This window comes from Streptomyces sp. RFCAC02 (assembly GCF_004193175.1).
Classification (GTDB): domain Bacteria; phylum Actinomycetota; class Actinomycetes; order Streptomycetales; family Streptomycetaceae; genus Streptomyces.
Genome location: NZ_SAUH01000001.1, coordinates 4,810,003 through 4,867,673, shown reverse-complemented (window position 1 = coordinate 4,867,673; position 57,671 = coordinate 4,810,003). Strand labels below are relative to the sequence as shown.

Annotated in this window: 33 protein-coding genes, 1 tRNA gene, 3 rRNA genes and 1 pseudogene (1 of these 38 running past the window's edge); 10 read left to right on the top strand and 28 right to left on the bottom strand. The window is 71.2% G+C overall.

The window, feature by feature from the left end:
• Window positions 1-58 precede the first annotated feature (58 nt).
• Window positions 59-4,744 carry an ATP-dependent helicase gene (locus tag EMA09_RS22515; RefSeq protein ID WP_129842796.1) on the top strand — a complete coding sequence of 1,562 codons (4,686 nt, stop codon included), beginning with the start codon at window positions 59-61 and terminating at the stop codon, window positions 4,742-4,744.
• A gap of 72 nt (window positions 4,745-4,816) precedes the next feature.
• Here the strand turns inward: EMA09_RS22515 and EMA09_RS22510 are convergent, their stop codons facing one another.
• From EMA09_RS22510 to EMA09_RS22475, 8 genes are all read right to left on the bottom strand, one after another.
• Window positions 4,817-5,230 (bottom strand): helix-turn-helix transcriptional regulator, encoded by a 414-nt coding sequence (locus tag EMA09_RS22510; protein ID WP_129842795.1) that lies wholly within the window; start codon window positions 5,228-5,230, stop codon window positions 4,817-4,819.
• A gap of 95 nt (window positions 5,231-5,325) precedes the next feature.
• Entirely contained in the window at window positions 5,326-5,904 is a 579-nt protein-coding gene (locus EMA09_RS22505; protein ID WP_129842794.1) for a nicotinamide-nucleotide amidohydrolase family protein, read from the bottom strand.
• Window positions 5,894-6,541 (bottom strand): CDP-diacylglycerol--glycerol-3-phosphate 3-phosphatidyltransferase, encoded by a 648-nt coding sequence (gene pgsA / locus EMA09_RS22500; protein WP_206305983.1) that lies wholly within the window; start codon window positions 6,539-6,541, stop codon window positions 5,894-5,896. The genes EMA09_RS22505 and pgsA overlap by 11 nt, the downstream gene beginning before the upstream one ends.
• 5 nt (window positions 6,542-6,546) lie before the next feature.
• A complete protein-coding gene (locus EMA09_RS22495) occupies window positions 6,547-8,103 on the bottom strand; it encodes a radical SAM protein (RefSeq protein ID WP_129842792.1) in 1,557 nt (518 codons plus the stop codon).
• Window positions 8,104-8,154: 51 nt separating this feature from the next.
• Window positions 8,155-8,988, bottom strand: a complete 834-nt coding sequence (locus tag EMA09_RS22490; protein ID WP_129842791.1) for a helix-turn-helix domain-containing protein — start codon at window positions 8,986-8,988, stop codon at window positions 8,155-8,157.
• Between the two features lie 319 nt (window positions 8,989-9,307).
• The gene (locus EMA09_RS22485; protein WP_129842790.1) at window positions 9,308-12,034 is read right to left on the bottom strand and encodes a DNA translocase FtsK; all 2,727 of its coding nucleotides are present in this window, start codon (window positions 12,032-12,034) and stop codon (window positions 9,308-9,310) included.
• 94 nt (window positions 12,035-12,128) lie between these two features.
• Window positions 12,129-12,803, bottom strand: a complete 675-nt coding sequence (locus EMA09_RS22480; RefSeq protein ID WP_129842789.1) for a response regulator — start codon at window positions 12,801-12,803, stop codon at window positions 12,129-12,131.
• Window positions 12,804-13,188: 385 nt separating this feature from the next.
• A complete protein-coding gene (locus EMA09_RS22475) occupies window positions 13,189-18,597 on the bottom strand; it encodes a HAMP domain-containing protein (protein ID WP_129844197.1) in 5,409 nt (1,802 codons plus the stop codon).
• A gap of 356 nt (window positions 18,598-18,953) precedes the next feature.
• On the opposite strand from EMA09_RS22475, the gene EMA09_RS22470 reads away from it, so the two are divergent.
• Window positions 18,954-21,563 (top strand): SpoIIE family protein phosphatase, encoded by a 2,610-nt coding sequence (locus tag EMA09_RS22470; protein WP_129842788.1) that lies wholly within the window; start codon window positions 18,954-18,956, stop codon window positions 21,561-21,563.
• 139 nt (window positions 21,564-21,702) lie between these two features.
• On the opposite strand, the gene EMA09_RS22465 is transcribed toward EMA09_RS22470, so the two are convergent.
• From EMA09_RS22465 to thyX, 7 genes and pseudogenes are all read right to left on the bottom strand, one after another.
• Window positions 21,703-21,775 (bottom strand) — tRNA-Thr (locus EMA09_RS22465).
• 5 nt (window positions 21,776-21,780) lie between these two features.
• Window positions 21,781-21,897: ribosomal RNA gene (gene rrf, locus EMA09_RS22460) — 5S ribosomal RNA — on the bottom strand.
• Window positions 21,898-21,955: 58 nt separating this feature from the next.
• A 23S ribosomal RNA gene (locus EMA09_RS22455) occupies window positions 21,956-25,052 on the bottom strand.
• A gap of 292 nt (window positions 25,053-25,344) precedes the next feature.
• Window positions 25,345-26,874 (bottom strand): 16S ribosomal RNA (locus EMA09_RS22450).
• Together the 16S, 23S and 5S rRNA genes with 1 tRNA gene alongside form the textbook arrangement of a ribosomal RNA operon.
• Window positions 26,875-27,149: 275 nt before the next feature.
• On the bottom strand, window positions 27,150-28,835 hold the full coding sequence (locus EMA09_RS22445; protein ID WP_129842787.1) for a ribonuclease J: 1,686 nt from the start codon (window positions 28,833-28,835) through the stop codon (window positions 27,150-27,152).
• A gap of 181 nt (window positions 28,836-29,016) precedes the next feature.
• Window positions 29,017-29,864 (bottom strand): annotated as a pseudogene (gene dapA / locus EMA09_RS22440) (4-hydroxy-tetrahydrodipicolinate synthase).
• A gap of 235 nt (window positions 29,865-30,099) precedes the next feature.
• Window positions 30,100-30,792: an FAD-dependent thymidylate synthase gene (gene thyX / locus EMA09_RS22435; protein ID WP_240796710.1), complete on the bottom strand. Its 693-nt coding sequence runs from the start codon at window positions 30,790-30,792 to the stop codon at window positions 30,100-30,102.
• A 198-nt stretch (window positions 30,793-30,990) separates the two neighbouring features.
• Between thyX and EMA09_RS22430 the strand changes: the two genes are divergently transcribed.
• A complete protein-coding gene (locus tag EMA09_RS22430) occupies window positions 30,991-31,215 on the top strand; it encodes a hypothetical protein (protein WP_129842785.1) in 225 nt (74 codons plus the stop codon).
• A 68-nt stretch (window positions 31,216-31,283) separates the two neighbouring features.
• Window positions 31,284-31,829, top strand: a complete 546-nt coding sequence (locus EMA09_RS22425) for a hypothetical protein (protein WP_129842784.1) — start codon at window positions 31,284-31,286, stop codon at window positions 31,827-31,829.
• Here the strand turns inward: EMA09_RS22425 and EMA09_RS22420 are convergent.
• The 6 genes from EMA09_RS22420 to eccD all read right to left on the bottom strand — a co-directional run bounded on the left by EMA09_RS22420 (window position 31,798) and on the right by eccD (window position 38,926).
• A complete protein-coding gene (locus EMA09_RS22420; protein WP_129842783.1) occupies window positions 31,798-32,301 on the bottom strand; it encodes a hypothetical protein in 504 nt (167 codons plus the stop codon). The two genes, EMA09_RS22425 and EMA09_RS22420, sit on opposite strands and share 32 nt — an antisense overlap.
• Window positions 32,302-32,303: 2 nt before the next feature.
• Window positions 32,304-33,059 (bottom strand): 4-hydroxy-tetrahydrodipicolinate reductase, encoded by a 756-nt coding sequence (dapB, locus tag EMA09_RS22415; protein WP_129842782.1) that lies wholly within the window; start codon window positions 33,057-33,059, stop codon window positions 32,304-32,306.
• A 26-nt stretch (window positions 33,060-33,085) separates the two neighbouring features.
• A complete protein-coding gene (locus EMA09_RS22410; protein WP_129842781.1) occupies window positions 33,086-34,459 on the bottom strand; it encodes a pitrilysin family protein in 1,374 nt (457 codons plus the stop codon).
• A complete protein-coding gene (locus EMA09_RS22405) occupies window positions 34,456-36,684 on the bottom strand; it encodes a polyribonucleotide nucleotidyltransferase (RefSeq protein WP_129842780.1) in 2,229 nt (742 codons plus the stop codon). Before EMA09_RS22405 ends, EMA09_RS22410 begins: the two co-directional genes overlap by 4 nt.
• A gap of 323 nt (window positions 36,685-37,007) precedes the next feature.
• Window positions 37,008-37,298, bottom strand: coding sequence for a 30S ribosomal protein S15 (gene rpsO / locus EMA09_RS22400; RefSeq protein ID WP_129842779.1), 291 nt, complete (start codon window positions 37,296-37,298; stop codon window positions 37,008-37,010).
• Window positions 37,299-37,492: 194 nt separating this feature from the next.
• A complete protein-coding gene (eccD, locus tag EMA09_RS22395; protein ID WP_129842778.1) occupies window positions 37,493-38,926 on the bottom strand; it encodes a type VII secretion integral membrane protein EccD in 1,434 nt (477 codons plus the stop codon).
• A gap of 150 nt (window positions 38,927-39,076) precedes the next feature.
• Here eccD and eccCa point away from each other — a divergent pair, with 150 nt between their 5' ends.
• Complete coding sequence (gene eccCa / locus EMA09_RS22390) at window positions 39,077-43,039, top strand: type VII secretion protein EccCa (RefSeq protein WP_129842777.1); 3,963 nt, start codon at window positions 39,077-39,079, stop codon at window positions 43,037-43,039.
• 82 nt (window positions 43,040-43,121) lie between these two features.
• Here the strand turns inward: eccCa and EMA09_RS22385 are convergent, their stop codons facing one another.
• The 3 genes from EMA09_RS22385 to EMA09_RS22375 form a co-directional block, all read right to left on the bottom strand.
• Entirely contained in the window at window positions 43,122-43,421 is a 300-nt protein-coding gene (locus EMA09_RS22385; protein WP_129842776.1) for a WXG100 family type VII secretion target, read from the bottom strand.
• Between the two features lie 50 nt (window positions 43,422-43,471).
• Window positions 43,472-43,828 (bottom strand): hypothetical protein, encoded by a 357-nt coding sequence (locus EMA09_RS22380; RefSeq protein ID WP_129842775.1) that lies wholly within the window; start codon window positions 43,826-43,828, stop codon window positions 43,472-43,474.
• Window positions 43,829-44,013: 185 nt separating this feature from the next.
• Window positions 44,014-44,424 (bottom strand): hypothetical protein, encoded by a 411-nt coding sequence (locus EMA09_RS22375; protein ID WP_129842774.1) that lies wholly within the window; start codon window positions 44,422-44,424, stop codon window positions 44,014-44,016.
• A 218-nt stretch (window positions 44,425-44,642) separates the two neighbouring features.
• On the opposite strand from EMA09_RS22375, the gene EMA09_RS22370 reads away from it, so the two are divergent.
• Window positions 44,643-44,918, top strand: coding sequence for a hypothetical protein (locus EMA09_RS22370; protein WP_129842773.1), 276 nt, complete (start codon window positions 44,643-44,645; stop codon window positions 44,916-44,918).
• A gap of 4 nt (window positions 44,919-44,922) precedes the next feature.
• Here the strand turns inward: EMA09_RS22370 and EMA09_RS22365 are convergent, their stop codons facing one another.
• Both EMA09_RS22365 and EMA09_RS22360 read right to left on the bottom strand, forming a co-directional pair.
• The gene (locus EMA09_RS22365) at window positions 44,923-46,179 is read right to left on the bottom strand and encodes a S8 family serine peptidase (RefSeq protein WP_129842772.1); all 1,257 of its coding nucleotides are present in this window, start codon (window positions 46,177-46,179) and stop codon (window positions 44,923-44,925) included.
• A gap of 1,383 nt (window positions 46,180-47,562) precedes the next feature.
• Window positions 47,563-48,789: a S8 family serine peptidase gene (locus EMA09_RS22360; RefSeq protein ID WP_168220783.1), complete on the bottom strand. Its 1,227-nt coding sequence runs from the start codon at window positions 48,787-48,789 to the stop codon at window positions 47,563-47,565.
• 1,620 nt (window positions 48,790-50,409) lie between these two features.
• On the opposite strand from EMA09_RS22360, the gene EMA09_RS22355 reads away from it, so the two are divergent.
• Entirely contained in the window at window positions 50,410-50,673 is a 264-nt protein-coding gene (locus EMA09_RS22355; protein WP_129842770.1) for a DUF397 domain-containing protein, read from the top strand.
• A gap of 14 nt (window positions 50,674-50,687) precedes the next feature.
• Here the strand turns inward: EMA09_RS22355 and mycP are convergent, their stop codons facing one another.
• The gene (gene mycP, locus EMA09_RS22350; protein ID WP_129842769.1) at window positions 50,688-51,890 is read right to left on the bottom strand and encodes a type VII secretion-associated serine protease mycosin; all 1,203 of its coding nucleotides are present in this window, start codon (window positions 51,888-51,890) and stop codon (window positions 50,688-50,690) included.
• A gap of 1 nt (window position 51,891) precedes the next feature.
• Window positions 51,892-53,367, bottom strand: coding sequence for a type VII secretion protein EccB (gene eccB / locus EMA09_RS22345; RefSeq protein WP_129842768.1), 1,476 nt, complete (start codon window positions 53,365-53,367; stop codon window positions 51,892-51,894).
• A 178-nt stretch (window positions 53,368-53,545) separates the two neighbouring features.
• On the opposite strand from eccB, the gene eccE reads away from it, so the two are divergent.
• From eccE to EMA09_RS22330, 3 genes are all read left to right on the top strand, one after another.
• A complete protein-coding gene (gene eccE, locus EMA09_RS22340) occupies window positions 53,546-54,793 on the top strand; it encodes a type VII secretion protein EccE (protein WP_240796521.1) in 1,248 nt (415 codons plus the stop codon).
• Window positions 54,793-55,482 carry a hypothetical protein gene (locus tag EMA09_RS22335; RefSeq protein WP_346655849.1) on the top strand — a complete coding sequence of 230 codons (690 nt, stop codon included), beginning with the start codon at window positions 54,793-54,795 and terminating at the stop codon, window positions 55,480-55,482. The genes eccE and EMA09_RS22335 overlap by 1 nt, the downstream gene beginning before the upstream one ends.
• Before the next feature lie 271 nt (window positions 55,483-55,753).
• A protein-coding gene (locus tag EMA09_RS22330; RefSeq protein WP_240796519.1) for an SCO5717 family growth-regulating ATPase crosses the window boundary here: on the top strand, window positions 55,754-57,671 show its 5' portion. It continues 947 nt past the right edge of the window; the window shows 1,918 of its 2,865 coding nt (coding positions 1-1,918); the start codon lies at window positions 55,754-55,756; the stop codon falls past the right edge of the window.

Genomic DNA, 57,671 nt, shown 5'->3' with positions numbered 1-57,671 from the left:
CGCGGTGACCCCGGAGGGCGCCGATGCCGTTGTCAGTGCCCGGGTGCACGATGGCCCCATGCACGAACACCCGGCACCCGGCCCCGCGCCCACCTCGGCGCTGCACGGCTTCTCGGCCCCCACGCGTGCCTGGTTCACCCGTGCCTTCCCCGCCCCCACGCCCGCCCAGGAGGGCGCCTGGCGGGCGATCGCCGAGGAGTCCGACGCCCTGGTCGTCGCCCCGACCGGGTCGGGCAAGACCCTCGCCGCTTTCCTGTCCGCCCTGGACCGCCTGGCCTCCGTCCCGCCGCCGGCCGAGCCCCACCGGCGCTGCCGCGTGCTGTACGTCTCGCCGCTCAAGGCCCTCGCCGTCGACGTCGAGCGCAACCTCCGCGGCCCGCTCGCCGGCATCCGCCAGGAAGCGGTCCGCCTCGGCCTGCCCGAGCCCGACATCCGCGTCGGGATCAGGAGCGGCGACACCCCGGCGGCCGACCGCCGTGCGCTCGTCCGCCGTCCCCCCGACATCCTGATCACGACCCCCGAGTCGCTGTTCCTCATGCTGACCTCGGCCGCCAGGGAGGCCATCGCCGGCGTCGAGACGGTCATCCTCGACGAGGTCCACGCCGTCGCCGGCACCAAGCGCGGCGCCCACCTCGCCCTCTCCCTGGAGCGCCTCGACCTGCTGCTGCCCCGCCCGGCGCGCCGCGTCGGCCTGTCGGCGACCGTCCGCCCGGTGGACGAGGTGGCGCGCTTCCTCTCCCCGCGCCGCCGGGTCACGACCGTGCAGCCCCCGTCGGGGAAGGTCTTCGACCTCTCCGTCGAGGTGCCGGTGCCGGACATGGGCGAACTGGGCGGCTCCCCCGTCCCCGACGCGCCGGGCAGCGGCGCGCAGCCGTCGATCTGGCCCTCGGTGGAGGAGCGGATCGTGGACCTGGTGCAGGCGCACCGCTCGACCATCGTCTTCGCGAACTCGCGCCGCCTCGCCGAGCGCCTGTGCAACCGCCTCAACGAGATCGCGCTCGAGCGCGCGACCGGCGAGCCGCTGCCCGAGCACCACGCGCCCGCCGACCTGATGGGCGGCTCGGGCGCGGCGCGCGGCGCCCCCGACGTGATCGCGCGCGCCCACCACGGCTCCGTCTCCAAGGAGCAGCGCGCCCGGATCGAGGAGGACCTCAAGGCCGGGCGGCTGCCGGCCGTGGTGGCGACCTCCAGCCTGGAGCTGGGGATCGACATGGGCGCCGTCGACCTGGTCGTGCAGGTGGAGTCACCGCCGTCGGTCGCCTCCGGGCTCCAGCGCGTGGGGCGCGCGGGCCACCAGGTGGGGGCCGTGTCCTCGGGGGTGGTCCTCCCGAAGTACCGCGGCGACCTCGTGCAGGCGGCCGTCGTCACCGAGCGCATGCGCGCCGGGCTGATCGAGGCGCTGCGCGTCCCGGCCAATCCCCTGGACGTCCTGGCGCAGCAGATCGTCGCCATGACGGCCATGGACACCTGGGACGTGGACGAGCTGCTGACGGTCGTGCGGGGCGCGGCCCCGTTCGCCGCGCTCCCCGAGTCCGCCTACCACGCGGTGCTCGACATGCTGGCCGGCCGCTACCCGTCCGACGCCTTCGCCGAGCTGCGGCCCCGGCTCGTGTGGGACCGGGTGGCGCACACGGTCACCGGCCGGCCCGGCGCCCAGCGGCTCGCCGTCACCTCCGGCGGCACGATCCCGGACCGCGGCCTGTTCGGCGTGTTCCTGGCCGGTGCCGACCCGCGCAAGGGCGGCGGCCGGGTCGGCGAGCTGGACGAGGAGATGGTGTACGAGTCGCGCGTCGGCGACGTCTTCACGCTCGGCACGACGTCCTGGCGCATCGAGGACATCACCCGCGACCGGGTCCTCGTCTCGCCCGCGCCCGGGGTGCCGGCGCGGCTGCCGTTCTGGAAGGGCGACCAGCTCGGCCGCCCGCTGGAGCTGGGCCGGGCGCTCGGCGCCTTCCTGCGCGAGGTCGGCGCGCTGCCCGCGGCAGCCGCCCGCGAGCGGCTCGCCGGCGCCGGGCTCGACACCTGGGCCGTGGACAACGTCCTCGCCCACCTGGACGAGCAGCGCCGCGCCTGCGGCCACCTGCCGGACGACCGCACGATCGTCGTCGAACGGTTCCGCGACGAGCTGGGCGACTGGCGTGTCGTCGTCCACTCGCCGTTCGGGGCACAGGTGCACGCCCCCTGGGCGCTGGCGCTCGGCGCGCGCCTGACCGAGCGGTACGGCCTGGACGCCCAGGTCCTCCACGCGGACGACGGGATCGTGCTGCGGCTGCCCGACACCGACCCGCTCGCCGACGACCCGGGGGCCGGCACGGGCCCGGCGGACGCGGTGCTCGACGACGGCCGTCCCCCGGTGGGCGCGGCCGACGTCGTCTTCGACCGGGGGGACGTCGAGCAGCTCGTCACCGACCAGGTGGGCGGCTCGGCACTGTTCGCGTCCCGCTTCCGCGAGTGCGCCGCCCGCGCGCTGCTCCTCCCCCGCCGCACCCCGGGCCGCCGCACCCCGCTGTGGCAGCAGCGGCAGCGGGCCGCGCAACTGCTGTCGGTGGCGAGTGAGTTCGGCTCCTTCCCCATTGTCCTGGAGGCGGTGCGCGAGTGCCTCCAGGACGTGTTCGACGTGCCCGGTCTCGCCCGGCTCATGGGGGACATCGAGGCCCGCCGTGTCCGCCTCGTGGAGGTGACCACCCCGGAGCCGTCCCCGTTCGCCCGGTCCCTGCTGTTCGGCTATGTCGCGCAGTACCTGTACGAGGGCGACTCGCCCCTCGCCGAGCGCAGGGCAGCCGCCCTCTCCCTCGACGCGCGCCTGCTCTCCGAGCTGCTGGGCCAGGCCGAACTGCGCGAACTGCTCGACCCGGAGGTGCTGGCCGATCTGGAGCGCGAGCTGGGCCGGCTCACCGACGACCATCGTGTGAAGGACATCGAGGGCGTGGCCGACCTGCTGCGTCTCCTCGGCCCGCTGACCGACGACGAGCTGGCCGAGCGCGGCGCCGACACCGTCTGGGCCGCCGAACTGGCCGCCGCCCGCCGCGCGCTGCGCGTGCGCGTCGCCGGCGTCGACCACTGGGCCGCCATCGAGGACGCGGGCAGGCTCAGGGACGCCCTCGGCACCGCGCTGCCCGTCGGCGTGCCCGAGGCGTTCACCGAGCCCGTGCGGGACCCGCTGGGCGATCTGCTCGCGCGCTACGCCCGCACCCACGGGCCGTTCACCTCGGCTCAGGCGGCCGGCAGGTTCGGCCTCGGCACGGCGGTCGCGGACGGCGCGCTCCAGCGGCTCGCGGCCGACGGCCGGCTGGTGCGCGGGGAGTTCAGGCCCGGCGGCGTCGGCCACGAGTGGTGCGACCCGGCGGTCCTGCGCCGGCTGCGGCGCAGGTCCCTGGCGGCGCTGCGGCAGGAGCTCGAACCGGTCCCGCCCGCGGCGATGGCGGCGTTCCTCCCCAGGTGGCAGCACGTGGGCGCGCCGGGAAGTCCCCGCGGCGAGCTGCGCGGCATCGACGGACTGGTGCGCGCCGTCGAGCAGTTGCAGGGCGCGCCCGTCCCGGCGTCGGCCCTGGAGCGGCTGGTGCTGCCCTCCCGTGTCGCGGGGTACGCGCCGCCGCTGCTCGACGAGTTGACGGCTTCGGGCGAGGTCGTGTGGGCGGGGGCGGGCGCGCTGCCGGGCAAGGACGGCTGGATCTCCCTGTACCCGGCCGACTCGGCACCGCTGCTGCTGCCGCCGCCCCACCCCCTGGAACTCACCCCCGTGCACCGGGCGGTCCTCGACGCCCTCTCCGGTGGCTACGGGCTGTTCTTCCGGCAGATCGCGGAGGAGGCCGGGCGCCTCGGTTCCGCCGTGTCCGACGCGGAACTCGCCGAGGCCGTCTGGGACCTCGCGTGGTCCGGCCGCCTCACCAACGACACCCTCGGCCCGCTGCGTGCCCTCCTCGGCTCGGGCCGCACGGCCGGCGCCACCGCGCACCGGGCGCGCCGCGCGACGCCGCGCAGCCGGTACGGAGGGCTCGCCGTGGGCACGGGCCGGGCGGCACGCCCCGCCGCGGGACGCACGGGGCCACCCACCGTCGGCGGGCGCTGGTCGCTGCTGCCCGCGCGTGAGCCGGAGGCCACCGTGCGCGCGCACGCCATGGCGCAGACGCTCCTTGACCGGCATGGCGTCGTCACGCGCGGCGCGGTCGCCGCGGAGGGCGTGGAGGGCGGTTTCTCGGCCGTCTACCGGGTGCTCGCGGCCTTCGAGGAGAGTGGCCGGACCCGCCGCGGCTATGTCGTCGAGGGGCTCGGTGCCGCGCAGTTCGCCATGGACGGGGCCGTGGACCGGCTGCGGGCCGTCCACACGGCGGCCGAGCGCGACCGGCCCGGCACGGCGGCGGCCGTACTCCTCGCGGCAGCCGACCCGGCGAACGCCTACGGCGCCGCACTGCCCTGGCCGGAACCGCCGGACGCGGCGGGCCACAAGCCGGGCCGCAAGGCGGGCGCACTGGTGGTCCTGGTGGGGGGTGAGCTGGTGCTGTATGTGGAGCGGGGCGGCAAGACACTGCTGGCCTGGCCGCGCGGTGACGACCCCGAGGCACGGGAGGAGATCCTGCGGACGGCCGCCGGTGCACTGGCCCACGCGGCGGGGGCCGGGGCGCTCGGCACGCTGACCGTGGAGCGGGTCAACGGCTCACCGGTGCTGGGGGACCCCCTGTGGGTGCGGCTGCTGGAGAGCGCCGGCTTCCACGCCACTCCCCGGGGGCTGCGCCTGCGGTCATGAGGCCGGCGGTGGCGGGAGGGCAGGGGGCAGGGCGACGGCACCGCTGTACGGTCCGTCGCGGGGGTGCGCCGATCAGGCGGCGACCACGTCCACGGCCTCGGCGGACGCCTTGATCGTGACGTGCTCGTCGGGGTGACCCACCGGGGTCACCCGGGGGACGCGCACGGAATTCAGCATCGGGCGGTCACCGAGACCCCGGCCGGCCGGGGCACCCAGCGACGACACGGTGTCGCTCGCGGCGGACTGGGCCAGCTCGGCGAGCGCCAGCTCGTCGCTGACCTCCCGCATCAGCTCCGACATCCGCATGTCCAGCGCGTCGCAGATGGCGGCGAGCAGCTCCGAGGAGGCTTCCTTCTGCCCCCGCTCGACCTCCGAGAGGTACCCGAGGGAGACCCTCGCCGAGGAGGAGACTTCACGCAGCGTGCGGCCCTGACGTTGGCGCTGCCGACGCAGCACGTCACCCAGCAGGCGACGGAGCAGGATCATCGGTTGCTCCCTCCTCGGACCGTTGGCCTCGCTTGCTTCATGCCCCACCGTACCGCCTCGGACTCCCCCCGCGCGGGGAGCGATGTGTTGTTCACTCAGGGCTGCAAACATCCTTCTCCTCCGTCCTGTTCCGTATCCTGCCCCTCCCCCGCACCGCGCTCCGCCGGGTCCCGGGGAAGGATCAGCTCGTTGCGCAGCAGAGTGAGAACGGCCCGTACGCTGCCCTCCCGGACAGCGGTGCGGTCCCCGTGGAGGCTGAGCCGCTGAGCCACGACTTTCCCCGTTCCGGGACCCGAAACCGCGATGTAGACCGTTCCGGCGGGCTTGCCCTCCTGCGGCCCGGGACCCGCGACGCCCGTGGTCGCCAGCCCCCAGTCGGCGCGCAGCAGCTCCCGCACGCCCCTCGCGAGCTGCCGTGCGACCTCCGCGTCCACCGCGCCCCGGTCGGCGAGCAGCGCGCCGTCCACGCCGAGCACGTGCTGCTTGACGGCCGGCGCGTAGGCCGTCACCGAGCCGAGGAACGCCCGTGAGGCGCCGGGGACCCCCGTCAGGGCCGCGGCGACCATCCCGCCGGTCAGCGACTCGGCCACGGCCACCGTGTGCCCACGGTCCGTGAGCAGGCCGAGGACCTGTCGCGCCGTGAGCGCACCGGCACACTCCGTGCTACCCCGCACCGCCCCTCGCTTCCGCACGCTCCGCGGCCAGCCCCGCGCGCCGCAGCACGACGGCCTGCCGCACGTAGTCGAGCCCGGTCACGACCGTCAGCACGACCGCGACCGCCATCACCCACCAGCGCAGGGACGCCAGCGGCCCGGTCAGTGCCAGGATGTACATCCCGACGGCGACGCCCTGGGTCAGGGTCTTCAGCTTGCCGCCCTTGCTGGCCGCCATGACACCGTGCCGGATCACCCAGAAACGCAGTGCGGTGATCCCCAATTCCCGCACGAGGATGACGACCGTCACCCACCACGGGACGTCCCCGAGCAGTGACAGACAGATCAGGGCGCCGCCCATGATCGCCTTGTCGGCGATCGGGTCGGCGATCTTGCCGAAGTCGGTGACGATGTTGCGCCGCCGCGCCAGCTCGCCGTCGAACAGGTCGGTGATCATGGCCACGGTGAACGCCGCCCACGCGAGGGAGCGCCACGCCGGGTCGTGCCCGCCGTCCGCGAACATGAGGAGGACGAACCCCGGGACGAGGAGCAGCCGCACCATTGTGAGGATGTTGGCGATGTTCCACAGGCCGGGGGACGCGGCGGCGCCCGGCCGCGCGTCCGCCGCGCGTCCCTGCCCGGCGGCCGAGGCGGACATACCTGTCACCGGGCCGCCCCGGCGCCGGGGCCGGGACGCAGCACGGCGACCAGATCGGCGCCCAGCGCGGCGATGATCTCGGTGTCCACGAACTGCCCCACGGCCGGCTTCTCCGCGCCCGCCGGGGCGACGACGACGGTCTGCCCGTCCGTCTCGGGACCCTGGTGCGCGCCCCGCCCGACCGCCACGGCCGCCAGGCCGTCCAGCTCGCCGGGGTCCAGGTCCTCCAGCGCGTCCAGGTCCTCCGGGTCGAGGGATTCGACCATGACCCGGGAGGGCTCGCCGACACGGTCCTCGGCACGCTGCGCGATCAGCTCGTCGGCCAGCCGGGAGAGGCGCGCCAGCCGTTCGGCGACGACCTCGGGATCGTGCTTGCCGTCGTAGCCCGCGGCCTCGGTGCCCTCCTCGTCCGAGTAGCCGAAGATCCCGATGGCGTCCAGCCGCGCGGCGGTCAGGAACCGTTCCAGCTCCTCGACGTCCTCCTCGGTCTCGCCGGGGAAGCCGACGATGAAGTTGGAGCGCACACCGGCCAGCGGCGCCTTCGACCTGATGGTCTCCAGGAGGCCGAGGAACCGCTCCGTGTCGCCGAACCGCCGCATGGCCCGCAGCACGCCCGGCGCGGAGTGCTGGAAGGACAGGTCGAAGTAGGGGGCGACCTTGTCCGTCCCGGTGAGGACGTCGATGAGCCCCGGGCGCATCTCGGCGGGCTGGAGGTAGCTCACGCGGACGCGTTCCAGGCCGTCGATCGCGGCGAGTTCGGGCAGCAGCGTCTCCAGGAGGCGGATGTCGCCGAGGTCCTTGCCGTAGGAGGTGTTGTTCTCCGAGACGAGCATGACCTCGCGCACGCCCTGCCCGGCGAGCCAGCGGGCCTCGTTCAGCACGTCGGAGGGGCGCCGGGAGATGAACGAGCCGCGGAACGAGGGGATCGCGCAGAAACTGCACCGGCGGTCGCAGCCGGACGCCAGCTTGACGGAGGCGACGGGGCTGTCGTCGAGCCGCCGGCGCAGCGGCGCGCGCGGTCCTGAGGCGGGCGCGACGCCGGGCGGCAGGTCCGTTATGGCGCCGGTGTCCACCGCCGGGGCCGCGCCGTGGCCGGGCAGCGCGACGTCCGTGCCCTGGCGGTCGGCGGGGCTGATGGGCAGCAGCCTGCGCCGGTCGCGCGGGACGTGCGGAGCGTGGACGCCGCCGCCGAGGATGGTCCGCAGGCGCTCGGAGATGTCGGCGTAGTCGTCGAAGCCGAGGACGGCGTCCGCCTCGGGCAGGGCGTCGGCGAGCTCCTTGCCGTACCGCTCCGCCATGCATCCGACGGCGACCACCGCGCGGGTGCGGCCGGGGCCTTCGGGACCCGACTTCAGCGCGCCGGCCTCCAGGAGGGCGTCGACGGAGTCCTTCTTCGCGGCGTCGACGAAGCCGCAGGTGTTGACGACGGCGACCTCGGCGTCGGCCGCGTCGTCCACGAGGTCCCAGCCGTCCGCGGCCAACCGCCCGGCCAGTTCTTCGGAATCCACCTCATTACGGGCACAACCAAGAGTGACCAGGGCGACGGTACGGCGTTCGGACATGGGCTCAGCCTACTTCGTCCCCGGCCGGACGCCTCCCCCCGCCCGCGGGGCTCATCCCTCCTCCGGGTCCCCGGGGGTGTAGGTGAGGCGCTGGACCTGCCCGTCGGTGAAGTCGCTCTCGATCTCCTTGCCGTTGACGTGCAGCCGGACGGCGCCCGCGTTGCCGAGGACCAGGTCGATGCGGTCGTCGTCGGTGAAGGTCTGGGAGTCACCCTCCTGCAGGACGCCCTCGAAGATGAGTCCGCCATTGCCGTCCTTGGCGGAGATCCAGCTGGAGCCGCCCTCGACGGCCACCCGGACGGTGACCTTGTCGGCGGGCGCGGCGGCGACGGCGCTCTCGGTGGCCTCGGGCTCCTCCGACTCGTCGGACCGGGTCGGCGGGGGCGCGGACGGCGCCTGCGCCTCCTCGTTGCCCCCGGCGACGCCGCCGGGACGCCCGGGGACGGGGGAGCCGTCGGCCGAGGCGCCGCCGTCCCCGCCGCCGCCGAAGAACGTGAAGCCGACGAACGCCACGACGGCCACGATGGCCGCCACCATGGCGGCCGTCCAGTTCGGGCGCCGGGGCTCGGGCCGGATGCGCTCCGCCTCGAACAGAGGTCCGGAGGAGAGGGTCCGCGGCTCCGGTTCGTGCTGCTCGTCGAACAGCTCGATCAGCTCGGCGGGGTCGAGCCCCACCGCGCGCGCGAGGCTGCGGATATGCCCGCGCGCGTAGACATCCCCACCACAGCGACTGAAATCGTCCGCTTCAATGGCATGGACGATCGGAATACGCACCCGAGTGGACGAACTGACGTCGTCCACGGTCAGCCGTGCGTCGATACGCGCCTGCTGAAGCAGCCGACCGACCGAACGCCGGTCCTCCGCTGCGGAGTTGCCTTGGGACACGGGGGCGCCTTTCGAGCGTGAAGCCGCGTGCTGTGCATATAAGTCTAGGGGCGCAGGGAAAGAATCAGGCAACCGGACCGGTCGTATCTGTCCGCCAACAGGATGGTCCGACCGCCCTCGGACGCGGCCGCCGGCCCCGACTCGCGGCCTGCCCGCCTAGGGTCTGTCCGGCGGATCTTGGCGCGGCTCGCGGCGTCGGATGCGGTGCATCGCAAGGCGCCGGATCGCAGCTCATACCCGACCGTATTCGCGCGATACGGCAACGCAGCGAGGTGCCGTAGCCGGCGTCGCGAGACAGGCAAGATTCGCCGGACAGGCCCTAGGCGTCCGCCTGCCCCCGGATCAGCGCGAGCACACCATCGAGTTCGTCCGGCTTCACCAGTACGTCCCGCGCCTTCGATCCCTCGCTCGGCCCGACCACGCCCCGCGACTCCATCAGGTCCATCAGCCGCCCGGCCTTCGCGAACCCGACACGGAGCTTCCGCTGGAGCATCGACGTGGACCCGAACTGCGTCGACACCACCAGCTCCGCGGCCTGGCACAGCAGGTCGAGGTCGTCGCCGATCTCCTCGTCGATCTCCTTCTTCCTGCCCGAGCCGACCGTCACGTCGTCCCGGAACACCGGCGCCATCTGCTCCTTGCAGTGCGCCACGACGGCGGCGATCTCCTCCTCCGTGACGAACGCGCCCTGCATGCGCACCGGCTTGTTCGCCCCCATCGGGAGGAACAGCCCGTCACCCTTCCCGATGAGCTTCTCCGCCCCCGGCTGGTCGAGGATCACACGGCTGTCGGCCAGCGACGAGGTCGCGAACGCCAGCCGGGACGGCACGTTCGCCTTGATCAGCCCGGTCACGACGTCGACGCTCGGCCGCTGCGTCGCCAGTACGAGGTGGATGCCGGCCGCGCGCGCGAGCTGTGTGATCCGCACGATGGCGTCCTCCACGTCGCGCGGCGCCACCATCATCAGGTCCGCCAGCTCGTCCACGATGACCAGCAGATACGGGTACGGCGCCAGCTCGCGCTCGCTGCCGGGCGGCGGGGTGGCCTTCCCCGCGCGCACCGCCGCGTTGAAGTCGTCGATGTGCCGGAAGCCGTACGCCGCCAGGTCGTCGTACCGCAGGTCCATCTCGCGCACCACCCACTGCAGCGCCTCGGCGGCCCGCTTGGGGTTGGTGATGATCGGGGTGATCAGGTGCGGGATGCCCTCGTACGCGGTCAGCTCGACGCGCTTGGGGTCGATCAGGACGAGCCGCACGTCCTCCGGCGTGGAACGCATCATCACCGAGCTGATCAGGCAGTTGACGCACGACGACTTGCCGGAGCCGGTGGCGCCGGCGACGAGCATGTGCGGCATCGTCGCCAGGTTGGCCATGACGTAGCCGCCCTCGACGTCCTTACCGAGCCCGACGACCAGCGGGTGCTCGTCGCCGACCGCGTCGGCCGTACGCAGGACGTCCCCCAGGTTGACCATCTCGCGGTCGCTGTTCGGGATCTCGATGCCCACGGCGGACTTGCCCGGGATGGGGCTGATGATCCGCACGTCGGGGCTCGCGACGGCGTAGGCGATGTTCTTGGTGAGCGCGGTGATCTTCTCGACCTTCACCGCCGGCCCCAGCTCGACCTCGTAGCGGGTGACGGTCGGACCGCGGGTGAAGCCCGTGACCCGCGCGTCCACCTTGAACTCGCCGAACACCGTCGTCAGCGCCTCGACGACGGCGTCGTTCGCCGCGCTGCGGGTCCGTCCCGGACCACCGCGCGTCAGCAGATCGAGGGACGGCAGCGCGTAGGTGATGTCCCCCGCGAGCTGGAGCTGCTCGGCCCGGGCGGGCAGCCGGTCGGCGGCGGGCTCGGGCGCGCGCTTGGTCAGGTCGGGCACGGCACCGGCCGGTGCTGCGGCGGGCTCGCCGCGCCCCGCCGTGGCCTCGTCCGCCCCCTCCCCGCCGGTCGCGACGCGTTTGCTGATCTCCGCGACCAGCGGCGACGGCTGCACCCCGTGCAGGACGGCGCCGTCCAGGGCGGCGGCCGCCGCGGCGGCGACGTCCACCGGGTCGGCCGCCGCCCGCGCGGGGCGCCGGCCCCGCCGCCGTGTCCCCGCCGCCGGCACGTCCTCCTCGTGGTGACCGCCGTCGCCGGCCGGGTCACCGCCGCCGTCGGGCCGCGTCCCGCGCCCGGACCGACGCCGCACCGGGCGCGGCTCCTCGTACCGGTACGTGTCACCGGGCACCGCCTCGGCCCAGTGGCCGGCGTCATCGTCGTCCGCCGGCTCCTCGAGCAGCCCGAGGCGCACCGCGCCCTCACGCAGCCGCCGCGGGATGGCGTTCACCGGCGTCGCCGTCACGACCAGCAGCCCGAAGACCGTGAGCAGCACCAGCAGCGCCGTCGCGAGGGGCTCTCCCACGGCCAGGATGAGCGGACGGGACGCGGCCCACCCGATGTGCCCGCCGGTGTCCCGCAGGGCCTGTGCGCCCTCGGAACGGCCCGGCGCGCCCGTCGCGATGTGGACAAGCCCCAGCACGCCGATCAGCAGCGCGGACAGGCCGATGACGATCCGCCCGTTCGCCTCCTGCTGCTCCGGGTGCCGGATCAGCCGCACCGCGAGGAAGCCGAGAACAAGGGGCAGCACGAGGTCGAGCCGGCCGAGCGCGCCGGTGACCAGCATGGTGACCAGCTCGCCGACCGGACCCTGCAGGTTGGACCAGGTGCCGGCCGCGACGACCAGTGCGAGGGCGATGAGGAGGAGCGCCAGCCCGTCCTTCCGGTGGGCCGGGTCGAGGCCCTTGGCACCGCGTCCGACGCCGCGCAGCAGAGCGCCGAGGGGGTGCGCGATACCGAGCCACACGCCGCGGACGACGCGGACGGCGAGATTGCGCCGCGGCGGCGCGGGCGCCGGTTTGGCCGCCGCCTTCTTCGCGGGGGCCTTCCCGGCCGGCGCGCCCTTCGGCGCCGCCTTCTTGGCCGCGGCCTTCTTCGCGGGGGCCGGCCTGCCGCCCGCTCCCGCACCGCCGCGCCCCTGTCGGGAACCCTTGCCGGACGTACGTGAGGCCATGGGGGTGAGCGTACCGGGGTCTCACTCCGCAGGCACGGAGCACACCCCCTGACCGACCGTCACGACGGGCGCCCCGCGGGCGGGGCGCCTCGCCTCAGCGGGAGTCGACCGAGGTCGCTTCGCCGGCGCCCGGCTGCAGCGCGTCCAGCGCGCGGCGCAGCCCGGCGAGCTTGCGCTCCAGGTGCGCCGCGGTGGACACGGCGGCGCTGCCGCCGGACTCGGCGACCTCCTTGGAGAGCACCTCCGCCTGCTCCTCGACGGCCGCGAGCCGGGCGGAGAGCTCGGGCAGGAGCCCGCCCGCACGGCGCTCGGCGTCCGTGGACTGGATGCCGCTGCTCTCCAGCTCGCGCCGCAACAGTTGTGCCTGTTCCCGCAGTTGCACGTTCTTCATGTGCAGGTCGACGAACACGGACACCTTCGCCCGCAGCACCCACGGGTCGAAGGGCTTCGAGATGTAGTCCACCGCACCGGCCGCGTAGCCGCGGAAGGTGTGGTGGGGACCGTGATTGATCGCGGTCAGGAAGATGATGGGGATGTCGCGGGTGCGCTCGCGCCGCTTGATGTGCGCGGCCGTCTCGAAGCCGTCCATGCCCGGCATCTGGACGTCGAGCAGGATCACCGCGAAGTCCTCTGTGAGCAGCGCCTTGAGCGCTTCCTCCCCTGACGATGCCCGGACCAGCGTCTGATCGAGCGCCGAGAGGATCGCCTCCAGCGCCAGCAGATTCTCGGGCCGGTCATCGACCAGGAGGATCTTGGCCTTCTGCACCATGGCCCCGTCCTCCTCGCCCCTGCGGCGCGGGAGCGCCGCCGTAGTGGACGGCTTGCTCAGCCGTCCGGTCCTGTGCCGGACATGTTGACATCCTCACCGGCACCCGTGCCAGCGAGCCCGGCCAGCCATGCGTCGGTCACGCGGCACCGTCCGGCGGTCCCCCGCGTCCTCGTGGGACGCCGGGTCTCCTCCGGTCCGGCCCCCGACATCACCGTCGCCCGCCCTGCCCGCTCGTCGAGCGGCGCAGCGCACAAGGCACCCGGTGATCAGCGCATTGCGCTGCGTCACGATATCACGCGCACCGGCACCCGGCGAACCACGCCGTTCACCAGCGGAACGGCCGGGGCCCGCGGATGGTTCCGCCCCGGCCGCCCCGTGGCGGACGTCACTCGTCGGCGCCCATCCACTGACTCATGACGGTCAACAGCTGTTCGTTGTCGACCGGTTTGGTCACATAGTCGGACGCGCCGGACTCGATGGTCTTCTCCCGGTCGCCCTTCATCGCCTTCGCCGTGAGCGCGATGATCGGCAGCCCGGCGAACTGCGGCATCCGCCGGATCGCTGCGGTCGTCGCGTATCCGTCCATCTCGGGCATCATGATGTCCATCAGCACCAGGACGACGTCCTCGTTCGACTCCAGGACCTCGATGCCCTCCCGGCCGTTCTCCGCGTACAGGACCCGCAGCCCGTGCTGTTCGAGGACGCTCGTGAGCGCGAAGACATTGCGCACGTCGTCGTCGACGATCAGCACCTTGCGGCCCTTGAACTGCCGGTACAGCCGCCTCAGCCGCGCCTCGTCGGCCGGCGCGGAATCCGCCGCGCGGCCACCGGCACTCTCCGCGCGTTCCCTGACACCGGCGGCCCCGTGCTCCTGGAACCGCTCACGGTGCCGCCGGGTCAGCGACTCGGCCGCCTGCTCCGCCGCGGCGGAGGCGCGCCGGCTGCCGGAATCCGCCTCGGCGGCCGGAGCGTCCGCCCGCTCACCGGCCTCCCCGCCACCGGCGGACGGCCCCGCCTCCAGCGCGCGGCCGGGACGCCGCCCCTCGATCGCCGGCGTCCCCCCGCCGAGCTGCCCGTACCCGGGCGGCGGCAACTCCGTGGGCTGCAGCGGCAGGTAGAGCGTGAAGGTGGACCCGCGCCCCGGCTCGCTCGCCGCGTGGATCTCCCCGCCGAGCAGCCGCGCGATCTCCCGGCTGATCGACAGCCCGAGGCCCGTACCGCCGTACTTGCGGCTCGTCGTCCCGTCGGCCTGCTTGAACGCCTCGAAGATCACCCGCATCTTGCTCGCCGCGATCCCGATACCGGTGTCCGACACGGCGAACGCGACCATCGGCGCGTCCGCCGCGAGCCCCGCGCCGTTCTCCAGGAGCTGGTCCCTGAGCTCCTGCGGCACCTCGGTGGTCACCGGCCGGATCACCAGCTCCACCGAACCCGCGTCGGTGAACTTGACCGCGTTCGACAGGAGGTTGCGCAGGACCTGCAGCAGCCGCTGCTCGTCCGTGTGGAGCGTCGCCGGCAGCTCCGGCGAGACCCGCACCGAGAACTCCAGGCTCTTCTCCGCCGTCAGCGGCCGGAACGACGCCTCGATGTAGTCCACGAGCTGCACCAGCGCGATCCGCGTCGGGCTGATGTCCATCTTGCCCGCCTCGACCTTCGACAGGTCGAGGATGTCGTTGATCAGCTGCAGCAGGTCGGAGCCCGCGCCGTGGATCGTCTCGGCGAACTCCACCTGCTTCGGCGACAGATTCCCCTCGGCGTTGTCGGCGAGCAGCTTCGCCAGGATCAGCAGCGAGTTCAGCGGGGTGCGCAGCTCGTGCGACATGTTCGCCAGGAACTCGGACTTGTACCGCATCGACACGGCCAGTTGCTCGGCCCGCTCCTGCAGACCACGCCGCGCCTCCTCGATCTCCGAGTTCTTCACCTCGATGCGGCGGTTGGTCTGCGCCAGGAGGTCAGCCTTCTCCCGCAGCTCCGAGTTGGACTCCTGCAGGGCCTTGCGCTGCTCCTCCAGCTCATCCGTCTGGAGCTTGAGCTTGTCCGCGAGCTTCCGCGATCCCTGGAGCAGCAACTCCGTACGGGTGTTGACCGCGATCGTGTTGACGCTCGTCGCGATCATCTCGGCCATCTGTCCGAGGAAGTCGCGCTCGATCTGCGTGAACGGCTTGAACGAGGCCAGCTCCAGCACACCGAGCACGCGCCCCTCGAACAGCACCGGCAGCGCCACGACGAACACCGGCGGCGCCTCGCCGAGCCCGGAGGAGATCTTGAGATACCCCTCAGGCGTCGGCCCGAACGCGATCATCTTCCGCTCGTCGGCCGCCGTGCCCACCAGCGACTCGCGCGGGCGGAACGACATCGTCTGGAAGCCCGACGGGTACCCGTAGCTGCCGATCATCCGCAGCTCGTACGCGTCCGGGTCGATCTCCTCCTCCTCGGACGTGCCGACGACGTCGCCGTCCGTCTGCACCGCAAGGAAGAACGCGCCGTGCTGCGCCGTCACCGCGGGCACCAGCTCGCTCATGACGAGGCTCGCCACGTCCTTGAGGTCGCGCCGCCCCTGGAGCAGCGCCGAGATCCGCGCGAGATTGCTCTTGAGCCAGTCCGTCTCCTTGTTGGCGAGCGTCGTCTCCCGCAGGTTGATGATCATCTTGTTGACGCTCTCCTGGACGGTCAGGATCTCGCCCGCCGCGTCCATGTCGATGCGCACGTTGTGGTCACCGCGGTCGACGAACTCGGCGACCCGCGCGATGCCCCGCATCTGACGCGTCAGGTTGGCCGCCATCTCGTTCATGGAGTCCGTGAGGTCGTTCCAGGTGCCGGCCACCCCCGGCACCCGCGCCTGACCGCCGAGCCGCCCCTCCGTACCCACCTCGCGGGCGACCCTCGTCACCTGCTCGGCGAACAGCGAGAGCTGGTCCACCATCGTGTTGAGCGTCTGCTTCAGCTCGAAGATCTCACCGCGCGCGTCGATGTCCATCTTCTTGGTCAGGTCACCCTGCGCGATGGCCGTCGTGACCATCCGGATGTTGCGGACCTGCCCGGTCAGGTTGGACGCCATGCGGTTCACGGACTCGGTCAGGTCACGCCACGTCCCGGAGACGCCGGGCACCTTCGCCTGCCCGCCGAGTCGGCCCTCCGTGCCCACCTCGCGGGCCACGCGGGTCACCTCGGCGGCGAACGACGACAGCGTCGTCACCATCCGGTTCACCGTGTCGGCGAGCTGCGCGACCTCGCCGCTGGCCTCGACCGTCACCTTCTTGGACAGGTCACCGTTGGCCACCGCCGTGGCGACCTCCGAGATGTTCCGCACCTGGGTGGTGAGGTTGCGGGCCATGAGGTTCACATTGTCGGTGAGCGCCTTCCAGGTGCCCGAGACCCCGCGCACCTGCGCCTGGCCCCCGAGCTTGCCCTCCGTACCCACCTCACGGGCCACCCGCGTCACCTGGTCCGCGAACGACGAGAGCTGGTCCACCATCGTGTTCACCGTGGTGACGAGGACCAGGATCTCGCCGCGCGCGTCGACCGTGATCTTCTTCGTCAGGTCGCCCTGCGCCACGGCGGTCGTGACCTGGGCGATGTTCCGCACCTGGTCGGTCAGGTTGTTCGCCATGCTGTTGACGGACTCCGTGAGGTCACGCCACGTGCCGGCGACGCCCTCGACCTGCGCCTGACCGCCCAGGCGCCCCTCCGTACCCACCTCGACGGCGACCCGGGTCACCTGCTCGGCGAACGAGGAGAGCTGGTCCACCATCGTGTTCAGCGTCTCCTTGAGGCCGAGGATCTCGCCCCGCGCGTCCACGGTGATCCGCTGCGTCAGGTCACCCCGAGCGACCGCCGTGGCGACCTGGGCGATGTTCCGCACCTGATCGGTCAGGTTGTTCGCCATCCCGTTCACGGAGTCCGTCAGGTCACGCCACGTCCCGGCCACACCGGACACCTGTGCCTGACCGCCCAGGCGGCCCTCCGTCCCCACCTCGCGGGCCACCCGCGTCACCTGGTCGGCGAACGAGGAGAGCTGGTCCACCATCGTGTTGACGGTGGTCTTCAGCTCCAGGATCTCGCCGCGCGCGTCGACGGCGATCTTCTGCGTCAGGTCGCCCCGCGCGACCGCCGTCGTGACCTGCGCGATGTTGCGGACCTGGTCGGTCAGGTTCGACGCCATGCGGTTCACCGAGTCGGTGAGCGCCTTCCAGGTGCCGCTGACACCGACGACCTGCGCCTGGCCGCCGAGCCGCCCCTCGATGCCCACCTCGGTGGCGACCCGCGTCACCTGGTCCGCGAACGACGAGAGCTGGTCCACCATCGTGTTGACCGTGCTCTTGAGCTCCAGCATCTCGCCGGAAACGTCCACGGTGACCTTCTGCGACAGATCACCGTTCGCCACCGCCGTCGTCACCTGGGCGATGTTGCGGACCTGGCCCGTGAGGTTGCGGAACGCCGTGTTCACGGAGTCGGTGAGGTCCTTCCACGCGCCCGCGACCCCGAGGACGGACGCCTGACCGCCGAGCACACCCTCGTCGCCGATCTCCCGCGCGACCCGCGTGACCTCCGACTGGAAGGACGAGAGCTGGTCGACCATCCGGTTCACCGTGCTCTTGAGCTCCAGCATCTCGCCGGAAACATCCACCGTGACCTTCTGCGACAGATCACCGTTCGCCACCGCCGTCGTCACCTGGGCGATGTCGCGGACCTGCGCCGTCAAATTGCGGAAGGCGGTGTTGACGGAGTCCGTCAGCTCCTTCCACACCCCGGCCACGCCCTGCACACGGGCCTGCCCGCCGAGCGTCCCGTCCGTACCGATCTCGGTGGCCGTGCGCGTCACCTCGTCGGCGAACGACTGGAGGGTGAGCGTCATGTTGTTGATCGTGTCGGCGAGCTGCGCGACCTCGCCGCGCGCCCTGACCGTGATCTTCTGGGACAGGTCGCCGTTGGCCACGGCCGTGGTGACCTGCGCGATCTCACGGACCTGCTTCGTCAGGTTCCCGGCCATGGTGTTGACCGAGTCGGTGAGGTCCTTCCAGACACCCGCGACGTTCTTGACCTGCGCCTGCCCGCCGAGCACACCGTCCGTACCGACCTCACGGGCCACCCGCGTGACCTCGGACTGGAACGAGGAGAGCTGGTCCACCATGGTGTTCACGGTGTCCTTGAGCTCCAGCATCTCGCCCGCCACATGGACGGTGACCTTCCGCGAGAGGTCGCCCTCGTTGACGGCCTTGGTGACGGTCGAGATGTCCCGGACCTGGGCCGTGAGACGGGCCGCCATCGTGTTGACGGAGTCGGTGAGGCCCTTCCACGAGCCGGACATGCCCCGCACCCTGGCCTGGCCGCCGAGCTTCCCCTCGGTGCCGACCTCACGGGCCACCCGCGTGACCTCGTCGGTGAACTGCGAGAGGTGGTCGACGAGCCCGTTGACGGTACGCCCGACCCGCAGGAACTCACCGCGCAGCGGCCGGCCCGTCCCGTCCCTCGCCTCGACCCGCAGTTCCATGCGCTGTTCGAGATCGCCCTCGGCGACCGCCGTGAGGACCCGCCCGACCTCCGACATGGGCCGCACGAGGTCGTCCACGAGGTCGTTCGCGTCGTCGACGGCCCTGCCCCACGCGCCCTCGAGGACGCCCGTCTCCATGCGCTCGGTGAGCTTGCCCTCCCGGCCGACGAGCCGCCGTACGGACGAGAGCTGTCCGGTCAGGTGCAGGCCGCGGTCGGCGACCTGGTTGTAGACGGCCGCGATCTCCGCCATCGGCCCCTCACCGACGACGGTGAGGCGTTTGCGCATGTTGCCGTCCCGCATGGCCTCGAGCGCGGAGAGCAGCCGGTCGAGGGCGGCGGCGTCGACTTCGACGGTGCCGCCGGCCCGGGACCTCTTCGCCCGCGCACGGGTACCACCGTGCGCCACCGCTCCCTCAGCCACCACTGTGTCCCTCCCGCGGGATCGACCTCGGCCCCGCGATTCCCACGCCGGGCTCCTCCAGTGTTTCACTCCCGACCGACGGGGCGATAACAGTTCGGCAGCATCACACACCTCTGGTTCCCGTTCCGGGCGAAATCAGCGGATGCGCCGCCCGGTGGTGCCCCGGACGTCAGTAACCTGGCACCTGACCGCCGAAGCGGGCGGCAGCCTCTTACCGAGCACCTCTGGGGGAGCACGTGATCACCGCGCGAGCTGCGGCCACCTTCGAGCCGGTCGGCCGCTCGGTCGCCACCGCGCGCGGCTTCGTCCGGGACACCCTCCAGGGCTGGGGCCTCACCGAGCTGAGCGAGGACGCCGTCGTCCTCACGAGCGAACTCGTCACCAACGCCGTCGTCCACGCCGGCACGACCGCCGAGGTCCGCTGCCTGCGCGAGCGGGACGGCGTCCGCATCGAGGTCGTGGACCGGCATCCGGAGCGCGAGCTGCCCATCGGCGAGGTCGGCCGCGGCCGCCCTGATCTCAGCAGCGAGGGCGGCCGCGGCCTGCTGCTGTGCGCGGCGCTCGCCTCCCGTTGGGGGGTGGACTACACAGCCGTCGACAAGTGCGTGTGGTTCCGCCTGGACCAGCAGGCCGTCCCGGTGGGCACCCGCTCCGCCGGGCCGGTGCTGCCCGTGGAGTCGCTGCCCGTGGCCGACAGCCGGGTCCGCGTCGCCGTCGTCCAGGTCGACAGCGACGACGCCGTCACCTCCTGGAACGAGGACGCCAGGCAGCTCTTCGGTTACGCGCCGGAGCAGGTCGTCGGCCGGCCGCTCGGCGATGTCGTCGCCTGGCCCCAGACCCCCGGCACCGGCACCGGTATCGCCGAGGCCCTCGCCCTGTCCCGCTGGGAGGGCACCTACGGCCTGCGCGACGCCCACGGCCGCACCGTCCCGGTGTATGCCTGCCACCTCCGCGTGCGCGACAGCGACGGCGAGCCGTCCACCGTGTGCCTCATCGTCCGGGACGAGGAGCGCGCCGTGCTCCTGAGCCCGGTGCGCCTGCCCCTGCACAGCGGCGCGGCCGAGGCGCTGGAGCGGTCCGGCGACCCGCTGGACGGCCTCATCGGCGGCCCTCCGCCGGACGACCTCGACGGCCTCCTGCAGCGCACGGTCGAGCGTGCCCGCGACATGCTCGGCGGGGACGCCGCGTTCCTGCTGCTTGCGACCGACGACGAGACGGAGCTCGAGGTCCGCGCGACGACCGGCCTCCCGTCGGCCCGCCAGCGCTTCGCCCGGGTACCGGTCGAGACGAGCAACGGCCGTTACGGTTCGGCGCGCATGCCCGCCGTCCACGAGGACCTGGCGACCGTGCCGGGAGCCGTGCCGCTGCTGTCGGGCACGGGGATGCACGCGGTCGTGATCGTGCCGCTGAAGGTGGAGGGCCGGCTGACGGGTTCGCTCGGTGTGGCCTCCGAGACGCCCGGCCGCTACAGCAACGAGGAGGCCCTCCGCCTCCAGTTCGCGGCGGACCGGATCGCGCTCGCGGTGGAGTCGGCGCGGCTGACCGAGCTGGAGCGGCTGCGCCGCGGCTCCCTCGCGTTCCTGGTGGAGGCGTCCGAGCTGCTCGCCGGCACCCTCGACCGCAACCAGACGCTGGCCCTCATGGCACAGATGACGGTCCCGACCCTCGCGACCTGGTGCGCGGTCTACACGATCTCCGAATTCGGCGAACCGGTGCTGTCGTACGTCCTGCACGAGGACGAGGACCGCATCGACGGCATCAAGGCACTGCTCAAGCGCGTCGAGCCGCCGGATCCCGACGTGACGCTCGGGGTCCGCCGCTGGTCGGCACCGGCGGACGCGGCGCACAACACGGCGTTGCGCAGTTCCCTGCGCAGTCTTGCGCTGGGCGGGCTGCCGTCCGCTCCCGAACCTCCGGGCGCGAGCCTGTCCACGGCGCAGGCCGTGGGCGGTGAGACGGTGGTCCTGCCGCTGATCGCGAGGAACCGCGTCATCGGGCTGCTGGCGCTCGGCAAGCCGACGGAGGAGCGGTTCCGCCAGGACATCATGGAGCTGGCCGAGGACCTGTCGCGCCGGGCCGCCCTCGCCCTGGACAACGCCAGGCTCTACAGCGAGCGCACGGCGATCAGCCAGTCGTTGCAGCGCAGCCTCCTGCCGCCGGCGATGCCCTCGATCGCGGGCGTCGAGGTGGAGGTCATCTACCGCGCCGCCGGCGAGGGCAACGAGGTCGGCGGTGACTTCTACGACGTCTTCCCGATCCGGGAGGGCGCGTACGGGTTCGCCATCGGCGACGTGTGCGGTACCGGGCCGCAGGCCGCCGCGGTGACGGGTCTCGCGCGGCATGCGCTGCGGCTGCTCGCGCGGGAGGGGCTCGGTGGCCCGGCGGTCCTGGAGCGACTGAACGCCGCCATCCTCGAAGAGGGCGACCGCGCGCGGTTCCTGACGCTGCTCTACGGCGAGTTGTGGCCGCAGGAGGAGGGCGGCGCACTGCTCAGGATGGTGTGCGCCGGGCATCCGCTGCCGCTGCGTCTGACGCCGGACGGAACGGTGAGCCCGGCAGCCGGACCGCAGCCGCTGCTGGGCGTGATGGACGACCTGGAGCTGTACGAGCAGACGTCGAAGCTCGATCCCGGGGACGTTCTCCTGTGTGTGACCGACGGGGTGACGGAGCGTCGGGAGGGCACGCGGATGCTGGGGGACGACGGCCTCGCGGACGTGCTGAGTTCGTGCACCGGGATGACGGCCGGGGCGGTCGCGGCCCGGGTACTGCGGGCGGTGGAGCGTTTCGCGTCCGATCCGCCGTCGGACGACATGGCGATCCTGACGCTGCGCATGCCCGAACTCTGAGGGCAACGGCCGGACTTCGGCCTCCGCGTGTCGTTCTCCCGCCGGCCGGGGAGTGTTCCCGGCCGGTACGACCGTGCGGCCACGAGCATGCATGAGGGCATGAAAAAAGCTCCCACCCGGAGGTGAGAGCTTTCTGCTGAGCCCCAAAACGGAATCGAACCGTTGACCTTCTCCTTACCATGGAGACGCTCTGCCGACTGAGCTATTGGGGCAATATGTCCGGCGGTGACCTACTCTCCCACACGGTCCCCCATGCAGTACCATCGGCGCTGGAGAGCTTAGCTTCCGGGTTCGGAATGTAACCGGGCGTTTCCTCTCCGCCATGACCACCGGAACACCCATGGGTGCACCAGCCAGGCCGGCTTCGAACTTCACAGTGGACGCGAGCATCTATGGACAAGCCCTCGGCCTATTAGTACCGGTCAACTCCACCCCTCACAGGGCTTCCATCTCCGGCCTATCAACCCGCTCGTCAAACGGGGGCCTTACCCCATCAAAGTGGGTGGGAGTCCTCATCTCGAAGCAGGCTTCCCGCTTAGATGCTTTCAGCGGTTATCCCTCCCGAACGTAGCCAACCAGCCATGCCCTTGGCAGGACAACTGGCACACCAGAGGTTCGTCCGTCCCGGTCCTCTCGTACTAGGGACAGCCCTTCTCAAGACTCCAACGCGCACAGCGGATAGGGACCGAACTGTCTCACGACGTTCTAAACCCAGCTCGCGTACCGCTTTAATGGGCGAACAGCCCAACCCTTGGGACCAACTCCAGCCCCAGGATGCGACGAGCCGACATCGAGGTGCCAAACCATCCCGTCGATACGGACTCTTGGGGAAGATCAGCCTGTTATCCCCGGGGTACCTTTTATCCGATGAGCGACGGCGCTCCCACAAGCCACCGCCGGATCACTAGTCCCTGCTTTCGCACCTGCTCGACCCGCCAGTCTCACAGTCAAGCTCCCTTGTGCACTTACACTCACCACCTGATAACCAACCAGGCTGAGGGAACCTTTGGGCGCCTCCGTTACTCTTTAGGAGGCAACCGCCCCAGTTAAACTACCCACCAGACACTGTCCCCGATCCGGATCACGGACCCAGGTTAGACATCCAGCACGACCAGAGTGGTATTTCAACAACGACTCCACCCAAGCTGGCGCTCAAGCTTCACAGTCTCCCACCTATCCTACACAAGCCGAACCGAACACCAATATCAAGCTATAGTAAAGGTCCCGGGGTCTTTCCGTCCTGCTGCGCGAAACGAGCATCTTTACTCGTAATGCAATTTCACCGGGCCTATGGTTGAGACAGTCGAGAAGTCGTTACGCCATTCGTGCAGGTCGGAACTTACCCGACAAGGAATTTCGCTACCTTAGGATGGTTATAGTTACCACCGCCGTTTACTGGCGCTTAAGTTCCCAGCCTCGCCCCCGAAAGAGCTAACCGGTCCCCTTAACGTTCCAGCACCGGGCAGGCGTCAGTCCGTATACATCGCCTTACAGCTTCGCACGGACCTGTGTTTTTAGTAAACAGTCGCTTCTCGCTGGTCTCTGCGGCCACCCCCAGCTCCAACCGAAAAGGTCTTCACCAGAAGCGGCCCCCCTTCTCCCGAAGTTACGGGGGCAATTTGCCGAGTTCCTTAACCATAGTTCACCCGAACGCCTCGGTATACTCTACCTGACCACCTGAGTCGGTTTCGGGTACGGGCCACCATGAAACATCGCTAGAGGCTTTTCTCGACAGCATAGGATCATCCACTTCACCACAATCGGCTCCGCATCAGGCCTCACCCACATGTCGCACGGATTTACCTGCACGACGGGCCACACCCTTACCCCGGGACAACCACCGCCCGGGATGGACTACCTTCCTGCGTCACCCCATCACTCACCTACTACCCCCTCGGACCACCGGCTCCACCACCACACCACCCGAAGGCAACATGGGGCTTCACGGGCTTAGCATCAGGAGATTCAGCGCTGGCGCTTCACAGCGGGTACCGGAATATCAACCGGTTATCCATCGACTACGCCTGTCGGCCTCGCCTTAGGCCCCGACTTACCCTGGGCAGATCAACTTGACCCAGGAACCCTTAGTCAATCGGCGCACACGTTTCTCACGTGCGTATCGCTACTCATGCCTGCATTCTCACTCGCGTACCGTCCACGACACCCTTACAAGGCCGCTTCACCCAGCACACGACGCTCCCCTACCCATCGCTTACGCGATGACACGACTTCGGCGGTGTACTTGAGCCCCGCTACATTATCGGCGCAGAATCACTCGACCAGTGAGCTATTACGCACTCTTTCAAGGGTGGCTGCTTCTAAGCCAACCTCCTGGCTGTCTCTGCGACTCCACATCCTTTCCCACTTAGCACACGCTTAGGGGCCTTAGTCGATGCTCTGGGCTGTTTCCCTCTCGACCATGGAGCTTATCCCCCACAGTCTCACTGCCGTCCTTCACTTGCCGGCATTCGGAGTTTGGCTAAGGTCAGTAACCCGGTAAGGCCCATCACCTATCCAGTGCTCTACCTCCGACAAGAAACAAACGACGCTGCACCTAAATGCATTTCGGGGAGAACCAGCTATCACGGAGTCTGATTGGCCTTTCACCCCTAACCACAGGTCATCCCCCAGATTTTCAACTCTGGTGGGTTCGGGCCTCCACGCAGTCTTACCCACGCTTCACCCTGCCCATGGCTAGATCACCCCGCTTCGGGTCTAGGGCATGCTACTCAAACGCCCTCTTCGGACTCGCTTTCGCTACGGCTCCCCACCACAGGTTAACCTCGCAACACACCGCAAACTCGCAGGCTCATTCTTCAAAAGGCACGCAGTCACGACAGTGCATGCAAGCACACACTGCGACGCTCCCACGGCTTGTAGGCACACGGTTTCAGGTACTATTTCACTCCGCTCCCGCGGTACTTTTCACCATTCCCTCACGGTACTATCCACTATCGGTCACCAGGGAATATTTAGGCTTAACGGGTGGTCCCGCCAGATTCACACAGGATTTCTCGGGCCCCGTGCTACTTGGGAAACACACAAGGAAGCCATCATGATTTCGCCTACGGGGGTCTTACCCTCTACGCCGGGCCTTTCGCATGCCCTTCGACTACCACAATGGTTTCTCACTCCCCCAGCTGCCGGCAGACAACTGAAGTGCGCTCCCACAACCCCGCCTGCGCAACCCCTGCCGGGTATCACACACAAACGGTTTAGCCTCCTCCGGTTTCGCTCACCACTACTCCCGGAATCACGGTTGTTTTCTCTTCCTGCGGGTACTGAGATGTTTCACTTCCCCGCGTTCCCTCCACACCGCCTATACATTCAGCGGCAGGTGACAGCCCATGACGACTGCCGGGTTTCCCCATTCGGAAACCCCCGGATCACAGCTTGGTTGACAACTCCCCGGGGACTATCGTGGCCTCCCACGTCCTTCATCGGTTCCTGGTACCAAGGCATCCACCGTGCGCCCTTAACAACTTGGCCACAGATGCTCGCGTCCACTGTGCAATTCTCAACCACCAACCAGTCCGCCCCCCTCACCCTCACAGGCAAAGGAGGCCCTGGCACACCCGAAGACAACAACCGCCCAGCGGCCGTGCCCTCAGACACCCAACAGCGTGCCCAGCCGGCCAGCACCACCCACCGCGCTTTCCCCACCCACCCGAAGGAGGGCCGTACTCACACAATCAGCAGCAACCAGCCAACCGAATAGTCAATGTTCCACCCATGAGCAACCGCTCGGGACATCCGCCCGAGACCGGCTTGTGCTCCTTAGAAAGGAGGTGATCCAGCCGCACCTTCCGGTACGGCTACCTTGTTACGACTTCGTCCCAATCGCCAGTCCCACCTTCGACAGCTCCCTCCCACAAGGGGTTAGGCCACCGGCTTCGGGTGTTACCGACTTTCGTGACGTGACGGGCGGTGTGTACAAGGCCCGGGAACGTATTCACCGCAGCAATGCTGATCTGCGATTACTAGCGACTCCGACTTCATGGGGTCGAGTTGCAGACCCCAATCCGAACTGAGACCGGCTTTTTGAGATTCGCTCCACCTCACGGCATCGCAGCTCATTGTACCGGCCATTGTAGCACGTGTGCAGCCCAAGACATAAGGGGCATGATGACTTGACGTCGTCCCCACCTTCCTCCGAGTTGACCCCGGCAGTCTCCCGTGAGTCCCCAACCACCCCGAAGGATGTTGCTGGCAACACAGGACAAGGGTTGCGCTCGTTGCGGGACTTAACCCAACATCTCACGACACGAGCTGACGACAGCCATGCACCACCTGTACACCGACTCAAAGAGGGCGCCCATCTCTGGACGTTTCCGGCGTATGTCAAGCCTTGGTAAGGTTCTTCGCGTTGCGTCGAATTAAGCCACATGCTCCGCCGCTTGTGCGGGCCCCCGTCAATTCCTTTGAGTTTTAGCCTTGCGGCCGTACTCCCCAGGCGGGGCACTTAATGCGTTAGCTACGGCACGGACGACGTGGAATGCCGCCCACACCTAGTGCCCACCGTTTACAGCGTGGACTACCAGGGTATCTAATCCTGTTCGCTCCCCACGCTTTCGCTCCTCAGCGTCAGTATCGGCCCAGAGACCCGCCTTCGCCACCGGTGTTCCTCCTGATATCTGCGCATTCCACCGCTACACCAGGAATTCCAGTCTCCCCTGCCGAACTCTAGCCTGCCCGTATCGACTGCAGACCCGGGGTTAAGCCCCGGGCTTTCACAACCGACGCGACAAGCCGCCTACGAGCTCTTTACGCCCAATAATTCCGGACAACGCTTGCACCCTACGTATTACCGCGGCTGCTGGCACGTAGTTAGCCGGTGCTTCTTCTGCAGGTACCGTCACTTGCGCTTCTTCCCTGCTGAAAGAGGTTTACAACCCGAAGGCCGTCATCCCTCACGCGGCGTCGCTGCATCAGGCTTTCGCCCATTGTGCAATATTCCCCACTGCTGCCTCCCGTAGGAGTCTGGGCCGTGTCTCAGTCCCAGTGTGGCCGGTCACCCTCTCAGGCCGGCTACCCGTCGTCGCCTTGGTAGGCCACTACCCCACCAACAAGCTGATAGGCCGCGGGCCCATCCCACACCGCAAAAGCTTTCCACTCGAGGCCATGCGACCACGAGTCCTATCCGGTATTAGACCCAGTTTCCCAGGCTTATCCCAGAGTGCAGGGCAGATTACCCACGTGTTACTCACCCGTTCGCCACTAATCCCCGGCCGAAACCGGTTCATCGTTCGACTTGCATGTGTTAAGCACGCCGCCAGCGTTCGTCCTGAGCCAGGATCAAACTCTCCGTGAATGTATGAATCATCCACACGAGTCTGCCTCGCGTTAGAAATAAAACATTGGCATTGACTTTTGGCACACTGTTGAGTTCTCAAGGAACGGACGCTTCCTTCGAAACCCTCTCGGGCCTCTCCGGGCTCTTCCCTTCGGTACTGCCTCGCCTCTGGTGGCGGCCCGGCCAGTTGGCCTCGGCCGGTTCCCCGTGCGGCGATGACGTAAACGTACTGGAGCGGGGCGCCAGGATGCAAATCCTGGCGCCCCGCTCGCCGATGGGGAGGTGACCGGGCCTCAGACGTCCACGACGACAGGCATGATCATGGGCCGCCTGCGGTACGTGTCGGAGACCCACTTGCCCACCGTGCGCCGCACCAACTGCTGGAGCTGGTGCGGGTCGGAGACGCCGTCCTGGGCCGAACGGGCCAGCGTCTCCTCGATCTTGGGGACGACCGCCGCGAAGTCCGAGTCCTCGATGCCCGAGCCGCGCGAGTGGATGCTCGGTCCGCTCACGACCTTCCCGGTGCTGCTGTCCACCACGACGATCACCGAGATGAAGCCCTCGTCGCCGAGGATGCGCCGGTCCTTCAGGCTCGACTCGGTGATGTCGCCCACGGACAGCCCGTCCACGTAGACGTAGCCGGCCTGGACCTTGCCGGAGATCTTCGCCTTGCCGTCCTTCAGGTCGACGACGATGCCGTCCTCGGCGATGACGATCCGCTCGGCCGGGATGCCGGTCATGGCGCCCAGTTCGGCGTTGGCCCGCAGGTGCCGCCATTCGCCGTGCACGGGCATCAGGTTCCTGGGCCGACAGATGTTGTAGAAGTACAGCAGCTCGCCCGCCGACGCGTGGCCCGAGACATGGACCTTCGCGTTCCCCTTGTGCACCACGTTGGCGCCCCAGCGGGTCAGGCCGTTGATCACGCGGTAGACGGCGTTCTCGTTGCCCGGGATGAGGGACGAGGCCAGGATGACCGTGTCACCCTCCACGATGCGGATCTGATGGTCGCGGTTGGCCATCCTGGACAGGGCCGCCATCGGCTCGCCCTGCGACCCGGTGCAGACGAGCACCACCTCGTGGTCCGCCAGGTCGTCCAGTGCCTTCACGTCCACGACCAGGCCCGCGGGGACCCGCAGGTAGCCGAGGTCACGGGCGATGCCCATGTTGCGCACCATGGAACGGCCGACGAACGCGATACGGCGACCGTGCTCGTGCGCCGCGTCCACGATCTGCTGGATGCGGTGCACGTGGCTCGCGAAGCTGGCGACGATGATCCGCTTCTCCGCCCGCGCGAAGACCTGGCGCAGCACGCCGGAGATCTCGCGCTCCGGCGCGACGAAGCCGGGGACCTCCGCGTTCGTCGAGTCGACGAGGAGCAGGTCGATGCCCTCCTCGCCGAGCCGCGCGAATGCCCGCAGGTCCGTGAGGCGGCCGTCGAGCGGCAGCTGGTCCATCTTGAAGTCGCCGGTGTGGACCGCCATGCCGGCGGGAGTGCGGATCGCCACGGCGAGCGCGTCGGGGATCGAGTGGTTGACGGCGACGAACTCGCAGTCGAACGGTCCGATCCGCTCGCGGTGCCCCTCCTTCACCTCCAGGGTGTAGGGGCGGATGCGGTGCTCCTGGAGCTTGGCCTCGAGGAGGGCGAGGGTCAGCTTGGAACCGATGAGCGGGATGTCCGGCTTCTGGCGGAGCAGGAACGGTACGCCCCCGATGTGGTCCTCGTGCCCGTGGGTGAGGACGATGCCGTCGATGTCGTCGAGGCGATCGCTGATGGAGCTGAAGTCCGGCAGGATCAGGTCGATGCCCGGCTGCTCCTCCTCGGGGAACAGCACGCCGCAGTCGACGATGAGCAGCCGTCCGCCGTACTCGAAGACGGTCATGTTGCGGCCGATTTCACCGAGCCCACCGAGCGGGGTGACCCGGAGGCCGCCCTCGGGGATCCTCGGCGGGCGGCCGAGTTCTGGGTGCGGATGACTCAAGAGACTCTCCTGACCACGCGCGCCACCTGCTCCTGAGCGGGCATGGGGCGCGCGTGACTGTATGCACTGGTCGGTATTCAGTTATCGCCCCGGGCGGCGGAGCCGCCGTGGTCGGGGCAACGCTTCGCTTCCGTTGCGGAACCGCTCCTGTCCGGGTGTGTCCGCGGCGGTTCCGGTTCTGTCAGATCTGTACCCCGCCGGCGGTGAGATCCCGCTTGAGCTGCTCCGTCTCCTCGGCGGTGAGGCCGACCAGGGGCAGGCGCAGCGGGCCGCCCGGCAGTCCCTGCAGGTCGAGTGCCGCCTTGGTGGTGATCACGCCCTGGGTGCGGAACATGCCGGTGAAGACGGGGAGGAGCTTCTGGTGGATCTCCGTGGCCTTGGCGACGTCGCCGCTCGTGTGGGCGTCGACCAGGGCGCGCAGCTCCGGCGTGACCACGTGGCTCACGACCGAGACGAAGCCGACCGCGCCCACGGACAGGAGCGGAAGGTTCAGCATGTCGTCGCCGGAGTACCAGGCGAGCCCGGTCGTGGCGATGGCCCAGCTCGCGCGGCCGAGGTCGCCCTTGGCGTCCTTGTTGGCGACGATCCTGGGGTGGGCCGCCAGCCTGACCATGGTCTCCGTCGCGATCGGGACGCCGCTGCGGCCCGGGATGTCGTACAGCATGACGGGGAGGCCGGTGGCGTCGGCGATGGCGGTGAAGTGCTGGTAGAGCCCCTCCTGGGGGGCTTGTTGTAGTACGGGGTGACCGTGAGGAGGCCGTGGGCTCCGGCCCGCTCCGCCGCTCGGGCGAGCTCCAGGCTGTGCCGGGTGTCGTTGGTGCCGACTCCGGCGACGACGTGGGCGCGCTCGCCGACCGCTTCGACCACGGCGCGCACGAGGAGGCTTTTCTCCTCGTCGCTGGTGGTGGGTGACTCGCCGGTGGTGCCGTTGAGGATGAGGCCGTCGTTGCCGGCGTCCACCAGGTGGGCGGCGAGGCGCTGGGCGCCGTCGAGATCGAGGGAGCCGTCCGCCGTGAATGGCGTGACCATGGCGGTCAGGACCCGCCCGAAGGGGGTCTGCGGTGTGGAGGTCGGAGCCATAGGTTCCACGCTACTCGCAGCTCAGCGTGTCGGGGGCCATCGGGGCGTGCATCGTAGCGAACCCGGCACCGCCTGCTCGGGGGTTCAGGCAGCGCCGGGTCCGTTCATTCACCCTAGATGAACTTCACGAAATGTCGCAATACGTGACACTTCAATCGGGTTTTCCGAGGGGCACACCGGAGTCTCAGGGGGCCATTCGGCCGTTCGCGTTGAAGGCGGCGTGGGTCAGGGGCATCAGCTCGGCCCAGGCGCGCTCCATGCCCTCGGCGACCATCTCGATCTCGCGCTGCGGGAAGGAGGGGACGGTCGCGCGCTCGTCGCGCGTGCGCAGGCCGATGAAGTGCATGAGCGAGCGGGCGTTGCACGTGGCGTACATGGACGAGTACAGGCCGACGGGGAGGGCCGCCCTCGCGACCTCCCGGGCGATGCCGGCGGCGAGCATCTCCTGGTAGGCGGCGTACGCCTGCCGGTAGGTGTCCTCCAGGACCTTGCCCGCGACGGCGTGCTGCTCGGGGGTGCCGGGGACGAAGGCGTACTTGCCGGGCCGCCCCTCCTGGACGAGGTGCCGGTCGCCGGCGGGGACGTAGAAGACGGGGTCGAGCTGCCGGTAGCGGCCGCTCTCCTCGTTGTACGACCAGCCGACGCGGTGGCGGTGGAACTCGCGGAAGACGAAAATCGGCGCGCTGATCAGGAAGGTCATCGAGTTGTGCTCGAACGGGCTGCCGTGCCGGTCGCGCATGAGGTAGTTGATCAGGCCCTTGGAGCGCTCGGGGTCCTTGCCGATCTCCTCGAGGGACTGCTCCCCGGCCGTGGAGACACGCGCGGCCCACAGCACGTCGGTGTCGGAGGCGCTGTGCTTGACCAATTCGACGGTCATGTCACTGCGGAAGCGGGGGGTGTCGGTCACCTGCGGGTCCTTCCCGGGAAGTCGGCTGCCGGAGCGGTACCCACCCTAGAGGCCGGGTCCGACAGGGCGGCCCCCCGGCCGTGCGACGCAAATCGGACTCTCCCCATCGAGTCGGATTCATCACTTGATAGGTTTGTATTGACCTCATAGTGCAGGGGGAGCGGGATCATGACACGGCGCGACGACACGGCATCCGACCGGTACGACGACTTCACCGACGACGTCCTGCCGCCGCGCCGCCCGCGCCCGGGTCCGGGGCGGATACTCGGCGGCGTCCTGCTCGGCCTCGTCATCACCGCGGCTCTCGCCGGAGCCCTGCTGCTCGGCCGGCCCGCCCTCCAGAACGACCAGCAGCAGTCGCCCGGGGCACCGGAGGCGGCCCAGAACGGCTGACGCGGTAGCCTCACCGATCACAGCACCGCCATCCGGTGATCCGACGGTGATATGAACGAGGACCCGCCTTGCCCCTGCATTTCCTCACTGCCGAACGAGCCCCCGACGCCGGCACGCCGGACGTACCGCTCGTGAACTCCGGGCAGGACCACTGGCGCCGCCCGTACCGCCTCGGCCCCTGGCGAGTCGCCATCGCGGCCATGACGCTCCTGATAGCCGCCTACATGCTGATATCCGCGCTGATCATCGGCCTGGCCGGCTCCCCCGACGGCGCCCTCACGACCGTCGCGTGCGCGGTCGTCGTCATCGCGTTCGCGCTGCGCCTCCTCCGCGTCGGCATCTGGGTGAGCCCGCGGGGGCTGCGCCGCGTCGGCCTGGTCTCCACCCGCACCCTGCGGTGGCGGGAGATCGACGGCGTCCGCACCGTGCAGCAGCCCGTGCAGTGGCTCGGGCTGCCCCGCAGCGTGCAGGGTCAGGCCCTGGAGATCTCCGTACGCAAGCGCGAGCCGCTGCGGACCCTGCTCACCGACCACAGCGCGGACTTCCTCGGCCGCCGCGGGTCCTTCGACCGCGCCGCCGACGTCATCGAGGCGTGGGCCGCCGAGCACCACTGAGACGGCGGTCCCCCGGCGGCGTCGACGCGTCCGCGCGGCCGGCGCGCAGGGCGATCGCGTGCTGCATCGCCCTGCGCGCCCGCGGCGTGTCGCGCGCGTCACGGTAGGCGATCGCGAGCCGGAACCAGCAGCGCCAGTCCCCCGGCGCCGCCTCCGTCTCGGCCCGCCGCCGCTCGAAGACCGCGTCGGCCGCGGCACGGTCGGGACGGCCGCTCGGCGTGCGCGGCAGCTCGTCCTCCGGCAGCCCGCCCTCCGCCTCCAGCTCCCTGGCGAGACGCCCCGCCGCCAGCACGAACCGCGTGGTGCGCCACAGGAACCACGCACCGATCAGCGGCAGCGCCAGAACCGCGAGGCCCAGCGGCACGGTCACCCAGGTGCCCTCCGCGAGCAGCAGCACACCGCGCTGCCCGGCCAGCAGGAAGTAGCCGACCAGCGCGGCGGACAGCACGACATGGAGGATGCGCTCCCGCACGGTCAGCCGTCCAGCCCCATGAAGTGCTCCAGGCCCACGGTGAGGCCGGGAGCACCGCCGATGCGGCGGATGCCCAGCAGTACCCCCGGCATGAACGAGCCGCGGTGCATCGAGTCGTGGCGCAGGGTGAACGTCTCCCCCTCGTCGCCGAACAGCACCTCCTGGTGGGCCACCAGGCCGCGGAGCCGCACCGCGTGCACCGGGACTCCGCCCACGTCGGCACCCCGCGCGCCGTCCAGCGCGGACGTGGTGGCGTCGGGCTGCGCGGGCAGGCCCGCGGCCGCGCGGGCCTCGGCGATCAGCTCGGCCGTGCGGACGGCCGTGCCGCTCGGGGCGTCCGCCTTCTGCGGGTGGTGCAGCTCGACGATCTCGACCGACTCGAAGAACCGGGCGGCCTGCTGCGCGAACCGCATCGTGAGGACCGCGCCGATGCCGAAGTTCGGCGCGATGAGGACGCCCGTCCCCGGCGACTCCGCGAGGCGGGCGCGCAGGGCCGTCAGACGGTCCTCGGTCCAGCCGGTGGTGCCGACCACGGCGTGGATGCCGTGCCCGACGCAGAAGTCGACGTTCGCCGGGGCGGCGTCCGGACGGGTCAGCTCCACGGCGATCTCGGCACCGGCGTCCACCAGCGTCTGGAGCGGGTCGCCCCGGCGGAGCGCGGCGACCAGCTCCATGTCGTCGGCGGACTCGACCGCGCGCACGGCCTCCGAGCCCATCCGTCCCGCCGCGCCGATCACGGCCACGCGCAGCTTGCTCATCGTGTCACTCGTTCTTTCCTCGAAGGTCAGGCGACGGCGTCCGCGAGGCGGGCGGCCTGGCGGTCCTTCACCGGGCCGATCACCGACAGGGACGGCCGCTGTCCCAGGACATCACGGGCCACCTCGCGCACGTCGTCCGGGGTGACGGCGGCGAACCGCGCCAGCATGTCGTCGACCGGGAGCTGGTTGCCCCAGCACAGCTCGCTCTTGCCGAGACGGTGCATGATCGAGCCGGTGTCCTCCAGGCCGAGCACCGTGGACCCGGCGAGCTGGCCGATGGCACGGCGGGTCTCGTCGTCCCCGAGCCCCTTCTCGGCGACCTCGGTGAGCTGCTCGCGGCAGACCGCGAGGACGTCGCCGAGACGGTCGGGGCGGCAGCCGGCGTAGACACCGAACAGGCCGCAGTCGGCGTAGCCCGAGGTGTGGGCGTACACGTTGTACGCGAGCCCGCGCTTCTCCCTGACCTCCTGGAAGAGGCGCGAACTCATGCCGCCGCCGAGCGCCGTCGACAGGACGGCGAGCGCCCAGCGCCGGTCGTCGTGGCGGGAGACACCGGGCATGCCGAGGATGAAGTGGGCCTGCTCGGTGCGGCGGTTGTCCACGTCGACACGGCCCGCCGCACGGACCGTACGGCTGCCCGAACGGGGTCCCGCGGGCTGTGCGGACGGGTCGGCGCCCGGGAGCGCGCCGGCCGCCTCGAACGCGGCGGCCACCTGCGCGGTCAGGGCGTCGTGATCGACATGGCCGGCGGCCGTGACGACGAGGCGGGTCGGGTCGTAGTGGCGCCGGTAGAAGCGGGCGATCCGGTCGCGGGTCAGCGCGTTGACCGTGTCGACGGTGCCGAGGACGGGACGGCCGAGCGGCGTGTCGCCGAAGAGGGTGCGCGCGAACAGATCGTGGACGCCGTCGCCCGGGTCGTCCTCGGTCATCGCGATCTCCTCGAGGATCACGTCGCGCTCCGCGTCCACCTCCTCGGGCGCGATCACCGAGCCGGTCAGCATGTCGCAGACGATGTCGACGGCCAGCGGCAGGTCCGTGTCGAGGACCCGCGCGTAGTAGCAGGTGAACTCCTTCGTGGTGAAGGCGTTCATCTCGCCGCCGACGGCGTCGATCGCGGCGGAGATGTCGAGGGCGCTGCGCCGGCGCGTGCCCTTGAAGAGGAGGTGTTCGAGGTAATGGGTGGCACCGCCGAGGGCCGGGGTCTCGTCCCGCGACCCGACGCGCGCCCAGATGCCGAACGTGGCGGACCGTACGCCGGGCACGGCCTCGGTGACGACGCGCAGCCCGCCGGGCAGCACGGTCCTGCGGACGGTGGTGGTGTCCGCGGGGCGCGGACGGGGCACGGCCCGCCCCGCCGTGGCGGCGGGGCGGGCCGTGGCCTTCGCTGACGAACGCGTCACTGGTCGGCGCCGTCCTCACCGGCCGGGGCGTCGGCGGCGGGCGCCTCCTCCTCGATGACCGGGATGAGGGACAGCTTGCCGCGCTGGTCGATCTCGGCGATCTCGACCTGGACCTTCTGGCCCACGGACACGACGTCGTCGACGTTCTCCACGCGCTTGCCGCCGGCGAGCTTGCGGATCTGCGAGATGTGCAGCAGACCGTCCTTGCCGGGGAGGAGGGAGACGAACGCGCCGAACGTCGTCGTCTTCACGACCGTGCCGAGGTAGCGCTCGCCGACCTCGGGCATCGTCGGGTTCGCGATGCCGTTGATCGTGGTGCGGGCGGCCTCCGCGGAGTGGCCGTCGGCGGCACCGATGTAGATGGTGCCGTCGTCCTCGATGGTGATGTCGGCGCCGGTGTCCTCCTGGATCTGGTTGATCATCTTGCCCTTCGGGCCGATGACCTCGCCGATCTTGTCCACCGGGATCTTGACGGTGATGATGCGCGGCGCGTTCGGCGACATCTCGTCCGGGACGTCGATGGCCTCGCTCATCACGTCGAGGATGTGCAGCCGGGCGTCGCGCGCCTGCTTCAGCGCGGCGGCGAGGACCGAGGCGGGGATGCCGTCGAGCTTCGTGTCGAGCTGGAGGGCGGTCACGAACTGGCGGGTGCCGGCGACCTTGAAGTCCATGTCGCCGTACGCGTCCTCCGCGCCGAGGATGTCGGTGAGGGTGACGTAGTGCGTCTCGCCGTCGATCTCCTGGGAGATCAGGCCCATCGCGATGCCGGCGACCGGCGCCTTCAGCGGCACGCCCGCGTTCAGCAGGGACATGGTGGACGCGCACACGGAGCCCATGGACGTCGAGCCGTTGGAGCCGAGCGCCTCGGACACCTGGCGGATCGCGTACGGGAACTCCTCGCGCGTCGGCAGCACGGGGACCAGCGCCCGCTCGGCGAGCGCGCCGTGGCCGATCTCGCGGCGCTTCGGGGAACCGACGCGGCCCGTCTCACCGGTGGAGTAGGGCGGGAAGTTGTAGTTGTGCATGTAGCGCTTGCGCGTCACCGGCGAGAGGGTGTCGAGCTGCTGCTCCATGCGCAGCATGTTGAGCGTGGTGACACCGAGGATCTGGGTCTCGCCGCGCTCGAACAGGGCGGAGCCGTGCACCCGCGGGATCGCCTCGACCTCGGCGGCGAGCGTACGGATGTCGGTGACGCCGCGGCCGTCGATGCGGACCTTGTCGCGGATGACGCGCTCGCGCACGAGCTGCTTGGTGAGGGACCGGTACGCGGCGGAGATCTCCTTCTCCCGGCCCTCGAACTGCGGGAGCAGCTTCTCGGCGGCGACCGTCTTGACGCGGTCGAGCTCGGCCTCGCGCTCCTGCTTGCCGGCGACGGACAGGGCCTGCGCCAGCTCGTCGCGGACGGCGGCGGACAGGGCCTCCAGGACGTCGTCCTGGTAGTCGAGGAAGATCGGGAACTCGCCGGTCGGCTTCGCGGCCTTGGCCGCGAGGTCGGCCTGCGCCCGGCACAGGACCTTGATGAACGGCTTCGCGGCCTCCAGGCCGGCCGCCACGACCTCCTCGGTCGGCGCGGTCGCGCCGCCCTTGACCAGCTCGATGGTCCGCTCGGTCGCCTCCGCCTCGACCATCATGATCGCGACGTCGCCGTCCGGCAGGACACGGCCGGCGACGACCATGTCGAAGACGGCCTCCTCCAGCTCCGTGTGCGTCGGGAAGGCCACCCACTGGCCGCGGATCAGGGCCACGCGGGTGCCGCCGATCGGGCCGGAGAACGGCAGGCCGGCGAGCTGCGTGGAGCAGGAAGCGGCGTTGATGGCGACCACGTCGTAGAGGTGGTCGGGGTTGAGCGCCATGACCGTCTCGACGATCTGGATCTCGTTGCGCAGGCCCTTGCGGAAGGACGGGCGCAGCGGGCGGTCGATCAGGCGGCAGGTGAGGATGGCGTCCTCGGACGGGCGGCCCTCACGGCGGAAGAAGGAGCCGGGGATCTTGCCGGCCGCGTACATCCGCTCCTCGACGTCGACCGTGAGGGGGAAGAAGTCGAGCTGGTCCTTGGGGTGCTTCGACGCGGTCGTGGCCGACAGCACCATGGTGTCGTCGTCCAGGTAGGCGACCGCGGAGCCCGCGGCCTGCTTGGCCAGGCGGCCGGTCTCGAAGCGGATGGTGCGGGTGCCGAAGGCGCCGTTGTCGATGACGGCCTCGGCGTAGTGGGTCTCGTTCTCCACCTTGTGTTGTCTCCTCTTCTGCGCCCCTCCGGGGGCGGGGACGGTGGAGCACCTCCGTACGGGCCGGCCTTCGATCGAAGCTCCCGGGCGCCGCCCGGGGGCCACTACCGAGGACCGGCGGCAGTTCGGCAGGCGCTCCGCCTCCTGCGTCGTCTCGCTGGGTCTTCTGGAACAGTGCGTCGGGTCAAGCGTACAAAGACGCCGGGCGTACGGCCCGGTGTCGGTCCGCCGATGGTGCGGGGGCGGCGCCCGGCCGTGCGTACGCGCCGTTGTACGGCGAAGGGAGCGGCCCCGTCAGTGGTGGCCGCTCCCTCGTGGGCGTACTACCTCGCGCCCGCCGCGCCGCGGCGGATGCCGAGGCGCTCGACCAGGGCGCGGAAGCGCTGGATGTCCTTGCGGGCCAGGTACTGCAGCAGGCGGCGGCGCTGGCCGACGAGGAGCAGCAGGCCCCGGCGCGAGTGGTGGTCGTGCTTGTGGGTCTTCAGGTGCTCGGTGAGGTCCGTGATGCGGCGGGTCAGCAGAGCGACCTGGACCTCGGGGGAGCCGGTGTCGCCCTCCTGGGTGGCGAACTCGGCGATGATCTGCTTCTTCGTGGCGGCGTCGAGCGACGACACACGTACTCCTCGGGTTGTCCGATCGGGCCACCGAGTGCCCTCGCCTGATGCGCGGGGGAGCTTCCTGAACTCGGGAGGCGGGGTCCGCTGAGCGCTTCCTCCAGGCGATGCCGGGGGCGCGTACGCAAACGGCCAGTGAGCACGGTACAACAGATCGCCGCCCGGGGCACATCCGGGCAGGCCGGAGGGCCGCTTCAGGCACTGGTCAGGCCCCGGGCCCCGGCGTAGACGTCGAGCACGGCCAGGCACAGGGGGATCAGCGACAGGAGGACGGCGCCCTCGGTGATGTCGAGGATCCGGCCCCAGAACGGTGTGAGGCCCACGCGCGGGACGATCAGCGCGACGGCGACGATCATACCGACGGCGGCGGTGAGCGCCACGGCGAGCCACAGGGTGCGCAGCGCGGGGTCGCCCGTGGCGGCGGGGTCGGTCGCGTAGCCGACGACGAGGAGCGCGAGGGTGACGAGCCCGCCGCACAGGAGGACGGTGACCTGCACCGCGTAGCGGAAGAGTCGGGCGCGGGTGAGGAGGGCGAGCCCGGCGGCGAGGGCGAGGAGCCGGCCCCAGCCGTCTCCCGAGAAGCCGAGGACGGCGGAGGCGCCGGTGGCCAGCAGGGCGCAGCCGCCGGTGAGGCCGAGGAGGAGCTGATGGCCGCGGCGGGCCTGGGCGGCGATGCGGGCGGTGTCGAGCGGGTCGGCGCGCTGCGGGGACGCGGCGTGGTCGTCGGGCTCGTAGCCGGGGCGGGGCGCGGTGTAGCCGATGGGGAGGCGGACGATGCTGGCGGTGAGGGCCGGCAGGAACGCGACGGCGCCGAGCGCGACGGGGACGCAGACGGCCGCGGCTGTCTCGGGGCGCGCGTCGGCGACGGTGACGGCGAACGTGGCCAGCGCCGCGGCTCCGGCGCCCGCCGCGGTGGCGGTGAACCAGGCGGACGCCGCCGGCACCACGGCGGCGAGGACGAGGGAGAGGAGGAAGACGGCGAGGAGGCCGAGGAGGAGTTCGAGGCGTCCGACGCCGTGTCCCGGGTCGAGGGGGAGGGCACCGGTGCCTGCGACGAGGGCGTGCGGGAGGGCGGCGAGGCCGAGGGCGACGGCCGCGGCGGTGTCGTCGTAGACCCGGGCGCGGACGGCGGCGAAGGCCGTGAACAGGACGGCCAGGACGGCGGCGGTGAGGCCGGGGAGGCCGTGCATGGCGTGGCGCTCGGGTTCGCCGGTCCACAGGACGGCGGCGGTGAGGGCGCCGAGGATCCCGGCGGCGGCGAGGCCGGCGGCGCGCAGGAGTTGTTCGTTCCAGAGGCGGCGGTCGCGGGTGACGGCCTCGGCGATGGCGTCGGTCACGTCGTCGTGCACGGGGGGCGGCAGCGAGTCGGCGAACGGCCGCATGACGAGGACGTCCCCGTCCAGGACGCGCTGGCCGCCGAGGGTGCGGGCGCTGTCGAGGACGGTGCCGTCGCGGCGGACCAGGTGGTAGCCGACGGGGGCGCCGGGCTCCGGCGCCTCCCCGGTGAGCCGGAGGACCTCGGGGTACAGGTCGGCCAGCGGCACGTCCTCGGGCAGGGCGACGTCGATACGGCTGGTGGGGGCCGCGATGGTGACGCGGCAGAATCCGGCGGCTGCGGTCGTGCTCACGACAGTGTCTCCCCTCCCCGGGCACGGACTGCGGCCGCCACCCTACCCGCTGTGGTGTCAGTGGGTCCCTCTAGGATCGGGCACGCGTCGATCAGCAGGTGGATCGGCCCGGCCGGTGGCGGGCGGGCCGTTGGGCCTCGGGGGGTTCACGTGGGTCAGATCGTGGTGAAGCGCCCGCCGCGGGCGTTGCCGGAGAAGGTGGCGGAGGGGACCGTCACGCTGCTGCCGCCGCCCGAGCTGCCGAAGGGGCAGCAGGAGAGCGTGCTGATGCAGCTCATGCCGATGCTGGGCATGGGCTCGTCGGTCGTCTTCTTCTTCATGCCGAACGCGGCGCCGTTCATGCGGATCATGGGCATGCTGATGATGGTCTCGACGGCGGCCATGCTCGTGGCGACGCTGGTGCGGTTCCGGCGCGGGACGCAGGGACAGATGGCGCAGCTCCGCCGGGACTACCTGCGGTATCTCGCGCGCACCCGGCAGGCGGTGCGGGAGACGGCGGCCGAGCAGCGGGACGCCCAGTTCTTCCTCCACCCGGCGCCGGAGCAGTTGTGGGCGCTGGTGGCCGAGGGCAGTCGTGTGTGGGAGCGGCGGCCCGCCGACGTGGACTTCGGCCAGGTCCGGATCGGGCTCGGCGAGCACCAGCTCGCCACGCCGCTGGTGGCCGCGGAGTCGGCGCCGGCGGACGAGCTGGAGCCGCTGACGGCGGGGGCCGCCCGGCGGTTCGTCGCCACCCACGCGACGGTGCAGGGGCTGCCGATGGCGGTGTCGCTGCGGGCGTTCCACCGGATCGCGCTCGGGGGTGACGAGGAGACCGTCCACGGCACGGCGCGTGCGCTCGTGGCGTCGCTGGTGGCGCTGCACTCCCCGGAGGACGTGACGGTCGCCGTGGTGGCGGCCGGTGACAGGGCCGCGCGCCAGTGGGAGTGGACGAAGTGGCTCCCGCACACGCAGACCGGGGATCAGGACGGTGCCGGTTCGCGGCGGCTGTTCGGGCGCAGCGTGCTGGACGTCGAGGCGGACATGGCGCCGTTGCTGGAGGGGCGGGGGCGGTTCGCGGCCGGCGGGCGGCCGCTGCTGGACCAGCCGCACGTGCTGCTGGTGCTCGAGGGGGCGCGGATCCCTCCGCACTCGGTGTTCGCCGCACCGGAGGGGACGCAGGGCGTCACCATCCTGGAGGTGCTGCCGGGGGCGGAGGCCACGGCGGCGCGTGGCGGGCTCGCGGCGCGGTGCACCCCCGGGCTGCTGCGGCTGGAGTCGCCCGACGGGTCGGTGTTCGAGGGCGAGCCGGACGTACTGCCCGCCGCGTCCGCCGAGGGGTTGGCGCGGCAGCTCGCGCCGTTGCGGCTGAGTGCCGCGGCCGACGAGGAGGAGCCGCTGCTGGCCGATCTGGACTTCGGCGAGCTGCTCGGCCTCGGCGACCCGGCGGCCGTCGACGTCGCGCGGACGTGGCGGCCTCGGTCCGCGGGCGAGCGGCTGCGGGTGCCCATCGGGGTGGACGAGGAGGGCCGGCCGGTGATGCTGGACCTCAAGGAGGCCGCGCAGGAGGGGATGGGGCCGCACGGCCTGTGTGTCGGGGCCACCGGTTCCGGGAAGTCCGAGCTGCTGCGCACGCTCGTCCTCGGGCTGGCGGTGACGCACACCTCCGAGACGCTGAACTTCGTGCTGGCGGACTTCAAGGGCGGCGCGACGTTCACGGGCATGGCGACGCTGCCCCACGTGTCCGCCGTCATCACGAACCTGGCGGACGACCTGACGCTCGTGGACCGCATGGGCGACTCGATCAGGGGGGAGTTGCAGCGGCGCCAGGAGTTGCTGCGCGCCGCGGGGAACTACGCCAATCTCCACGACTACGAGAAGGCGAGGGCGGCCGGCGCCCCGCTGGAGCCGCTGCCGTCCCTGGTGCTCGTGATCGACGAGTTCAGCGAACTGCTGACGGCCAAGCCCGATTTCATCGACATGTTCATCCAGATCGGGCGGATCGGCCGGTCGCTCGGGGTGCATCTGCTGCTGGCGTCGCAGCGGCTGGAGGAGGGGCGGCTGCGCGGGCTCGACACCTACCTGTCGTACCGGATCGGTCTGCGGACGTTCTCGGCGGCGGAGTCGCGCACGGCGATCGGGACGCCCGACGCGTACCACCTGCCGCAGATACCGGGTTCGGGGCTGCTGAAGTTCGGCACCGAGGAGATGCGCCGGTTCAAGGCGGCGTACGTTTCCGGGCCGTACCGGGAGCCGGCCGCCGTGCCGTCCCCGGGCGGGCCGCGGCCCGTGACGCGGCGGCCCGCGCTGTTCACGGCCGCTCCGGTGGCCGTCGCCGCCCCGGCGCGGCCGGACGCCGGCGGACCGCAGGGTGCGGCCGGCGTTCCGGCGGACGACGCGCTGGCGGACACGGTCCTGGACGTGGTGGTCAGGCGTCTGGAGGGGCGCGGCCCGTCGGCGCACCAGGTGTGGCTCCCGCCGCTGGACTCGGCGCCGACGATGGACGAGCTGCTGCCCGGGCTGCGGGCGCTGGACGGCCGGGGGCTGCAGGCGCCCGGGCGCTCGGGCACGCTGTCGGTGCCCCTGGGGCTCGTGGACAAGCCGTTCGAGCAGCGGCGCGACATCCTGTTCCGTGACTTCTCCGGCGCGGGCGGCCACATGCTGATCGTCGGCGGACCGCAGTCCGGCAAGTCGACGCTGCTGCGGACGCTGATCGCGTCGTTCGCGCTGACGCACACGCCGGTGGAGACGCAGTTCTACGGTCTCGACTTCGGTGGCGGCGGGCTGTCGGCGGTGGCGGGGCTGCCGCACGTCGGCGGGATCGCGTCCCGGCTGGACCCGGACCGGGTGCGGCGCACGGTCGCGGAGGTCGCCGGGGTGCTGGCGCGGCGCGAGGAGCTGTTCCGTACCCGGGGCATCGACGGGATGGCGACGTTCCGCCGCATGCGGAACACGGGCGCCCTCCCCGACGAGGCGTGGGGTGATGTCTTCCTCGTGATCGACGGCTGGGCGGCGTTCAAGCAGGAGTACGACATGACGCTGGAGCCGCTCGTGGCCGACATCGCGGCCCGCGGCCTTGGGTACGGCGTCCATCTCGTCCTCACGGCGGCCCGCTACATGGAGCTTCGGTCCGCCCTGAAGGACCAGCTCACGAACCGGCTGGAGCTGCGGCTCGGCGACCGGCTCGACTCGGAGTTCGACCGGAAGGTGGCGGCCGCCGTCCCGGCGGACGTCCCGGGGCGCGGCCAGACGCCGGACAAGCTCCACTGGATCTCGGCCCTGCCACGGCTGGACGGGGTGTCGCGCCCGGCCGACCTCGCGGACGGCACGGCCGCCCTGGTGCGGACCGTCCGGGACTCCTGGCTGGGCGACGGGGCGCCGCTGGTGCGGATGCTGCCGCGCCGGCTGCCCGCGGCGGAACTGCCGAAGGGTTCCGAGCGGCCGGACGAGGGCATCGCGATCGGCATCGGCGAGGCGGATCTGGAGCCGGTGTTCATCGACTTCGACCGGGACCCGTTCCTGTTCGTCCTCGGCGAGAGCGAGTCGGGCAGGACGGCGGCGCTGCGGCTGATCATGCGGAAGCTGGCGGAGCGGTACGGGCCGACGGAGGCGCGGTTCGCGATCACGGACTTCCGGCGTTCGCTCATGGCGGCGGCGCCCGAGGCGTATGTCGCGGGCTACGCCACCTCGGAGGCGAAGCTGACGACGGACATGGTGTCGGTGCGCGCGCTGTTCGAGAAGCGCGCGCCGAAGGACAGCATCACCCTGCAGGAGCTGCGGGCGCGGGACTGGTGGAGCGGGCCGAGGATGTTCGTCATCGTGGACGACCACGATCTGACGCCGGGCGGCGGCAAGAGCCCGTTCGGGCTGCTGGCCGAGCATCTTCCATACGCCAGGGACACCGGCATCTGTTTCGTGGTGGCGCGGAGTTCGGCGGGCGCGTCGCGGGCGTTGTTCGACCCGTTCCTCCAGCGGATGCGGGATCTCGGCGCGCAGGGGCTGCTGCTGTCCGGCGACCCGAAGGAGGGTGACGTCCTGCACGGGAAGCGGTTCCGCGCGCTGCCGCAGGGGCGCGCGCAGTTCGTCTCACGGAAGCAGAGCGGTCTCGTGCAGCTCGGCTGGCTGCCGGAGGACTGACGCGGGGTGGTGCGGGCCCGTCGAGCCCGCACCACCCCGGGGACGCTGCCCTGTCCGTACCGGACGGCCGGGTCGGGTCAGGTCAGGTCAGGTCGTGCAGCATGTTCGCCATGCGGGAGTCGAGGTTCTGGAACCGCTCGCCCGCGAGGGCGACCTGGTTGCCGGTCCGCCCGAGCAGTCCGGCGAGGGCCATGGTGTTCTCGCGGAATGCCTGGATGTTGATGTCGAAGGCGTTCTTCGCGGCACCGTCCCAGCCCGCGGCGACGGCCCGCAGCGCGGCGTCGAGGTCCGCCAGCCGCTCCAGGAGGCGGGTCTCCTCCGCCGAGAGGCCCTCGGAGCCGGCCGCGAGGGCCTGGAAGTTCATCCGGATGTAGTCGGTCATGCGCGTTCCCTCCAGTCACGGCCACGGGCGTCGTGGCCGGCAGTGACGAGTCAGCCGGTGATGCCGGTGTTGAGTTCCTGGTAGGCCGCGGTCACCGTGCGGAGCTGGGAGGCTTCCTCGTCCTCCTGGGCGGTGAAGCCGTCCTTGCTCATCTTCACGAGTCCGTGCAGGTTCACCAGGGAGTTGATCAGGCGGTTGAACACCTCGTCCGCCTGTGCGGCGTTCTCACCGAACTGCACGGCCGAGTCGCCCTGCCACATCGCCCGGGTCTCGCCGCTGCTCGTCGTGACGCCGTGCCGGCTGGCGTCGAGCTGCTCCATGACCTCTTCCATCATGCTCATCAGCGTGTCGATCTCGCCCGCGCTGACGACCAGCCCCTGGCCGGGGGCCACTCCGTCGTCCGCCATGTCGTTCCTCCTCCTGGATGGTGTGATGTGCCGCCGCCCGCGCCGCCCGTGGGGCGCCTCGCGGAGGCGGTGCTGCTGTGGGAGGAACGTGCTTCCGGCCGGGCCGGCGGGCGACCGCGACCGTCCGTGGAGCGCCTGCCGGCGCTGTCCCCCCTCCGTACTGCCCCCTCCCCCGGTGGCTTCGCCTACGCCTTCATGTCGCGCCCGCCACCGCCGCCGCCACCGCCGTTGTCGGCCGGGGCCGTGAGAGGCGGATGGGTGGCGTAGTACTCCTCCCAGCCGGCCATGATGTCCCGGATGCGCGCGGATTCGTCGGCGTCGAGCGTCGCGAAGGCGTCCCCGGAGAGCCGGGTGGCGATGCTCAGGATCTCGATCGCCTCCTGCTGCATGCGGATGTGATCCCCGAGCCGGACGCGCATGGCCTCGTACCGCTGGATGAAGTCGCGCTGCGACTGGAGCGAACCGTGCCCGCTCGTGCCCGTGCTGAGGCCCTCCACCTCGTCACTGGTGACGCGCGCGTCCCGCAGCGCCGTGAGCTGTTCGGTCACCCAGCCACTGAAGTCGTTCAGGGAATCGGTACCGACCTCGAAAGGCATTCCCGACTCTCTTGTCATCCCACCCCTCCTCCACAGCTCGTGCCCCTCCCGTCACCGTGGGCCACTCATGCTACGCCGTGGTGTTCCCACCCGGGCAGGAGGGTCACCCCCTTCACGACCGGGGACAACGATAGGCAGCGTGGTGTCCGCCCACATCCTTCAACGTGACCAACTGCACTACGCATACGCGCCGGACACCGAACGCTTATGCTGCTGCCGTGACTTCGACACAGCAGGGACTCACCCCCCGCCAGGCACGACGGTTGCGGATGGGTATCGCGGCGGTGGCGATGGTCGCCATGGCCGTCGTGCTCGTCATCCAGCTCGGCGACGGGTCGTCCCTGCAGTCCATAGGCCTGTACGGGGCGGCGTTCGTGCTCTCCGGGGCCGTGATCGAGATGAGCCGCCGCGGCCGGACGCGCCTGGGGATGGCCGTGCTGGTGGCCGGGTTCGTGGTCCTGCTGGGCACCGACTGGTGGCTCCGGGGCTTCTGAGGGCTCACCGGTACCGTCCGCCGCCGAACGCGCCGGAGGCCCGTCCACGGCGCCTCATGACCACTGCGGCGACGATTCCGGCGGCGAGCACGGCCGCGGCCAGCCCGAAGAACAGCGCTCCCCCACCACCCTCGTCCCCGTCGTCGGCCTGCTCCGCGAGCAGTTCGTCCTCACCGGCGGCAGCCTCGTCCCCGTTCTCCTCCTGGGCGGGCTCGGGGGCCGTCGGTTCAGGGGTGACGGGCGGGTCGAGACGGCGCTCGAAAGTGGAGAACAACGGACTCGTGTCCGGATCCCCCGGATCACCCTCACCATCCAGAATCACCCGATCAGGACGCACCACACCGAACCCGATCTCCTGATCCCGCATCGCACCCTCAGGACCATCAGCCGTCTCCATCAACACCCGCAACACCTGATTCTTCGTCCACTCAGGATGCGCAGACCACACCAACGCAGCAGCACCCGACGCCAACGCCGTAGCACTACTCGTCCCGCCCTCCGAATCCAGACACAGAGGGGAATGGATATCGGGACAACGTGACGGAACATCGTTGCCGGGAGCCGCAAGGGCGACCTGCGGACCAAAAGTGGAATAGTCCGCACGCACACCGTCACGGTCCACCGCCGCCACACCCACCACACCATCACGGTCCGCCGGAAAGCTGGATTCATTCCCTTCCAGTGCATCATTACCAGTGCCCGCAAAGATCAAGACGTCGTTACGAGCTGCCTCGGCGATAGCATTCGTCACCTGCCCCGCGTCTGCACCAATCTCACTCCACCCCATGGAGATATTGATAATGCGTGCGCCCTTCGAGACGGCATACTCGATCGCTTCAGCCATCCTGGCCTCATCGTCGAAATGCCATTCCCCATGAGCCGTCATCATGCGGATCGGCAGGATCTCCGCTCCGGGCGCCAGTCCTCGAACCCCACCCCCGGCGCCTGTGCCTGCGATCAGCGAGGCCATGTCCGTGCCATGGCCCATCACATCGACATGCGCGCCATCCGATGTGATGAGGTCGATGCCTTCGAGGACTTGGCCTTCCAACTCCGGGACGGAGTCATCGACACCGCTGTCGATGACCGCCACCGTGACACCCTCGCCCTGCGCCTGTTCCCATACTTCATCGAGCCGATAGAGGTCCGCGTACCACGGATCAGTGGGGCTTTCCGCACGTGCCTCCGGAAGCACGGTCCCCTGCAACAACATCGCACCGGCGGCCAACAGCACCACGCGCGCGCCAAGACGTGACTTCACTTGGACGTGTCCCTCTCCGACTCCGACGACTCCCCCTCGGCCACCCGCCGGCGCTTACGCCGCGTCTCCCGAGGCCGCCCCGTCACACCAGGCGGATCAACAGACTCATCACCACCCCGGGCAACCGGCCCACGAGACACGAACGAGGCCCCCGGAGGATCCTTCTTCGCAGAACGCCGCACCAGACCACCACCCGGCCCCCGCACCGCACCCGTCACCGGATCACGCACCGCAGACCCCACACCCCGACCAACCACACCACCAGGCACAGCCCGCCTGGCCCCACCATCGGGCTGACGCGGAACAGCACCCACAACACCACGCGGCGGAACACCACCCAAACCACCAGGAGGAACCACCTGCCGCCCAACACCCGGGCCAGACACACCCGGCACACCACCCACCACCGACCGCCCAGACCCACCACCAAGTGAAGCAATGGAAGCATCCGACCGTGCTGGGAGCGTCCCCCGCCGAGTGGAGGCAGTGGGGGAGGGAATCGTTTTCACGATGCTTGGCGGCGTCGGCGTCAGGTCGTGGGGACGGGATTCAGTGCCTGCCGGAGACGGATGGGCGGCTTGTCGGCCCCCGCCGAATGCCTCACGTGCCGTGTCAGGAGGCACAGTCTCTGAAGGTGTCGCGACTGAGTCCAGGGATGTACTGGTTTCCTCTTCGGCTGGGACAGGTGTGTCCGGGACGGGGAATCTCGAATCGGGCCGCCCGGTTTCGCCGATGACCTGATCTCCAAGCGGCGAGATGGCTCTCCCACTGCCGCCCGGAGCTACCCCCTCGGCAGGGTACGTGTCGAGCGTCTGCCGATCGCCCTGGTCATGCACATCTCCGAGCCCGTCCAACCTCTCAGCAGAGTCGGGCGGATCGTTATCCACAGCGTCCAACCGCGGAGCCTTGAAGCGCGGTTCCTCGGCGGAGGTGAGTCGTTCGGTGGCGACCTCGTAGGAGGATGAGAGGCGTCGGAGGACGGCGAGAGCTTCGTCGCGGGGTGTCTGTTCGATGCCGAACTGGCCCGCTTCGATGTCTTCCAGGAAGGCGGGCGGTTCCTCGGGCATCGAGCTGCGTGCCTCGCTCAACGCCTCACCTGTGTGCTGCAGGGCCGCCGCCATCGTCAGCGCATAGTTCTTCAGGGCCGTGGACTCTCTGCGGAAGTGGTTGGCCCACTTCCGGAACTCCGTGGCCGAGTCCCCTTCCCACTCCAACTGCGCCATGCGGTCATGGATGTCCTCGGCAACGCTGCTCAGTTGGGGAGCGATCTCCATGAGACGCCGGCCGTGCTCCGTCATGGTGCCCGGCGACCCGCCGTTGACGACCGCGATCATCTCAGCGTGCGTGAGGTATTCGAAACCGCTCATGCTCCTGTCCCCCTCCTCAGTGCGACCGACGCGCTCTGCCGTGGCGCCGCACGGCTACCACCGTGACGGCACCAGCCGCCAGGACGACGGCGGCCACCCCGAAGAACAGCCCACCGCCATCGCCCCCGTCATCGGACCGCCCCAGAACCATCCCGTCACGGACAACGCCCTCATCGGACGCCGTGCCGTCGCCCGGCTCCACATCATCCTCGTCCTGGGCGGGCTCGGGGGCCGTCGGCTCGGGCGTGGCCGGCGGGTCGAGGTGTCGCTCGAAGCTGGAGAACAACGGACTCGTGTCCGGATCCCCCGGATCACCCTCACCATCCAGAATCACCCGATCAGGACGCACCACACCGAACCCGACCTCCTGATCCCGCATCGCACCCTCAGGACCATCAGCCGTCTCCATCAACACCCGCAACACCTGATTCTTCGTCCACTCAGGATGCGCAGACCACACCAACGCAGCAGCACCCGACGCCAACGCCGCAGCACTACTCGTCCCGCCCTCGGCAACCGGACACAGCTCGGTATCGGTATCCGGGCACCGCCACGGGATGTCGTTGCCCGGAGCAGCCAGAGCGACCTGCGGTCCGTACGTCGAGTAATCCGCGTGCTCGCCATGACGATCCACTGCCGCCACACCCACAACGCCGTCGCGATCGGACGGGGATATTGATCCGTTCCCCAGCTCTGCTTCATTTCCGCTGGAGGCGAAGATCAGTACACCGGCCCGTGCGGCAGCGGCGATGGCATCGGTCAAGTCCGGGCTGGTCCTGATCTCCTCGAACCCAGCGGATACATTGATGATCCGGGCACCCTCAGAAACCGCGTACTGGATCGCTTCGGCCATTCTTCCTTCGTTGTCGAAGACCCAGTCACCGTCATTCTTCATGACACGGACCGGGAGGATGTCGACACCCGGCGCCATTCCCTGGACACCCCCGCCAGCGCCCGTGCCGGCTATCAGCGAGGCAATCCCCGTCCCATGGCCTGTGAGGTCCGTATGTGCACCATCCGATGAGATGAGATCTGTCCCCTGAAGGACCTGCCCATCCAACTCCGGGACGGAGTCATCGACACCGCTGTCGATGACCGCCACCGTGACGCCTTCACCCTGCGTCTGCTCCCACACCTCATCGAGACGGTACAGATCTGCGTACCACGGATCAGTGGGACTTTCCGCAGCCGCAGACGGCACCAGTGCGCCGAAGGCGAACAGCGTGGCCGCCAGCAAACCCACACCAGACTTCACCTGGACGTGTCCCTCTCCGACTCCGACGACTCCCCCTCGACCACCCGCCGGCGCTTACGCCGCGTCTCCCGAGGCCGCCCCGTCACACCAGGCGGATCAACAGACTCATCACCACCCCGGGCAACCGGCCCACCAGACACGAACGAGGCCCCCGGAGGATCCTTCTTCGCAGAACGCCGCACCAGACCACCACCCGGCCCCCGCACCGCACCCGTCACCGGATCACGCACCGCAGACCCCACACCCCGACCAACCACACCACCAGGCACAGCCCGCCTGGCCCCACCATCGGGCTGACGCGGAACACCACCCACAACACCACGCGGCGGAACACCACCCAAACCACCAGGAGGAACCACCTGCCGCCCAACACCCGGGCCAGACACACCCGGCACACCACCCACCACCGACCGCCCAGACCCACCACCAGGACGCGCCGAAGGCGTATCCGCAACTGGCCGCCGGCTTTCGCCAACCGGCACGATGGGCACACGGTCGACGGGACCGACCGACCCTCGTCCCGTAGGCCCGGTCGCCGGTGAACGCTCCTCGCCACCTGGGCTCGCCGGGTCCACATGAAGGTCTTCCACAGGCGGACCGGCCACCGAGTCCAACGACGTGCCGACACGATCGCTGTCTCCAGCCGGAGGTGACCACTTGGTAGGAACGGTCTCCCGTACGGGACTCGACGCAGTTCCCTGCTCGATCACGTGATTTCCGGACAGAGGCGGGACCTCAGTAGGCACGATGGCGCCGGGCCGCGGAGGGAGATGCGACTCGCCTTCGTCGTCCCGCTCCAGCCACGGCCCTGTTGGAAGAGGAACAGAGTCATCGGGCGGCTCAGGCATCTTGTCCTGGATCACCGACGGGAGGGCGAACTGTGGTTCTTCCGTCGTTGTCAGGCGTTGTGTGGCCAGTTCGTAGAACGATGACAGGCGTCGGACGACCGCCACCGCCTCGTCGTGAGGGGTCTGTTCGATGCCGAAGGCCCCCGACCGCACCGTCTCGAGAACCAGCGGCGGCTCCTCCGGCATCGAACCCCGCGCGGACGCCAGCGCCACTTCCATCCCCCGCAGCGCCTTGCCCATCGCCATCGCGTACTCGCCCAGCACCGTGGACTGTTCGCGGAAATGATCCGCCCAGGCACGGAACTGGTCCGCCGAGTCCCCCTCCCACGCCAGTTCCCCCATCCGGCGGTGGATGTCCTCGGCGACCTCGCTCAGCAGCGGCGCCATGTCCGACAGACGATGGCCGCACTCCCCCAGCCCCCACGGCGCCTCCCCGTGCACGATCTCCCGCAGCTGCGCATGGGTGAGACCCTCAATACCGCTCATGCTCGCCCCCCGCTCGGTTCATCCCCGGAAGCAGTCGACTCCGGTCCGGTCAAGTCCGGTCGACGGACGTCGCCGCGCACCACCATAAGTGGCCGCACGCTCACGCACATCCCTCATCGTGACCAGACGGCGCTACGCATGAACGCCGGGTCGCCGGTCGTCCTCCGTTCCTCCGTGCGGTGACAGTGCGCTGCGTTACGATCACTTCCGGGTCGCCGCGCCGTGTCGCGCGGGGCCGGACGCATCGGGTTGGCCGGGAGGGAAGGCAGGCGCCATGGGTACCACCGAGACACCGGAGGAGATCGCCGCTCGCAAGGAGCGCGAGAAGAACGAGCTGTACTCCCGCGACATTTCCGGGGTCGAGTGGCTCAGCGCCCCGGACGGGCCGCAGGACGAGAAGGTCGAGATCGCCTACCTGCCCGGGGGTGGTGTCGGCATGCGCAACTCGAAGGACCCCGACACCGTGCTGCGGTTCACGGACGCCGAGTGGGAGGCATTCGTCCTCGGGGCGCGCGACGGCGAGTTCGACATCGAGTAGGGGATGCGGCGGCGTCATCGGCGGCGCCGGTCCCGGCGTACGACGAGGACGCCCGCCAGCACGGCCGTGAGGACGGCCGTCGCCAGCACGGCGTACGTGGCCCGGCGTCCGGCGCGCTCCGCGTGGGTCTCCGTCAGCTGCAGGTCGGGCACGTCCGGTGCGGGCGGTGCGGGCGGCCCGGCGTCCGGGGTCGGCGTGGTCGCGGCCGGCTCGGCGGGGAGTTCCGTGAGGGCGCGCACCGGATCGACGACGCCCCAACCGATGGCGTCATCAGGTCCGGGGCCGGGGCGTTCCGCCGTCTGCTGGAGCTGCGCGATGACCTGCTGCGGTGTCCAGTCCGGGCGCGCCGCGCACAGCAGGGCGGCCACTCCGGCGACATAGGGCGCGGCGAAGCTGGTGCCGTTGTCGACGCACTGCCCGCCGCCCGGGACGGTCGACACCATGTCGACGCCCGGCGCGGCGATGTCCACGAAGTCGCCGGCCTGGGAGAACGGGGCGCGCTCGTTGTTGCGGTCGGACGCGGCGACGGCGAGGACGCCCGGGGAGGCGGCCGGGTAAGTGCGGCGTTCGCGCCCGTCCGCGCCCTCGTTGCCCACGGAGGCGACGACGACCGCGCCGGCGTCGATGGCCGCCTGCACGGCGGCGGCGAGCGCGGAGTCGTCGGTGAGGACCTGGTCCACGTCCTGCGAGATGTTGATGACATCGGCGCCGGCGGCCACGGCATGCGCGATGCCCTCGATGAGGCCGGCGACCGTGCCGCCGCCCTCGCCGTCGTTCTGGCGGATGGGGATGATCGTGGCGTCCGGCGCCAGGCCCGTGAAGCCGCTGTCGTCGGCCTCCCGGGCGGCGATGATGCCCGCGACCTTCGTCCCGTGCCCCACGGGGTCGACGGTCGGGCCGCCTTCGGCCCCGGCCTCCGGCGGCAGGACGTCCGCGCCCAGATCGGCGGCGACCGCTCCGGCGAGCTGGGGGTTCGTCGCGTCGACGCCGGTGTCGATGACGGCGACCCGGACGCCCGCACCTCGCGAGACGGCCCACAGCCGGTCCAGTTGGACGCGCTGGAGCGACCAGGGGCGCTCCGCTATCGGTTCGGCGGGGAACGTGCAGGTTCCGCCGTCCGCCCGTGCCTCCTGGACGCCTGTGGGCACCACGGCGGCGAGGAGGGCGAGCGCGATGGCGGCGGCGGTGCGCTGCGGACGGCGCGGTTGTCCGGTCATGTCAGGAGCCCTGCGGCCGCACGGCACTCTTGGTGTCGAGGCGCGGCCCGGTCGGCAGGAGCAGGGACCAGACGGCCGGTACGGGGACGGGCGTGATGTCGCCGTAGCCGAGGCGGGTCCTGGCGTCCTGGGTCTCTCCCTCCCCGTCGGCGGTGGCTTCGACGGAGTAGCGCAGGCCGGTGTCGGTGACGAGGAAGACGCTGCCCGACTCGGTCTGTTCGCCCTGGATCTGGCGGTAGAGGAGACCCGACCCGGGGGTGACGTAGGCGGTGGCGGCGCCGGACGCGATGGTGGCGGGGTAGTCCTCGCCGGCCCAGGTGGCGACCTCGGTGGTGCCGTCGTCGCCGTCCACGGACAGGAGGACGGAGCACAGGGTGTCGCGCGCGCCGTCGTTGACCTGCTCGGGCATGTGCGTCGGCCAGGTGTGGAGGCGGTCGAGGCTCTCCTCGGGGGGCGCGGGGTCGATGTCCTGGGCGCCGACCCGGGTGGACTCGCTGTTCATCCCGAGCATCGCGCTGTCCGGGTGGGAGGCGAGGAGGTAGGCCATGAACGGTGAGACGGGGACCACACGGCCCGGCAGGACGACGTAGTGCTGTTCGTCGTCGCCGCCGGAGACGGTGTCGAGGACCATGCCGACGCGCCCGGTGCGCTCGTCGAGTGTGCCGATGCCGGCGTCGGTCCCGACGGTGTCGGGCAGTTCGGGGAAGACGATGGGGTCGCCCTCGGCGAGGGTGTCGAGCCACTCGCGGCCGACGGGTTGGGGTGCGGTTCCGTGCGTCAGGAGACGGACCAGCAGGTCGTGGTCGTCGCCCTCCTCGCCGACGCGGTAGCGGGTGCCGTGGGCGTCGACGATGTACGGCACGTGGTCGGGGTCCTCGACGTAGAGGAGTTCGCCGCCGGTGAGGCGTTCGTCGCCCTCCACACGGCCGGTGTCGCGGTCGGCGAGGACGAACACGGCCTGCTGGACCGTGCCGCCGTCGCCGCCCGGCTGCTGGCAGGCGGCCCAGCGTTTGGCCTCGCCCGCGTCGGCCGCGTCGGGCAGGCGGTCGGGGGCGTACGGGATGCCGAGGGTGGGGCCGCGCGGTATGGCGCCGCTGTCCAGTTCCTCCTCGGAGACGTTGACGACGGAGATGTCACCGGTGTTGTCGAGGAGGAGACGCGCGGAGGAGAGGTTGAGGACGGGGTGGAGCTGTGTCTGGCCGTCGGTGTCGAGGACGACGTAGCGGGTGGTGGAGTCGCTGCCGATGATCACGTGCGCCCCGGGCTCGTCCCAGCCCTCGGGAACGGCGGGCCGGAACAGGCCCCATGCCCCGAACGCCGCCAGGACCAGGGCTCCGACGACCGCGCCGGGGACGACGGCCCGCAGAGGGCGCGGCGCGCCTTCTTCCGTGCCGGTGGGGGCGGGACGCAGGAACGCGGCGACGGTGCGGCGCTTGGCGTAGGTGTAGGCGTTGAGTTCGTCCTTGCGGGACGCCATGGCGACTCCTCCCCCAGCCCCTGGCCCGGCTGTTGTCGGACCGGGGCTCTACTATGCCCTGTGATGATCCGGTCACGGTCAGGAGGGGGGTCGGAGGATGGCGGCTGTGGTGACGGCGCCCCCGGCCGGGCGGGCGGCGGGGAGCGGGGGTCCGGTGGGTGGGCCGGCGGGGGCGGGCGTGCGGCCCGTTCCGCGAACGGGGGCCGGGCGGCTGGGATTCCTGTGGCCGCTGGTGTGCCTCCAGGCGGCGGCCGGGCTCGCGGTGGGCGGCCGGGCGGCCGACGGGCCGGTGCGCTGGGTGCTCCTGGGGCTCGTGATCCTGCCGGTCGCCCTCGCGGTGCTCGCCGTGGTGGCCTGGTGGCAGGGGATCACTCCGTCGGGGTGGCTGGGCGAAGTGCTGGCGTTCCGGCGGCGCAGGCGGCGGGCGGCGGGCCTGGTGCCCGAGGGGGGCGATCCGCTGTTCGCGCTGGCGGCCGAGTGCAGGCCGGGGCTGCGGAGCCATCCGTTCGTCGCGCGTGGGGGGTGTGACGGGCGGGAGCAGCGCGAGATGGGGATGGTCGGCGACGGTGGGTCGCTGACGGTGGTGCTGCGGGTGGAGGCGGCGCAGCGGCCCCTGCAACCGGGGTGGGGCGGGGGCGGGTTGCCGCTCGGGCTGCTGCGGGACGCCCTCGACACGGACGGCATACGGCTGGCGGCGGTGCAGGCCGTCCAGCACACCCAGCCGGCGCCCTCGCCGATGCTGCCCGAACGGTCGGTCGCGGCGACGAGTTACGGGATGCTGGGTGCTCAGGGGCTGGGCGGCGCACCGGCGTTGCGGCTGACGTGGGTCGCGCTGCGGCTGGATCCCGAGCTGTGCCCCGGGGCGGTCGCGGAGCGCGGTGGCGGGGCGATGGGGGCGCAGCGGTGTCTCGCGCGCGCCGCCGACCAGTTGGCGAGCCGCCTGTCGGGCGCCGGGTTCGCCGCGACGGTGCTGTCGGAGTCGGAGCTGCTGTCGGCGCTGGCGGCGTGCGCCGGTTCCGATCCAGCGGTGACGACGGTGATCGGCCAGCGGGAGGGCACCCGCCCCCGCCGCACGGGCGAGCAGGTCACGACCTGGCGGTGCGACAACCGGTGGCACACCACGTTCCGGGTGACCCGGTGGCCCGTGCTGGGGCCGGGGCACGTGCCGCTCGCCGGGCTCGTGGCGGCCGTCACCGCGGTGCCGGCGTTCGCCACGACGTTCTCCCTGACGCTGGGGGCGGTCGGGCGGTCGTCCGTCGAGATGTCGGGGCACATACGGGTCGCGGGGCTCGGGGAGGGGCAGGCGCGCGCGGCGGGCCGTGCGCTCACCGGGACGGCCGCGGCGGCCGGGCTCGGGGTGGCGCGGATGGACCGGCGGCAGGCGCCGGGGCTGTGGGCCACACTCCCGCTGGGAGGGGCGTGCTGATGCCGGGGACCGGGCATGTGCTGCCGGCGGACGCCCTGGACGGGCTGGCGCTGCCCGCCGGGGACGACGGGATCGTCGTGGGGGTGGACAGCAAGGCGCGGGCCGCCGTGCTTCCGGTGCACCACCCCGTGCCGTACGACATCGTGCTGGTCGGCGGTGTGTGGACGGCTCAGGTGCTGGCCCTCCGTGCCGTCGCCACGGGCGTGCGGGTGGCGGTGGAGACGGGCCGTCCGCACGTGTGGACGCGGCTGGCCGAGGCGGCCAACGGCGGTCTCGGCGGCTTCGAGTTCATGACGCTGCACGAGGTGGGCAAGGTGCCGCCGATGGGCGCGACGCTGGGCTTCCCGGTCCTCGTCGTGCGGGACTGCGGCGTCAGACCGCCCCGGGGCCGGGTGGCGTCGGTGCCCTGGCAGGCCGTGCTGACGCTGCTCCCCTACGTGGGTCCGGGGACCCCGCGGCTGATGGAACGTGCCCAGCTCGTGGGGGTGCAGCGGGTGTCGCCCGAGGAGAGCCGGCAGGTGGCGCGGTCGATGGCGCTGCCGGGCGTACAGGCGGAGGCTCTGTCGACGTTCGCGGAGAACGTGACGCTGTGGTGCACCCGCACCTCGCGGCGGCTCGTACGGCTGGTACCCACGGACGGGGAATCGGGACTGCTGGGCGAGCCGCGGCGGCTGGACACCGCGCCATGACGCCCTTGCCGCGCATGCCCGGATGGCCCGTGTTTGCCCGTTGACTGCCTCTCTTCGGCGTGTTTTTCCGCACGCGCCTGGGTAGCCCGCGAGGGGAGGACTTCGGCTCTTCGCCGTACGCCCACTAGGGTGAGGGGCAACACGCCAGCGAAGCTGTGCGCAAGGGCCTGAGCCCGTGTCGCGGGAACCGCTCGGGGGCTCCGGTCCGTCAACCGCACAGCGGCCCTTGAGGTGCGGATCAGGGAGCAACGTCAGGAGCGGGAGGCGCGTCGTGAGCAGCGATCGGGACAGGGATCGGCCGGGGGAGGAGATCTCCGCCGACGAACGGCCCGATGACGAACTCCTCGACGAGGAGTCGGAGACCACCGGGCAGTTCACCATCGATTACACCCCGCCCGCCTGGTATTCGGGGGGCGCGAGCACTCCGCCGGCCGGGGACGCGGGGGCGGCGGGCGCCGGCGCGCAGCCGCCGGTGTCCGCGGCGCCGCCCGCCGGGCCGCCCGCCTTCCCGTCGTCTCCGCCGCCCGCGGCGTCCGCGCCGGAGCCGCCGGCCGGACGCGCGGACGCCGAGGAGGACGAGGAGCCGCAGGACGCCCGGACGATGAAGTTCTCGCCCGCCTCCGTGCGCAAGGCCCTGGCCGAGGCGCAGGCGAAGGCGGCGGCCGGCGCCGGTGAGGCGCCGCAGGCGAAGGACGCGACGTCCGGCGGGGGCGTCGCCTGGCCCGCACCCCCCGCCCCGGCGGCCGACGCCTCGGACCAGACACCCCCGCCGGACGCAGCCGGCGACCAGCCCAAGGACGCCACGTACGGCGGCGGCATCGCCTGGCCCGCACCCCCCGCCCCGGCAGCCGACGCCTCGGACCAGACACCCCCGCCGGACGCAGCCGGCGACCAGCCCAAGGACGCCACGTACGGCGGCGGCATCGCCTGGCCCGCACCCCCCGCCCCCGCGGCCGACAGCTCGGGCGGGCCGCCCCCGCCCCCGCCGGCAGCGGCGGCGGCCGAGGGCGCGCAGGCCCCCGTCACCCCGCCGGCCCCGGCAGGGCCGCCGGGACTGCCGCCGCTGCCCCCGGACTTCCAGCTCCAGCAGCCCGAACCGGCCGCCGGGTCCGCCCCCGCGCCGGGTGCCGAGCCCGTCGCCGCGGAGCACACCGTCGTCTTCACCCCGGCGAAGCACCTGCCGGACACCGGCGAGCCGAGCGTCCAGGTCGAGTTCGCCAAGTCCGGTACGGAGGCCGCGCTGGAGGTCGACGACGAGCCCGCACCGCAGCCGCTCCCGCAGCCACAGGCCCAGCCCGCCCAGCCGGCCCCGCCGCCCGCCGCCGACCCGCGGCTCGGCGGCACCCCGACGGCACCGCCGCCGGGGCTCCCGGCCCTGCCCGACCGGCAGGTGCCCCCCGTACCGCAGCAGCAGGCGCAGCAGCAGCCCGCGCCGGGGCCGTTCCCCGGCGCACCGGGCGGCGCACCCGGGGTTCCCGCGGCGCCGCAGTGGCCCGATCCCTCACAGGGGCAGGGCCAGGCCCAGCCGCCCGCCCCGCAGTGGCCCCAGCCGCCCGCCCAGCCGCTGCCCGGCCCGCCGCAGTACGCGCGCCCGGTCCACGGCGCGCCCGCCGACGCGGCACCGCAGGACGCCCCGCCCGCCGTGCCGCAGTGGCCGGCCCCGGCACAGGGCCACCCGGCCCCCGGCCAGTGGCCGTCGCCCGGCACCCCGGCCGACGGCGCCCCCGTCCTGCCGTACGGGGCGCAGCAGCCCGGCCCGGCGGGCGTGCCCGCAGCCCAGCAGCCGCCGCACGCGCAGCCGGACCGCCCCCAGCTCCCCGGGCCGCCCGGCGCGGTGCCCGCCGCGCCGCAGGACCCCCGCGCCGGCGGCGGCTGGCCCGAACCCCCGCACGCCCCGGTCCACATGCAGCCCGGCGCCCTCGGCTACACAGCGTCCGTCGAGCTGTCGTCGGACCGGCTGCTCCAGGAGAGGCGGCGTGCCAAGCAGCGCTCGCAGCCGGCCAGCAAGCCGGGCTCGCGGTTCCGGATCGGCGGGAAGGCGGCCGAGGAGGAGCGCCAGCGCAAGCTGAGCCTCATCCGCACGCCCGTCCTGTCCTGCTACCGCATCGCGGTCATCAGCCTGAAGGGCGGCGTCGGCAAGACCACGACGACCACCGCCCTCGGCTCGACGCTCGCGAGCGAACGCCAGG

What these genes read in the sequence shown, in the direction of transcription:
- EMA09_RS22515 (WP_129842796.1), top strand. Translation starts at nt 59, where the DNA reads ATGCACGAACACCCGGCACCCGGCCCCGCGCCCACCTCGGCGCTGCAC.
- EMA09_RS22510 (WP_129842795.1), bottom strand. Translation starts at nt 5,230, where the DNA reads ATGATCCTGCTCCGTCGCCTGCTGGGTGACGTGCTGCGTCGGCAGCGC.
- pgsA (WP_206305983.1), bottom strand. Translation starts at nt 6,541, where the DNA reads ATGTCCGCCTCGGCCGCCGGGCAGGGACGCGCGGCGGACGCGCGGCCG.
- EMA09_RS22495 (WP_129842792.1), bottom strand. Translation starts at nt 8,103, where the DNA reads ATGTCCGAACGCCGTACCGTCGCCCTGGTCACTCTTGGTTGTGCCCGT.
- EMA09_RS22485 (WP_129842790.1), bottom strand. Translation starts at nt 12,034, where the DNA reads ATGGCCTCACGTACGTCCGGCAAGGGTTCCCGACAGGGGCGCGGCGGT.
- EMA09_RS22480 (WP_129842789.1), bottom strand. Translation starts at nt 12,803, where the DNA reads ATGGTGCAGAAGGCCAAGATCCTCCTGGTCGATGACCGGCCCGAGAAT.
- EMA09_RS22475 (WP_129844197.1), bottom strand. Translation starts at nt 18,597, where the DNA reads ATGCGGGACGGCAACATGCGCAAACGCCTCACCGTCGTCGGTGAGGGG.
- thyX (WP_240796710.1), bottom strand. Translation starts at nt 30,792, where the DNA reads ATGACCGTCGAATTGGTCAAGCACAGCGCCTCCGACACCGACGTGCTG.
- EMA09_RS22430 (WP_129842785.1), top strand. Translation starts at nt 30,991, where the DNA reads ATGACACGGCGCGACGACACGGCATCCGACCGGTACGACGACTTCACC.
- dapB (WP_129842782.1), bottom strand. Translation starts at nt 33,059, where the DNA reads ATGAGCAAGCTGCGCGTGGCCGTGATCGGCGCGGCGGGACGGATGGGC.
- EMA09_RS22385 (WP_129842776.1), bottom strand. Translation starts at nt 43,421, where the DNA reads ATGACCGACTACATCCGGATGAACTTCCAGGCCCTCGCGGCCGGCTCC.
- EMA09_RS22380 (WP_129842775.1), bottom strand. Translation starts at nt 43,828, where the DNA reads ATGGCGGACGACGGAGTGGCCCCCGGCCAGGGGCTGGTCGTCAGCGCG.
- EMA09_RS22375 (WP_129842774.1), bottom strand. Translation starts at nt 44,424, where the DNA reads ATGCCTTTCGAGGTCGGTACCGATTCCCTGAACGACTTCAGTGGCTGG.
- EMA09_RS22355 (WP_129842770.1), top strand. Translation starts at nt 50,410, where the DNA reads ATGGGTACCACCGAGACACCGGAGGAGATCGCCGCTCGCAAGGAGCGC.
- mycP (WP_129842769.1), bottom strand. Translation starts at nt 51,890, where the DNA reads ATGACCGGACAACCGCGCCGTCCGCAGCGCACCGCCGCCGCCATCGCG.
- eccB (WP_129842768.1), bottom strand. Translation starts at nt 53,367, where the DNA reads ATGGCGTCCCGCAAGGACGAACTCAACGCCTACACCTACGCCAAGCGC.
- EMA09_RS22335 (WP_346655849.1), top strand. Translation starts at nt 54,793, where the DNA reads ATGCCGGGGACCGGGCATGTGCTGCCGGCGGACGCCCTGGACGGGCTG.